The sequence below is a fragment of the Streptomyces sp. x-19 genome, from assembly GCF_046549115.1.
Classification (GTDB): domain Bacteria; phylum Actinomycetota; class Actinomycetes; order Streptomycetales; family Streptomycetaceae; genus Streptomyces; species Streptomyces albulus_C.
In genome coordinates this window covers 56,784-106,024 of sequence record NZ_JAJPWK010000026.1, presented here as the reverse complement: position 1 = coordinate 106,024, position 49,241 = coordinate 56,784, and the positions used below count along the sequence as shown (strand labels likewise).

51 protein-coding genes and 1 CRISPR repeat array (1 of these 52 only partly in view) are annotated in these 49,241 nt (G+C 70.9%); of the genes, 31 read left to right on the top strand and 20 right to left on the bottom strand.

What is annotated here, in order from left to right:
• Positions 1–591 precede the first annotated feature (591 nt).
• Both ACLJT4_RS35635 and ACLJT4_RS35630 read right to left on the bottom strand, forming a co-directional pair.
• Positions 592–1,500 carry an SDR family oxidoreductase gene (locus tag ACLJT4_RS35635; RefSeq protein WP_411128876.1) on the bottom strand — a complete coding sequence of 303 codons (909 nt, stop codon included), beginning with the start codon at positions 1,498–1,500 and terminating at the stop codon, positions 592–594.
• A 1-nt stretch (position 1,501) separates the two neighbouring features.
• A complete protein-coding gene (locus ACLJT4_RS35630) occupies positions 1,502–2,290 on the bottom strand; it encodes an SDR family oxidoreductase (RefSeq protein WP_411128874.1) in 789 nt (262 codons plus the stop codon).
• A gap of 80 nt (positions 2,291–2,370) precedes the next feature.
• Between ACLJT4_RS35630 and ACLJT4_RS35625 the strand changes: the two genes are divergently transcribed.
• From ACLJT4_RS35625 to ACLJT4_RS35605, 5 genes are all read left to right on the top strand, one after another.
• Positions 2,371–3,150 carry an enoyl-CoA hydratase family protein gene (locus tag ACLJT4_RS35625; RefSeq protein WP_016579269.1) on the top strand — a complete coding sequence of 260 codons (780 nt, stop codon included), beginning with the start codon at positions 2,371–2,373 and terminating at the stop codon, positions 3,148–3,150.
• Positions 3,147–3,986, top strand: a complete 840-nt coding sequence (locus tag ACLJT4_RS35620) for a CoA transferase subunit A (protein ID WP_020930300.1) — start codon at positions 3,147–3,149, stop codon at positions 3,984–3,986. The genes ACLJT4_RS35625 and ACLJT4_RS35620 overlap by 4 nt, the downstream gene beginning before the upstream one ends.
• Entirely contained in the window at positions 3,983–4,711 is a 729-nt protein-coding gene (locus tag ACLJT4_RS35615; protein WP_411128871.1) for a CoA-transferase subunit beta, read from the top strand. The genes ACLJT4_RS35620 and ACLJT4_RS35615 overlap by 4 nt, the downstream gene beginning before the upstream one ends.
• On the top strand, positions 4,708–5,805 hold the full coding sequence (locus tag ACLJT4_RS35610; RefSeq protein WP_411128869.1) for an NAD(P)H-dependent flavin oxidoreductase: 1,098 nt from the start codon (positions 4,708–4,710) through the stop codon (positions 5,803–5,805). The genes ACLJT4_RS35615 and ACLJT4_RS35610 overlap by 4 nt, the downstream gene beginning before the upstream one ends.
• A gap of 82 nt (positions 5,806–5,887) precedes the next feature.
• On the top strand, positions 5,888–6,817 hold the full coding sequence (locus tag ACLJT4_RS35605) for a tyrosine-protein phosphatase (RefSeq protein ID WP_411128867.1): 930 nt from the start codon (positions 5,888–5,890) through the stop codon (positions 6,815–6,817).
• A gap of 46 nt (positions 6,818–6,863) precedes the next feature.
• Here ACLJT4_RS35605 and ACLJT4_RS35600 read toward each other — a convergent pair whose 3' ends face one another.
• From ACLJT4_RS35600 to ACLJT4_RS35585, 4 genes are read right to left on the bottom strand one after another with little or no spacing between them, the layout of a single operon-like run.
• Positions 6,864–8,021 carry an acetyl-CoA C-acetyltransferase gene (locus ACLJT4_RS35600; protein ID WP_411128865.1) on the bottom strand — a complete coding sequence of 386 codons (1,158 nt, stop codon included), beginning with the start codon at positions 8,019–8,021 and terminating at the stop codon, positions 6,864–6,866.
• Between the two features lie 36 nt (positions 8,022–8,057).
• A complete protein-coding gene (locus tag ACLJT4_RS35595) occupies positions 8,058–8,642 on the bottom strand; it encodes a TetR/AcrR family transcriptional regulator (RefSeq protein ID WP_233661085.1) in 585 nt (194 codons plus the stop codon).
• On the bottom strand, positions 8,635–9,417 hold the full coding sequence (locus ACLJT4_RS35590; protein ID WP_411128863.1) for an SDR family oxidoreductase: 783 nt from the start codon (positions 9,415–9,417) through the stop codon (positions 8,635–8,637). The genes ACLJT4_RS35595 and ACLJT4_RS35590 overlap by 8 nt, the downstream gene beginning before the upstream one ends.
• The gene (locus tag ACLJT4_RS35585) at positions 9,414–10,598 is read right to left on the bottom strand and encodes an acyl-CoA dehydrogenase family protein (RefSeq protein ID WP_411128861.1); all 1,185 of its coding nucleotides are present in this window, start codon (positions 10,596–10,598) and stop codon (positions 9,414–9,416) included. Before ACLJT4_RS35585 ends, ACLJT4_RS35590 begins: the two co-directional genes overlap by 4 nt.
• 47 nt (positions 10,599–10,645) lie before the next feature.
• Between ACLJT4_RS35585 and ACLJT4_RS35580 the strand changes: the two genes are divergently transcribed.
• The 3 genes from ACLJT4_RS35580 to ACLJT4_RS35570 all read left to right on the top strand — a co-directional run bounded on the left by ACLJT4_RS35580 (position 10,646) and on the right by ACLJT4_RS35570 (position 13,714).
• The gene (locus tag ACLJT4_RS35580; protein WP_411128859.1) at positions 10,646–11,497 is read left to right on the top strand and encodes an enoyl-CoA hydratase; all 852 of its coding nucleotides are present in this window, start codon (positions 10,646–10,648) and stop codon (positions 11,495–11,497) included.
• Positions 11,497–12,669: an acyl-CoA dehydrogenase family protein gene (locus ACLJT4_RS35575; protein ID WP_411128857.1), complete on the top strand. Its 1,173-nt coding sequence runs from the start codon at positions 11,497–11,499 to the stop codon at positions 12,667–12,669. Before ACLJT4_RS35580 ends, ACLJT4_RS35575 begins: the two co-directional genes overlap by 1 nt.
• A gap of 61 nt (positions 12,670–12,730) precedes the next feature.
• Positions 12,731–13,714 carry an acyl-CoA dehydrogenase family protein gene (locus ACLJT4_RS35570; RefSeq protein ID WP_411128855.1) on the top strand — a complete coding sequence of 328 codons (984 nt, stop codon included), beginning with the start codon at positions 12,731–12,733 and terminating at the stop codon, positions 13,712–13,714.
• Between the two features lie 84 nt (positions 13,715–13,798).
• On the opposite strand, the gene ACLJT4_RS35565 is transcribed toward ACLJT4_RS35570, so the two are convergent.
• Both ACLJT4_RS35565 and ACLJT4_RS35560 read right to left on the bottom strand, forming a co-directional pair.
• A complete protein-coding gene (locus ACLJT4_RS35565) occupies positions 13,799–14,869 on the bottom strand; it encodes an acyl-CoA dehydrogenase family protein (protein ID WP_411128853.1) in 1,071 nt (356 codons plus the stop codon).
• Positions 14,866–16,512: a FadD3 family acyl-CoA ligase gene (locus ACLJT4_RS35560; RefSeq protein ID WP_411128851.1), complete on the bottom strand. Its 1,647-nt coding sequence runs from the start codon at positions 16,510–16,512 to the stop codon at positions 14,866–14,868. Before ACLJT4_RS35560 ends, ACLJT4_RS35565 begins: the two co-directional genes overlap by 4 nt.
• A gap of 157 nt (positions 16,513–16,669) precedes the next feature.
• On the opposite strand from ACLJT4_RS35560, the gene ACLJT4_RS35555 reads away from it, so the two are divergent.
• Complete coding sequence (locus ACLJT4_RS35555; protein ID WP_411128849.1) at positions 16,670–17,278, top strand: flavin reductase family protein; 609 nt, start codon at positions 16,670–16,672, stop codon at positions 17,276–17,278.
• Here ACLJT4_RS35555 and ACLJT4_RS35550 read toward each other — a convergent pair.
• Positions 17,170–17,814, bottom strand: coding sequence for a PadR family transcriptional regulator (locus tag ACLJT4_RS35550; RefSeq protein ID WP_016574368.1), 645 nt, complete (start codon positions 17,812–17,814; stop codon positions 17,170–17,172). The genes ACLJT4_RS35555 and ACLJT4_RS35550 overlap by 109 nt on opposite strands.
• Positions 17,815–17,952: 138 nt before the next feature.
• Here ACLJT4_RS35550 and ACLJT4_RS35545 point away from each other — a divergent pair, with 138 nt between their 5' ends.
• From ACLJT4_RS35545 to ACLJT4_RS35515, 7 genes are all read left to right on the top strand, one after another.
• Positions 17,953–19,080, top strand: a complete 1,128-nt coding sequence (locus tag ACLJT4_RS35545) for an LLM class flavin-dependent oxidoreductase (RefSeq protein WP_411128847.1) — start codon at positions 17,953–17,955, stop codon at positions 19,078–19,080.
• Positions 19,077–19,829, top strand: coding sequence for a glucose 1-dehydrogenase (locus tag ACLJT4_RS35540; RefSeq protein WP_038524083.1), 753 nt, complete (start codon positions 19,077–19,079; stop codon positions 19,827–19,829). The genes ACLJT4_RS35545 and ACLJT4_RS35540 overlap by 4 nt, the downstream gene beginning before the upstream one ends.
• Positions 19,826–20,824, top strand: a complete 999-nt coding sequence (locus tag ACLJT4_RS35535; RefSeq protein ID WP_411128845.1) for an alpha/beta hydrolase — start codon at positions 19,826–19,828, stop codon at positions 20,822–20,824. Before ACLJT4_RS35540 ends, ACLJT4_RS35535 begins: the two co-directional genes overlap by 4 nt.
• A gap of 140 nt (positions 20,825–20,964) precedes the next feature.
• A complete protein-coding gene (locus tag ACLJT4_RS35530; RefSeq protein ID WP_037634725.1) occupies positions 20,965–21,258 on the top strand; it encodes a hypothetical protein in 294 nt (97 codons plus the stop codon).
• 337 nt (positions 21,259–21,595) lie between these two features.
• Positions 21,596–23,371, top strand: a complete 1,776-nt coding sequence (locus ACLJT4_RS35525) for a M4 family metallopeptidase (RefSeq protein WP_411128842.1) — start codon at positions 21,596–21,598, stop codon at positions 23,369–23,371.
• Positions 23,372–23,487: 116 nt separating this feature from the next.
• Positions 23,488–24,690: an MFS transporter gene (locus ACLJT4_RS35520; protein WP_411128840.1), complete on the top strand. Its 1,203-nt coding sequence runs from the start codon at positions 23,488–23,490 to the stop codon at positions 24,688–24,690.
• Positions 24,691–24,933: 243 nt separating this feature from the next.
• Positions 24,934–26,340, top strand: a complete 1,407-nt coding sequence (locus tag ACLJT4_RS35515) for an 8-oxoguanine deaminase (RefSeq protein WP_411128838.1) — start codon at positions 24,934–24,936, stop codon at positions 26,338–26,340.
• Positions 26,341–26,351: 11 nt separating this feature from the next.
• Here the strand turns inward: ACLJT4_RS35515 and ACLJT4_RS35510 are convergent, their stop codons facing one another.
• The gene (locus tag ACLJT4_RS35510) at positions 26,352–27,707 is read right to left on the bottom strand and encodes a solute carrier family 23 protein (RefSeq protein ID WP_411128836.1); all 1,356 of its coding nucleotides are present in this window, start codon (positions 27,705–27,707) and stop codon (positions 26,352–26,354) included.
• Between the two features lie 109 nt (positions 27,708–27,816).
• The gene (locus ACLJT4_RS35505; protein WP_411128834.1) at positions 27,817–28,878 is read right to left on the bottom strand and encodes an isopenicillin N synthase family dioxygenase; all 1,062 of its coding nucleotides are present in this window, start codon (positions 28,876–28,878) and stop codon (positions 27,817–27,819) included.
• Positions 28,879–29,698: 820 nt separating this feature from the next.
• Between ACLJT4_RS35505 and ACLJT4_RS35500 the strand changes: the two genes are divergently transcribed.
• Together ACLJT4_RS35500 and ACLJT4_RS35495 are read left to right on the top strand one after the other, a co-directional pair.
• Positions 29,699–30,289: a snapalysin family zinc-dependent metalloprotease gene (locus ACLJT4_RS35500; RefSeq protein ID WP_411128832.1), complete on the top strand. Its 591-nt coding sequence runs from the start codon at positions 29,699–29,701 to the stop codon at positions 30,287–30,289.
• A 345-nt stretch (positions 30,290–30,634) separates the two neighbouring features.
• The gene (locus tag ACLJT4_RS35495) at positions 30,635–30,895 is read left to right on the top strand and encodes a transposase (RefSeq protein WP_411128830.1); all 261 of its coding nucleotides are present in this window, start codon (positions 30,635–30,637) and stop codon (positions 30,893–30,895) included.
• Between the two features lie 299 nt (positions 30,896–31,194).
• Here the strand turns inward: ACLJT4_RS35495 and ACLJT4_RS35490 are convergent, their stop codons facing one another.
• Positions 31,195–31,410, bottom strand: coding sequence for a hypothetical protein (locus tag ACLJT4_RS35490; RefSeq protein WP_411128828.1), 216 nt, complete (start codon positions 31,408–31,410; stop codon positions 31,195–31,197).
• 53 nt (positions 31,411–31,463) lie between these two features.
• Positions 31,464–32,231, bottom strand: coding sequence for a MerR family transcriptional regulator (locus tag ACLJT4_RS35485; protein ID WP_411128826.1), 768 nt, complete (start codon positions 32,229–32,231; stop codon positions 31,464–31,466).
• Positions 32,232–32,368: 137 nt separating this feature from the next.
• Here ACLJT4_RS35485 and ACLJT4_RS35480 point away from each other — a divergent pair, with 137 nt between their 5' ends.
• The 11 genes from ACLJT4_RS35480 (at position 32,369) to ACLJT4_RS35430 (ending at position 41,363) form a co-directional block, all read left to right on the top strand.
• Entirely contained in the window at positions 32,369–32,767 is a 399-nt protein-coding gene (locus ACLJT4_RS35480; RefSeq protein ID WP_411128824.1) for a MerR family transcriptional regulator, read from the top strand.
• Between the two features lie 37 nt (positions 32,768–32,804).
• Complete coding sequence (gene trxA, locus ACLJT4_RS35475; protein WP_411128822.1) at positions 32,805–33,185, top strand: thioredoxin; 381 nt, start codon at positions 32,805–32,807, stop codon at positions 33,183–33,185.
• A 645-nt stretch (positions 33,186–33,830) separates the two neighbouring features.
• Entirely contained in the window at positions 33,831–34,310 is a 480-nt protein-coding gene (locus tag ACLJT4_RS35470; RefSeq protein WP_411128820.1) for a DinB family protein, read from the top strand.
• An 890-nt stretch (positions 34,311–35,200) separates the two neighbouring features.
• On the top strand, positions 35,201–35,503 hold the full coding sequence (locus tag ACLJT4_RS35465) for a hypothetical protein (protein WP_411128818.1): 303 nt from the start codon (positions 35,201–35,203) through the stop codon (positions 35,501–35,503).
• Between the two features lie 45 nt (positions 35,504–35,548).
• Entirely contained in the window at positions 35,549–35,713 is a 165-nt protein-coding gene (locus tag ACLJT4_RS35460) for a hypothetical protein (protein ID WP_411128816.1), read from the top strand.
• Between the two features lie 7 nt (positions 35,714–35,720).
• Positions 35,721–36,428, top strand: a complete 708-nt coding sequence (locus ACLJT4_RS35455) for a tRNA-dependent cyclodipeptide synthase (protein WP_411128814.1) — start codon at positions 35,721–35,723, stop codon at positions 36,426–36,428.
• 42 nt (positions 36,429–36,470) lie between these two features.
• The gene (locus tag ACLJT4_RS35450; RefSeq protein ID WP_411128812.1) at positions 36,471–38,021 is read left to right on the top strand and encodes an MFS transporter; all 1,551 of its coding nucleotides are present in this window, start codon (positions 36,471–36,473) and stop codon (positions 38,019–38,021) included.
• Between the two features lie 682 nt (positions 38,022–38,703).
• Positions 38,704–38,958: a type II toxin-antitoxin system RelE family toxin gene (locus ACLJT4_RS35445; protein ID WP_411128810.1), complete on the top strand. Its 255-nt coding sequence runs from the start codon at positions 38,704–38,706 to the stop codon at positions 38,956–38,958.
• Between the two features lie 381 nt (positions 38,959–39,339).
• A complete protein-coding gene (locus ACLJT4_RS35440; protein WP_038524054.1) occupies positions 39,340–39,657 on the top strand; it encodes a WXG100 family type VII secretion target in 318 nt (105 codons plus the stop codon).
• 4 nt (positions 39,658–39,661) lie between these two features.
• Positions 39,662–40,921 (top strand): amidase domain-containing protein, encoded by a 1,260-nt coding sequence (locus tag ACLJT4_RS35435; protein ID WP_411128807.1) that lies wholly within the window; start codon positions 39,662–39,664, stop codon positions 40,919–40,921.
• Positions 40,922–40,991: 70 nt separating this feature from the next.
• The gene (locus ACLJT4_RS35430) at positions 40,992–41,363 is read left to right on the top strand and encodes a hypothetical protein (RefSeq protein ID WP_411128805.1); all 372 of its coding nucleotides are present in this window, start codon (positions 40,992–40,994) and stop codon (positions 41,361–41,363) included.
• Between the two features lie 321 nt (positions 41,364–41,684).
• Positions 41,685–42,201: a CRISPR direct-repeat array (repeat unit 29 nt; unit sequence GGGCTCATCCCCGCGGGCGCGGGGAGCGG).
• An 876-nt stretch (positions 42,202–43,077) separates the two neighbouring features.
• Here ACLJT4_RS35430 and ACLJT4_RS35425 read toward each other — a convergent pair.
• A complete protein-coding gene (locus tag ACLJT4_RS35425) occupies positions 43,078–43,473 on the bottom strand; it encodes a cupin domain-containing protein (protein WP_411128803.1) in 396 nt (131 codons plus the stop codon).
• Between the two features lie 52 nt (positions 43,474–43,525).
• On the opposite strand from ACLJT4_RS35425, the gene ACLJT4_RS35420 reads away from it, so the two are divergent.
• Positions 43,526–44,518: a GlxA family transcriptional regulator gene (locus ACLJT4_RS35420; RefSeq protein WP_411128801.1), complete on the top strand. Its 993-nt coding sequence runs from the start codon at positions 43,526–43,528 to the stop codon at positions 44,516–44,518.
• Positions 44,519–44,837: 319 nt separating this feature from the next.
• Here the strand turns inward: ACLJT4_RS35420 and ACLJT4_RS35415 are convergent, their stop codons facing one another.
• From ACLJT4_RS35415 to ACLJT4_RS35400, 4 genes are all read right to left on the bottom strand, one after another.
• Positions 44,838–45,320 carry a transposase gene (locus tag ACLJT4_RS35415; RefSeq protein ID WP_411128799.1) on the bottom strand — a complete coding sequence of 161 codons (483 nt, stop codon included), beginning with the start codon at positions 45,318–45,320 and terminating at the stop codon, positions 44,838–44,840.
• 52 nt (positions 45,321–45,372) lie between these two features.
• On the bottom strand, positions 45,373–45,912 hold the full coding sequence (locus ACLJT4_RS35410; protein WP_411128797.1) for a helix-turn-helix domain-containing protein: 540 nt from the start codon (positions 45,910–45,912) through the stop codon (positions 45,373–45,375).
• 68 nt (positions 45,913–45,980) lie between these two features.
• Positions 45,981–46,364, bottom strand: a complete 384-nt coding sequence (locus ACLJT4_RS35405) for a hypothetical protein (protein ID WP_411128795.1) — start codon at positions 46,362–46,364, stop codon at positions 45,981–45,983.
• Positions 46,361–47,017, bottom strand: coding sequence for a TIGR03086 family metal-binding protein (locus ACLJT4_RS35400; RefSeq protein WP_411128793.1), 657 nt, complete (start codon positions 47,015–47,017; stop codon positions 46,361–46,363). Before ACLJT4_RS35400 ends, ACLJT4_RS35405 begins: the two co-directional genes overlap by 4 nt.
• 52 nt (positions 47,018–47,069) lie before the next feature.
• Between ACLJT4_RS35400 and ACLJT4_RS35395 the strand changes: the two genes are divergently transcribed.
• On the top strand, positions 47,070–47,564 hold the full coding sequence (locus ACLJT4_RS35395) for a MarR family winged helix-turn-helix transcriptional regulator (protein ID WP_016578118.1): 495 nt from the start codon (positions 47,070–47,072) through the stop codon (positions 47,562–47,564).
• Between the two features lie 123 nt (positions 47,565–47,687).
• Here ACLJT4_RS35395 and ACLJT4_RS35390 read toward each other — a convergent pair whose 3' ends face one another.
• Together ACLJT4_RS35390 and ACLJT4_RS35385 are read right to left on the bottom strand one after the other, a co-directional pair.
• Positions 47,688–47,897 carry a hypothetical protein gene (locus ACLJT4_RS35390; protein WP_016578117.1) on the bottom strand — a complete coding sequence of 70 codons (210 nt, stop codon included), beginning with the start codon at positions 47,895–47,897 and terminating at the stop codon, positions 47,688–47,690.
• Positions 47,898–48,030: 133 nt separating this feature from the next.
• Positions 48,031–49,241, bottom strand: the 3' portion of a protein-coding gene (locus ACLJT4_RS35385) for an MFS transporter (RefSeq protein WP_411128791.1). 163 nt of this gene lie beyond the right edge of the window; 1,211 of the gene's 1,374 nt are visible here — the last part of the coding sequence; the start codon falls outside the window, past its right edge; its stop codon occupies positions 48,031–48,033.

Below are 49,241 nucleotides of genomic sequence, written 5' to 3'. Positions count from 1 at the left end.
GGGGGGGGGGGCGGGCCGCGCGCCCCCCCCCCCCCCCCCCCCCCCCCCCCCCCCCCCCCCCCCCCCCCCCGACCCCTCCCGTATGAGGTGGGAGGAGGAGACGGTGGGGGTTCGCGTGGGTGGGTTGGCGCGGGTTGTGTGTGGCGTGATGCGGGAGCGTAGGCCAGCCCACCTGTGCGCCTTGGTACCGGTACACAGGGCCCCTATCCGCCTTCCGACAGGGATCCAGGACCTATGGCGCTTTGGCAGGCGGATGCAGGCCCCCAAACTCCTCCTCGACACACCCACACCAACCCACCCACCCCAGGCCCCACCCACCCGTCTTTCAACCCACCCCCAACGGGAGGGGACGGGCCGGAGGGGGTGGTGTGCAGGACGTAAAGCGCAGCAGTCCTGCACACCACCCCCGCAGGCCCGTCACCGCACCCAACAGCCCCGCGCAGCGGACAACGCCCGCGCCGCAGGCGCAACGACGAGACGCCACACGGCGGCAAACCCCACAACGTGGAAAGAGGCCCGCGCCGCCAGGCGCAAACGCCAACCCTCACGGCGGGAACGCCGACAACGTGGGAACCGGCCAAGCGCCAGCACTCACGTTCCGTACACCGGCCGCGCCGGCTCCGACTTCGTGAGGAGTTTGCGGGTGGTTTCGCCGGCCTCGGACGGGGTCCAGCGGGCTCCCTTGTCGGCGGTGGGGCCGGGGCGCCAGCCTTCCATGACGGTGATGCGGCCGCCCTCGGCTTCGAAGACGCGGCCGGTGATGCCGGCGCTGTCGGCGGAGGCGAGCCAGACGACCAGGGGGGAGACGTTTTCGGGGGCCATGGCGTCGAAGTCGCCGTCGGTGGGGGCGGCCATGGTGTCGGCGAAGGTCTGTTCGGTCATGCGGGTGCGGGCGGCGGGGGCGAGGGCGTTGACTTGGATGCCGTAGCGGCCGAGTTCGGCGGCGGCGACGAGGGTCAGGCCGAGAATGCCGGCCTTGGCGGCGGAGTAGTTGCCCTGGCCGACGCTGCCCAGTAGGCCGGCGCCGGAGCTGGTGTTGATGACCCGGGCGTCGGGCGTCCGGCCGGCTTTGGTCTCGGTCCGCCAGTGCGCGGCGGCGTGCTTGAGGGGCAGGAAGTGGCCTTTGAGGTGGACCCGCATGACGGCGTCCCAGTCGTCCTCGGCGAGGTTGACGAGCATGCGGTCGCGCAGGAAGCCGGCGTTGTTCACCAGGGCGTCCAGGCGGCCGAAGGTGTCGAGGGCGGTGGTGACGAGGGAGCGGGCGCCGTCGTCGGTGGTGATGTCGCCGGTGTGCGCGACGGCCTGGCCGCCGTGGGCGCGGATCTCCTCGACGACCTGTTGGGCGGGGCCGCCGGAGGCGCCGGCGCCGTCGGCCGTCACTCCGAGGTCGTTGACGACGACGGCGGCTCCTTCCGCGGCGAGGGCGAGGGCGTGGGCGCGGCCGAGGCCCCGCCCGGCCCCGGTGACGGCGGCGACGCGTCCGGTGCAGATTCCGGTCATCTCATGACTCCTTGGACTGGTTGACGGTGGCGGCGTCGAGGAAGGCGGGGCGTTCCCCGCCGCCGTGGACGAGCAGGCTGGCGCCGCTGACGTAGCCGGCGTGGTCGGAGGCGAGGAAGACGCAGGCGTCGCCGATCTCGGTGGGTTGGGCGAGCCGGCCGAGCGGCACGGTGGCGCCGACGGCGGCGATGCCGGCCTCGTCCCCGTAGTGCAGGGCGGAGAGTTCGGTGCGCACCATGCCGAGGACGAGGGTGTTGACGCGGACGTGCGGCGCCCATTCGACGGCCATCGAGCGGGCGAGGTTGTCCAGTCCCGCTTTGGCGGCGCCGTAGGCGGCGGTGCCGGGTGAGGGGCGGGTGCCGCTGACGCTGCCGATCATGATCACCGAGCCGCCGTCGGGCTGGTCGCGCATCACTTCGTAGGCGGCGAGCGCGGCGGTGAGCGGGGCGATGAGGTTGAGTTCCACGACGCGGGCGTGGCGTTCGGCGGTGGTGCCGTCGAGCAGCCGGTAGGGGCTGCCACCGGCGTTGTTGACCAGGCAGTCCAGCCGCCCGTGGTCGGCCGCGACGCCCTGGAAGAAGTCCTGGACGGCGGCGGGTTCCCGCAGGTCCACGGCGTGGAAGCGGGCGGTGCGGCCGTCGGCGGTGACGGGGGTGTCCGGGGGTCGCCGGGCGCACACCACGACCGTGGCGCCGGCCCGGAGGAAGGACCGGGCGATGCCGGCGCCGACGCCCCGGGTACCGCCGGTGACGACGGCGACCCGTCCGGTCAGATCGAGGTTCAGGGACAACTGGTACCTCCCGCGGCGGGCGATCCGCTGCTAACTTCGCTACCTAACAAACGCTTGGTGGAAAGGTAGCTGATCTGCTCATGGGTGTCTCCACCTCCGCACCCGACCAGGGCGTCGCGGTCGTCACCGTGGACTTCCCCCCGGTCAACGCACTGCCCGTACAGGGCTGGTACGACCTCGCCGACGCCGTACGGGCCGCCGGCCGCGATCCGGACGTCCGGTGCGTGGTGCTCACCGCCGCGGGTCGCGGGTTCAACGCCGGCGTCGACATCAAGGAGATGCAGCGCGACACCGCGTCCGGCGGCCACGGGGCGCTGATCGGCGCCAACCGCGGCTGCGCCGAGGCGTTCGCCGCGGTCTACGAGTGCGAAGTGCCGGTGGTCGCCGCCGTGCACGGCTTCTGCCTGGGCGGCGGCATCGGTCTGGTGGGCAACGCCGACGCGATCGTGGCGAGCCACGACGCCACCTTCGGCCTGCCCGAGCTGGACCGCGGCGCGCTGGGCGCCGCCACCCACCTGGCCCGTCTGGTCCCCCAGCACCTGATGCGGGCGCTGTACTACACCTCGCGGACCGCCACCGCCCACGAACTGCACGCGCACGGCTCCGTCTGGAAAGTCGTGCCGCGCGACGAACTGACCGACGCGGCAATGGAGTTGGCCCGGGAGATCGCCCGCAAGGACGGCTTCCTGATCCGGCTCGCCAAAGCCGCCATCAACGGCATCGACCCGGTCGACGTACGCCGTAGCTACCGCTTCGAGCAGGGCTTCACCTTCGAGGCCAACCTCAGCGGGGTCGCGGACCGGGTCCGCGACACCTTCGGCGCCGACGGGCCCCACAAGGACGAGGAGGACCGATCGTGACCGACAAGACCATGACCCCCGAGGACGTCGTGGCGCGACTGCACAGCGGGATGACCCTGGGCATCGGCGGCTGGGGCTCCCGCCGCAAGCCGATGGCGCTGGTCCGGGCGCTGCTGCGGTCCGACGTCACCGATCTGACCGTGGTCTCCTACGGCGGACCGGACGTGGGACTGCTGGCCGCGGCCGGGAAGATCCGCAAGCTGGTCACCGCGTTCGCCACGCTGGACTCGATCCCGTTGGAGCCGCACTTCCGCGCGGCCCGGCAGGCCGGCGGCTTCGAGCTGAGCGAGATCGACGAAGCGATGTTCATGTGGGGGCTGCGGGCGGCCGCCAACCGGCTGCCCTTCCTCCCCATCCGGGCCGGTCTGGGCTCGGACGTGATGCGGGTCAACCCCGACCTGAAGACGGTCACCTCGCCGTATGAGGACGGCGAGACCTTCGTGGCGATGCCGGCACTGAGGCTGGACGCCGCGCTGGTGCACCTCAACCGGGCCGACCGGCTCGGCAACGGCCAGTACCTGGGCCCCGACCCGTACTTCGACGACCTGTTCTGCGAGGCGGCGGACAGCGCCTACGTCTCGTGCGAGGAGCTGGTGGACGACTTCGGGGCGGCCGCGCCGCAGACCCTGCTGGTCAAGCGGCACGCGGTCACCGGCGTCGTGGCGACCCCGCACGGCGCGCACTTCACCTCCTGCGTCCCGGACTACGACCGCGACGAGGCGTTCCAGAAGCTCTACGCGACCACCCCCTGGCCGGAGTTCGCCGCCCGGTTCCTGCACGGGGACGAGAAGGACTACCAGGCGGCCGTCCAGACCTGGCACGAGGAGACCCGATGACCAGCCGCGCCGAATACTCCGTGCTCGCCTGCGCCGACGCCTGGCGCGACGACGGCGAGGTGCTCGCCAGCCCGATGGGCGCCGTCCCCTCGATCGGCGCCCGGCTCGCCAAGCGCACCTTCTCCCCCGACCTGCTGCTGACCGACGGTGAGGCGCTGCTGGTCGGCCTGGACGGGCGGGCCGAGGGTTGGTTGCCCTACCGCCAGCACCTGGCCATGGTCACCGGCGGCAAGCGGCACGTGATGATGGGCGCCAGTCAACTCGACCGGTTCGGCAACCAGAACATCTCCTGCATCGGTGACTGGGAGCGGCCCGACCGGCAGCTCCTCGGTGTCCGCGGCGCGCCCGTCAACACCCTGAACAACCCGACGAGTTACTGGGTTCCCAAGCACTCCCGGCGGGTCTTCGTCGAGAAGGTCGACATGGTCTGCGGGGTCGGCTACGACAGGGCGGCCGCGGCCGGGCCGTCCGCCACCCGCTACCACCGCATCCCGCGGGTGGTCAGCAACCTGGGCGTCTTCGACTTCGCCACCGCGGACCACTCGATGCGGCTGGTCTCGCTGCACCCGGGTGTCACCGTCGAGGAGGTGCAGGAGGCCACCGGCTTCCCGCTGGGGCGGGCCGACGAGGTCCCGTACACCCGCGAGCCGACCGCCGAGGAACTGCGGCTGATCCGCGAGGTGATCGACCCGAAGGGGCTGCGCGACCGCGAGGTGCCGGCGTGAGCACCGACCGTGCCCCGGCCGCCGGCTCCCCCACCGGGGACGCCCCGGCCCTCGCCACGCGACTGACCAAACTGGTCGGCGTGCGGCACCCGATCGTGCAGACCGGGATGGGCTGGGTGGCCGGCCCCCGCCTGGTGTCCGCCGCCGCCAACGCCGGCGCACTGGGCATCCTGGCCTCCGCCACCATGAGCCCGGACCAACTGCGGTCCGCGGTCCGCGAGGTCCGGTCCCGCACCGACCAGCCGTTCGGGGTCAATCTGCGGGCGGACGCCGGTGACGCCGCCGAGCGCGTGCGGATCATCGTCGACGAGGGCGTCCGGGTCGCCTCGTTCGCGCTGGCGCCCTCGCGCGAGCTGATCGCCCGGCTCAAGGACGCCGGGGTCGTCGTCATCCCGTCCATCGGCGCCCGGCGGCACGCCGAGAAGGTCGCGGCCTGGGGCGCCGACGCGGTCGTCGTCCAGGGCGGCGAGGGCGGCGGCCACACCGGGAACGTCGCCACCACCGTGCTGCTCCCCCAGGTCGTGGACGCGGTGGACATCCCGGTGATCGCCGCCGGTGGCTTCTTCGACGGCCGGGGCCTGGTCGCCGCGCTCGCCTACGGGGCGGCCGGGATCGCCATGGGCACCCGCTTCCTGCTGACCTCGGACAGCACCGTGCCGCCGGCCGTCCAGGCGCGCTACCTGGAGGCCGCCGTCAAGGACGTCACCGTCACCACGAAGGTCGACGGGCTCCCGCACCGGATGCTGCGCAGCGAACTGGTCGAGGCGCTGGAGCGGTCCGGGCGCACGAGGGCGCTGCTGCGCGCGGTGCGGCACGCCGCGTCGTTCCGCAAGCTGTCCGGCCTGAGTTGGGCCCAGATGGTCCGCGACGGGCTGGCGATGAAACACGGCAAGGACCTGACCTGGAGTCAGATCCTGTTGGCGGCCAACACCCCGATGCTGCTCAAGGCGTCGATGGTGGACGGCCGCACCGACCTCGGCGTGATGGCCTCCGGCCAGGTGGCCGGGGTGATCGAGGACCTTCCGTCGTGCGCCGAACTGGTCGACCGGATCATGACCGAGGCGCACCGGTCACTGGCGGGCCTGCCCCGCTGACCCCCACCGCCCGGGGTGCGGACCGGCACCGGTCCGCACCCCGGGCGTCCCTCCCCTCCCCCTCCCCCTCAGGAGCTGCCGCGTGTACCCCTCCCGACGACGCGTCACCACCCTGCTCTTCGGCTCGGCGCTGGCCCTCGGCGGGCTCGCCGCCACCGGCTGCGAGACCTCCGCCGACGCCGCCACCGCCCCGCGCAACCGGCGGAGCACCCCACCGCCGCCCGACCGCCGGGTCCCGCTGCACGGCGCGGTCAACTGCCGCGATCTGGGCGGCTACCGGACCGAGAACGGCAAGCAGCTGCGGTACGGCCGCCTGCTCCGCTCCGACTCGCTCGCCAAGCTGACCCCCGAGGACGTCACGGCGGTCGGCCGCCTCGGGCTGCACACGGCCATCGATATGCGGGTGCCCTCGGAGGTCTCGTTCGACGGCGCGGACCGGCTGCCCTCCGGGCTGACCGTCACGTCGCTGCCGATCGACGACACGGGGCTGTTCGCGGCCATGCAGGCGGCCATCGCCACCAAGGACCCGGTCGCGCAGCAGCGCCTGCTGGGCGACGGCAAGGCGGCGGCGCTCATGAGTGACATGTACCCAACATTCGTCACCAACGCCGCCAACCGCGCCGCGTTCGGCACCATGTTCGCCCGGATCGCCGACGGGGACCGCGTGCCACTGCTCTTCCACTGCACCTCGGGCAAGGACCGCACCGGCTGGCTGAGCTACCTCCTGCTGCGCCTGCTCGGCGTCCCGCACGCCACCGCGCTGGAGGACTACCTGCTCTCCAACACCCTGCGCCGCGAAGCCGACGCCGCGGTGCGCGCACAGCTCAAGCAGGCCGGGATGATGCAGGACCCGGACCTGCTGATCCCGCTCCAGGAGGTGCGCGCCGCGTACCTGTCGTCCGGGCTCGACCGACTGCACCGCGACTACGGCAGCATCCCGCGCTACCTGGCCACCGGACTGGGCGTGGACGCCAAGACGACGGCCCGGATCCGCGCGCTGCTGCTGCGCTGACCCGGACCGCGCACCACCCGCCCGGCGGCGGCTATATGACGTACCGTCAGAGGCGTTCGATGATGGTCACGTTGGCCTGGCCGCCGCCCTCGCACATGGTCTGGAGGCCGAACCGGCCGCCGGTGCGCTCCAGTTCGTTCAGCAGCGTGGTCATCAGCCGGACGCCGGTCGCCCCCAGCGGGTGGCCGAGGGCGATGGCCCCGCCGTTGACGTTGACCCGCTCGGGATCGGCGCCGGTCTCCTTGAGCCAGGCCAGCACCACCGGCGCGAACGCCTCGTTGATCTCGACCAGGTCGATGTCGTCGATGGTCATCCCGGCCTTCTTCAGCGCGTGCGCGGTGGCCGGGATCGGCGCGGACAGCATCCGGATCGGGTCCTCGCCGCGGACCGAGAGGTGGTGGATCCGGGCGCGCGGGGTCAGCCCGTGCTCGGCCACCGCCCGCTCGGATGCCAGCAGCATCGCCGCGGCCCCGTCGGACACCTGGGAGGAGACCGCTGCGGTCAGCCGGCCGCCCTCGACCACCGGCGCCAACCCCGCCATCTTCTCCAGCGAGGTCGCGCGGCGCGGCCCCTCGTCGGTGGTGACCTCGCCGTACGCGACGAGTTCCCGGTCGAAGCGGCCCTCGTCGATGGCCCGGATCGCGCGCTGGTGCGAGCGGAGCGCGAACTCCTCCATGTCCTGCCGGGAGATGTCCCACTTGGTGGCGATCAGCTCGGCGCCGTGGAACTGGTTGACGGGCTGGTCCCCGTAGCGGGCCCGCCAGCCTTCGGAACCGGCGTACGGGCCCTGGGTGAGGCCCAGCGGCTCGGCGGCCTGCCGGCTGGCGAAGGCGATCGGGATCTGCGACATGTTCTGCACCCCGCCGGCCACTACCAGGTCCTGGGTTCCGGAGAGCACTCCCTGGGCGGCGAAGTGCACGGCCTGCTGCGAGGATCCGCACTGCCGGTCGACGGTGACGCCGGGCACCTCCTCCGGCAGCCCGGCGGCCAGCCAGCAGGTGCGGGCGATGTCCCCGGCCTGCGGCCCGACGGTGTCCAGGCAGCCGAAGACGACGTCCTCGACCGCGGCCGGATCGATCCCGGTGCGGCCCATCAGCGCGGTCAGCACGTGCGCGCCGAGGTCGGCCGGGTGGACGCCGGACAGTCCGCCGCCCTTCTTCCCCACCGGGGTGCGGACGGCATCGACGATGTACGCCTCGGACATGATGAACTCCTTGGTCAGATTCTGCGGATGTACCGGTCAGTCGCGCAAGGCGATACCGTCCAGCACCATCGAGAGGTACTGGCGGGCGATCTCCTCGGGACTGTGCCGTGCGCCCGGCCGGTACCAGGAGGCGGCGACCCAGACGGTGTCGCGGACGAACCGGTACGTCAGCCGGATGTCGAGATCGGTGCGGAAGACCCCGTCGGCCACCCCGCGCTCCAGCGTGCCGAGCCAGGCCCGGGCGAGGCGGCGCCGGGCGTCGGCGAGGTAGCCGAAGCGCGGATGCCGGTCGGCGAGGTGCCGGGCCTCCTTCTGGTAGATCGCGACCGCCGCGTGGTGCCGGTCGATCTCCCGGAAGGACTCGGTGACCAGCGCCTCGATGGTCTCCCGCGGGCCGAGGCCGGCGGCCAGCACCGCGTCGTAGCCGGCCCACAGCTCGTCCAGGAAGGCGGTGAGGATCTCGTCCACCATCGCTTCCTTCGAATCGAAGTGGTAGTAGAGGCTGCCCGCGAGCATCCCGGCCGCGTCCGCGATCTGGCGGACGGTGGTCGCGTTGTAGCCCTGCGCGGCGAACACCTCGGCGGCGGTGGCCAGGAGTTCGCCGCGCCGCTCCTCACGCATGCTGCGAGCTGACCGAGACGGACTCCCCGGTCATGTACGAGGCGTAGTCACCGGCCAGGAAGACGATCACGTTGGCCACCTCCCACGGCTCGGCGTACCGCCCGAACGCCTCCTTCGCGGTCAGCTCGGCCAGCAGTTCCGGGGTGGTCACCTTCACCAGGTGCGGGTGCATGGCCAGGCTGGGCGAGACGGCGTTGACCCGCACCCCGTACTCGGCGGCCTCCACCGCGGCGCAGCGGGTCAACGCCATCACCCCGGCCTTGGCGGCGGCGTAGTGCGCCTGGCCACGCTGGGCGCGCCAGCCGATCACGGAGGCGTTGTTGACGATCACGCCGCCAGCCCCGGTGGTCTTCATCCGGCGCAGCGCGGCCCGGGTGCAGCGGAAGGTGCCGCCCAGGGTGACGTCGAGGACCTTCGCCCACTGGTCGTCGGTCATGTCGACGAGATCGGCGGTGCCGCCGAGTCCGGCGTTGTTGACCACGATGTCGAGCCGGCCGTGCCGCTCCTCGGCCAGTGCGTACAGGGCCGTCACCTGCGCCTCGTCGGTGACGTCGCAGGGCAGTCCGGCGACCCGGTCGGCCCCGAACTCCTCGGCCAGCGCGTCGGCGCTCTCGGCCAGCCGGCGGGCGTGCGCGTCCCCGATGACGATCCGGGCGCCCTCCTCCAGGAACCGGCGCGCGGTGGCTCCGCCGATCCCCGCGCCGGCCGCGGCGGTGATCACGGCCGTCCGCCCCTTGAGCAGGTCGTGACCGGGCACGTAGGACGGTGCCGTCATGCCTTCGCCTCCTTCGGCAGGCCGAGCACCCGCTCGGCGATGATGTTCCGCTGGATTTCGTTGGAGCCCGCGTAGAGGGTGTCGGCGCGGGAGAAGAGGAAGAGCCGCTGCCAGTCGTCGAGGTCGTACGGCTCGCCGGCGGCGAGCATGCCGCCCGCGCCGCAGACGTCCATGGCCAGTTCGCCCAACTCGCGGTGCCAGGTGGCCCAGTAGATCTTCCCGATCGACGCCTCGGGGCCGGGGGCGCCGGCGGCGACGCCCTCCAGCATCCGCAGGGCGTTGCAGCGGATGGTTTCCAGGCCGATCCAGGCCCGCGCCAGCCGGTCGCGGAGCAGCGGGTCGTCGGCCGCGCCGTTCCGTCGGGCCACCTCCATCAGGGTCTCCAACTCCCTTCGGAAGCCGACCTGTTGTCCCAGTGTGGAGACTCCGCGCTCGAAGCCGAGGGTGGCCATCGCGACCCGCCAGCCGTCACCCGGCGCGCCGACCACGTGTGGGGCGCGGGCCCCGTCGAAGAACACCTCGTTGAACTCCGAGGTGCCGGTGAGTTGGGTGATCGGCCGGACGTCGACGCCGGGCTGGTCGAGTGGCACGAGGAGGTAGGAGAGCCCCCGGTGGCGGACGGAGCCCGGTTCGGTGCGGGCGACGACGAAGCACCATTGGGAATCCTGGGCGAGCGAGGTCCAGATCTTCTGGCCGTCGACGACCCAGTCGCCGCGCTCCTCGTCGAAGGCGGCCCGGGTCCGGACGTTCGCCAGGTCCGAACCGGCGTCGGGCTCGCTGTACCCCTGGCACCACAGTTCCCGGACGGCGCCGATCTCCGGGAGGAAGCGGGCCCGCTGCTCGTCGGTGCCGAAGGCGATCAGGGTGGGGCCGAGGAGTTGCTCACCGATGTGGTTGACCCGCGCGGGCGCGTCGGCCAGTGCGTACTCCTCGTGGAAGGCGACCTGTTGCTCCAGGGTCGCCCCGCGGCCGCCGTGCTCCACGGGCCAGCCGACGCAGGTCCAGCCGGCGGCGGCCATGTGCCGTTCCCAGGCCAGGCGTTCGGCGAACGCCTCGTGTTCCCGGCCGGGGCCGCCGCGGCCGCGCAGGGCCGCGAACTCCCCGGTGAGGTTGGCCCGCAGCCAACTGCGGATCTCGGTGCGGAAGCTCTCGACGGTGGTGGGGGCCTCGACGCTGCTCATGGCCGTACGTTAACCTACCAAACACTTGTTAGGGAAGGAGGTCGCTGATGACCGCCAGCGAGGAAACGTCCGTGGTGCGCTACGCCCGGCAAGGCCCGGTCGCCACCGTCACGTTGAACCGACCGGACTACCGCAACGCCCAGAACTCCGCGATGACCTACGCCTTGGACCGCGCCTTCTACCGCGCGGCGGAGGACGACGAGGTCAAGGTCGTGGTGCTGGCCGGCGAGGGCCGGCACTTCTCCGCCGGCCACGACATCGGCAGCCCGGGCCGGGACGCCCACCTGCCCTTCGACCGCAGGGCCGGACTGTGGTGGGACCACTCGGACAAGTCCGGCGCGGAGAGCCGCTTCGCCCGCGAGTCCGAGGTCTACCTGGGGATGTGCCGCCGCTGGCGGGAGTTGCCCAAGCCCGTGATCGCCTCGGTCCAGGGGGCGTGCGTGGCCGGCGGCCTGATGCTGGCCTGGATCTGCGACCTGATCGTCGCCGCCGACGACGCCTTCTTCGCCGACCCGGTCGTGCGGATGGGCATCCCCGGCGTGGAGTACTTCGCCCACCCGTGGGTGCTGCCGCCACGGATCGCCAAGGAGTTCCTGTACACCGGCGACCGCATGCCGGCCCAGCGGGCGTACGAACTGGGCATGGTCAACCGCGTCGTCCCGCGCGCCGAACTCGCCGAGAATACACGGGAGTTGGCGGAACGTATCGCCGAGATGCCGCGGATGGGCCTGGCCCTGACCAAGCGCGCCGTCAACCAGGCCGAGGACCTCCAGGGGCTGCACACCGGCCTGGACTCCGTCTTCGGCCTGCACCACCTCGCGCACGCCCACAACGCCGAGACCGCCCGGGACTCGCTGGGCGGGATGGACATCAAGAAGATGAAGGAGGCCGGTTCCTGATGGACCTGGAGGCAAGCGACGCCGACGCCGCGTTCCGGGCCGAGGCCCGCGCCTGGCTCGCCGCGCACGTCCCCGCGACGCCCCTGCCGTCGTTGGAGACCCGCGAGGGCTTCGCGGCACACCGCGCCTGGGAGCAGCAACTCGCCGCCGACCGCTGGTCGGTGGTCTCCTGGCCGGCCGAGTTCGGCGGCCGGGACGCCACCCTCTTCCAGTGGCTGGCCTTCGAGGAGGAGTACTACGCCGCGGGCGCCCCCGGCCGGGTCAGCCAGAACGGCATCAACCTCCTCGCCCCCACCCTCTTCGAGCACGGCACACCGGAGCAGCGCGCCCGCGTCCTCGGCCCGATGGCGGCCGGTGAGGTCATCTGGGCCCAGGCGTGGTCCGAGCCGGAGGCAGGTTCGGACCTGGCGGCGCTGCGCTCCACCGCCGTGCGGACCGACGGCGGCTGGCTGCTGCGCGGGCAGAAGACCTGGTCGTCCCGGGCCGCCTTCGCCGACCGCGCGTTCGGGCTGTTCCGCAGCGAGCCGGGGACCGCCCGCCCGCACCAGGGCCTGACCTACCTGATGTTCCCGCTGGACGCACCGGGCGTGACGGTGCGGCCGATCGGCCGACTGGACGGCAAACCGGCCTTCGCCGAGCTCTTCCTCGACGACGTGTTCGTCCCCGACGCGGACGTCATCGGCGAGCCCGGCCAGGGCTGGCGGGTGGCGATGAGCACCGCCGGCAACGAGCGCGGGTTGACCCTGCGCAGCCCCGGCCGGTTCACCGCCGCCGCCGACCGGCTCACCGCGCTGTGGCGGGAGAGCGGCGATCCGGCCGACACCGCACTGCGCGACCGGGTCGCCGACGCGGTGATCGGCGCCCGCGCCTACCAGCTGTTCACCCACGCCAACGCCTCCCGGATCGCCGGCGGCGGCACGCTCGGCGCCGAGTCCAGCCTCAACAAGGTCTTCTGGTCGGAGCTGGACATCGCCCTGCACGACACCGCACTGGACCTGCTGGGCCCTTACGGCATGCTCGCCGACGACGCCGACGACGCGCCCGCGCACGGGAGTTGGGCCGAGGGCTACACCTTCTCCCTCGCCGGCCCCATCTACGCCGGCACCAACGAGATCCAACGCAACATCATCGCCGAGCGGCTGCTCGGCCTGCCGAAGGAGGCCCGGGCATGACGCAGCACCGAACGGTCCGGGGCGCGCCGGTCCGCGCCGGTCTCGCGGGAGGGGCCCACCGATGCCCTTCCTGCTGACCGAGGAACAACGGGACTTCGCCCGCACCCTGGACGCCCTGCTGGGCGCGGCAGACACCGCCACCGCGGTGCGTGCCTGGGCGGCCGGCGAGCACAAGCCGGGCCGCGCCCTGTGGACGCGGCTCGCCGAGGCCGGGGTGTTCGCACTCGCGGTCCCCGAGGAATACGACGGGATGGGCCCGCTCCCCCTCGAACTAGCCGTTGCCTTCGTCGAGTTGGGTCGGCACGCGGTCCCGGGCCCGCTGGTGGAGACCGTCGCGGCGGCGGCCTTCCTGGACCGGTTGGGCGACGCCGGTGCGGCGGCCGACTGGCTGCCGCGGATCGCCGCGGGTGACGCCGTGGTCGGCCTGTGCGCGGACGGCGCCCCGTTCGCCCTCGACGCGGACGCCGCCGACACCGTCCTGGTCGTCGGGGGCGACACGGTGTGCCGCACCGAGACCCACGGTCCGGTCCAGGCCACCCTCGATCCGGCCCGGCGGGTGTCCCGGCCGCTCGGCGGCACCGTCCTCGCCCGCGGCCCGGCGGTCACCGCGGCCGCCGGACACGCCGTCGACCTCGCCCGGCTGCTGACCGCCGCCCAGGCACTCGGCCTGGGGCGGGCCCTGCTCACCGGAACCGTCGACTACGTGCGCCAACGCACCCAGTTCGGGCGGGCGATCGGCTCCTTCCAGGCGGTCAAGCACCGACTGGCGGACGTCCTGATCGGGTTGGAGTTCGCCCAGCCGCTGGTGCACGCGGCGGCCCTGGCACTGGCCGGCGGCGCCCCGTCGGCCGGCGCGGACGTGGCGGCCGCCAAGGTGGCGGCCGGCGAGGCGTGCTACGCGGCGGCCCGCGCCGCCCTCCAGTTGCACGGCGCGGTCGGCTACACCGACGAGCCGGACCTCTCGTTGTGGATCCGCAAGGCCCGCCCGCTGCGGGACGCCTGGGGAACCCCGGCCGACTGCCGGGCCCGGGTCCTGGCCGGATAGCCCGCACAGGCATCGGCCCCGTACCCCCGGCGGTGATCCGGGGGTACGGGGCCGATGTCTGTGCTCCCTCATGTCAGGGGCGGATCACGCTACTTGACGGGGTACCAGCTCCAGTTCCGCGGCCAGGCGCCGCCGGTGCTCGGCGGGCGCGCCGAGGAGCTGGGCGCTGCCGTGGGCTCGTTTGAAGTAGCGGTGGGCGTCGTGCTCCCAGGTGATGCCGATGCCGCCGTGCAGTTGGATGGTCTCCCCGGCCACCGCCGAGAACGCCTCCGAGCAGGCGGACTTGGCGGCCGCGGCGTACCGCGTCAGCTCCGCCGCACCGTCCGCGGCGACGTACGCGGCGCCGAGCGCGATCGACCGGGCCGCCTCCACCTGCACGTAGGCGTCCGCCAACCGGTGCTTGACGGCCTGGAAGGAACCGATGGGGCGGCCGAACTGGACGCGCTCCCGGGCGTAGGCGACGGTCAGTTCCAGACAGCGTTCGGCCGCCCCGACCTGCTCGGCGGCGAGCGCCACGCTCCCCAGGTCGCGCACCCGGGCCAGCACCCGCTCGCCGTCGCCGTCGGCGCCCAGGAGCCGGCCCGCGGCCCCGTCCAGCGCGATCCGGGCCTGCGCCCGGGTCGGGTCCATCGGCACCAGCCGCTCGCGGCGCACGCCGGGCCCGTCCACCGGGACCTCGAAGAGCGCGACCCCGGCGGCGGTGCGGGCGGCCACCACCAGCAGCGTGGCGTCCGCGCCGTCCAGGACGTGGTCCTTGGTGCCGGTCAGCCGCCAGCCGCCGGCCGGGCCGCGGTGGGCCGCGGTGCGGATCGCGGCCGGCTCCCAGGAACCGTCCTCGGCCCAGGCCAGGGCGCCCACCGCACGTCCCTCGGCGAGAGCGGGGAGCAGTGCGGCGTCGCCGCAGGCGAGCAGTGCCTGGGTGGTCAGCACCGCGGACCCCAGGAAGGGCACGGGCGCCAGTGCGCGCCCCAACTCCTCCATCACGACGTGGATTTCGAGCGGTCCGCAGCCGGCCCCGCCGTGCTCCTCGGGCACCGCCAGTCCGGCCGCGCCGATCTGCCCGGCGAGCGGCCCCCAGGCGTCCGGTCCGGGCTGCCGCGCCAGCAACTGGCGTATGGCGGACCGCAGTTCCTCTTGCTCCTCGGTCGGCCTCATCCGCCGTTGCTCCCTTCGTTCCTGGCCGTCCGGCGCAGTTCGCCCTTGAGGATCTTGCCGCCGGCGTTGCGCGGCAGTTCCGGTACGAGGTGGTAGCGCCGGGGCACCTTGAAGTTGGCCAGCCGTGCGCGGGCCCATTCGGTCAGCTCCTGTGGGTCGGGCGCGGCGTCGTCGGCGGGGACGACGAACGCCACTCCGACCTCGCCGAGCCGCTCGTCGGGCGCCCCGACCACGGCCACCTCGCCGATCGCCGGGTGATCGCGCAGCACCCGTTCCACCTCCGCCGGATAGGCGTTGAAGCCGCCGACGACGTACATGTCCTTGATGCGGTCGGTGAGGGTGAGGAAGCCGCGGTCGTCGAGGACGCCGACGTCGCCGGTGTGCAGCCAGCCGTCGGGGTCCACGGCCGCCGCGGTGGCGGCGGGGTCGTCGAGGTAGCCGGGCATGACGTGGTAGCCGCGGACCACCACCTCGCCCGGCTCGCCCGGCGGCAGCGGCTGGTTGGCCGGGTCGACGATGCGCAGTTCGGTGCCGGGCAGCGGCGGTCCGACGGTGTGCGCGAGGGTCTCGGCGTCGGCGTCGGTCGGGCAGATGCAGACGACCCCGGCGGACTCGGTCAGCCCGTAGGCGGTGAAGACGTCCGGGATGCCGAGTTCCGCGCGGATCCGCAGCACGAGTTCGGCGGGCACCAGGGCGGCTCCGGTGCCGGCCAGCCGCAGCGAGTCCAGCCGGTACCGGTCCCGTTCCGGATGGTGGAGCAGCCCGTGGAAGACGGTCGGCGGACCCATCAGGACGCTGATCCGTTCCTCGGCGGTGCGCCGCAGGATCCGGTCGGCGTCGTAGACCTGCTCGGGCAGCATGGTGGCGCCGCGCAGCAGGCAGGCCAGGATCCCGGCCTTGTAGCCGAAGGTGTGGAAGAAGGGGTTGACCAGCAGGTAGCGGTCGCCGGCACGCAGGGTGACCAGCCGCGCCCAGGCGTCGAAGACCCGCATGGTCTGGCCGTGGGTGGCGAGCACGCCCTTGGGGCGGCCGGTGGTGCCGGAGGTGAAGAGGATGTCGGACAGGTCGTCGGGGCCTACGGCGGCGGTGCGGGCGGCCAGTTCGGCGTCGTCCACCTGCCGGCCGGCCGCCAGGTAGGCGTCGTGGGTGACCGTGCCGGGGCGTTCCCGGTCCCGGGGCGGGGCGTCGTCGCGGAGCAGCACGGTGCTGCGCAGCCGGCCGAGGTCCTCGCCGGAGTCGTGCAGCAGGTCGTCGTAGTCGCAGCCGAGGAAGCCGCGGGCGGTGAACAGTACGGTGGCGCCGCTGCGCCGGATGATGTCGGCGGCCTCGGCAGCCTTGTATCGGGTGTTGAGGGGCACGAGGACGGCGCCGACGGAGACCGCGCCGAGGACGGCGGTGATCCACTGGCGGCAGTTGGGGGCCCAGACCGCGATCCGGTCCCCGTGCCGGACGCCGTGGGCGAGCGCGGCCCGTGCCGCGGTGGCGATCTCCTTCTCCAACTCGGTGAAGGTCCAACGGACTTCGCCGTCGGACAGCGCCTCCCGGTCACCGTGGGCGCGGGCCGCGTGGGCGGCGAGTTGTGCGACGGTGGCCGGTGCCGCCGGCTGCGGCGGCCCTTGAGGGGTGTGGTGTGCCCAGGTCATTGGCCCTCCCGCTCCCTTGCTCGGAGGTGACGGCGGCGTGTGGTGCGGAACCGCCTACTTGACGTGCGGACGTGGCCGGTATCCAATCACAGTGTTTCGGTTAGGCATATACCTAGTAGAAACACGTAGAGAAATTCACCCCACCTCGGGAGGACGCGTGTCCACCTACATCCCGCCCACCGCCCCCACCACGTCGTTCGACGACGCCGCGATGCGCGACACGCTCAGTCGCTTCTGCACCGGCGTAGCCGTGATCACCGCGATCCAGTCCGACGGCCAACCGACCGGCATGGCCGTCCAGTCGTTCTCCTCGGTCTCCCTGGACCCGCCGCTGGTGTGCTTCTGCCCGGCCGGGACGTCCACGACCTGGCCGAAGATCAGTGCCGCCGGCCGGTTCGCGGTGAACGTCCTCGCCGCCGACCAGGAGGACCTGTGCCGGCAGTTCGCGGTCACCGGCGGCGACAAGTTCACCGACGTCGACTGGCGCTCCGGCGTCAACGGCGCGCCACTGCTGACCGCGGCGCTCGCCACCATCGAGTGCGAACTCGCGGACGTGCTGCCCGGCGGCGACCACCTGATCGCACTCGGCCGGGTCACCGCCCTGACGCCGCCGGAGCGGCTGCGCGAGACCAGCCCGCTGCTCTACTTCCGGCGCACCTACGGGCGGTTGACCGCTTCGCCGTCGGCACCGTCGGTGCCGTCCGCGGCCACCATCTCGTCCAAATCGGCCAGCATCGCGTCCGCCAGGTCGCGTTCGGAGGCGTAGTACCGCTCCGACCACTTCAGCGCGAGCGACGGGTAGGCCCAGGCCGCTTCGGCGCGGGCGCCGGCGGCGTCCGCCTCGGCGCGCTGCCGCATCGTCTCCGCGTACTCCCGGTGCCGGCCGAGCACGTCGCGCATCTGCTCGACCTCCAGCAGGTGCCCCAGCCAGAGCCGCAGCATCACGCCGTGCTTGAGCACCGGCGGCTCCACGGGCGCCTCGCGCGCCCACCGGCGGACCGCCGCCATGCCCTCGTCGGTGATGACGTAGACCCGCTTGTCGCGGTTGCCGGTCTCCTGGGCGACCATCCGCGAGCTGACGTAGCCGACCTTCTCCAGGCGCTTGAGCTCGCCGTAGATCTGGCTGAACGACGGGCTCCAGTAGAAGAAGCGCAGCGACCAGTCCGACCACTTCTTGAGGTCGTAACCGGACAACTCCTCACCGAAGGAGAGGAGTCCGAGCACCGCCCAGCTGGTCGCCGGCAGCGCCGGACGCTCCGCGTCGACCCCGGCCTGCGCTCCGTGCGCCTTCTTCTCCGTCACGCTCCGCAGTCTACGGCCTCCCTGGTCCCCCACCTGACGGGACATCGTCGGCCCCCCTTCCTACTCGCCACGTATACCTGCTAGACATATTCCTATTAGAAATAGTCTCCGCACCTCCAGAACAGAGGAGGCAGTTCCGTGAAGTTCTCGATGATCTTCGAGGCACAGCTCGCCGACCCGACGCCCGAACGGGAGCGCCAGGTCATCCACGACTGCGTCGAACAGGCCGTCTACGCAGAGGAGATGGGCTTCGACCGCATCTGGGCGGTGGAGCACCACTCGCTCACCCAGTACGCGCACATGAGCGCCTCGGAGATCTTCCTCACCTGGGTCGCCGCCCGGACCTCCCGCATCCGGATCGGCCACGGCGTGGTCACCATGCCGTTCGGCTACCAGCACCCGGTGCGGGTCGCCGAGCGGGCCGCGATGCTCGACGTGCTCTCCGGCGGCCGGGTGGACATCGGCGCCGGCCGCGGCGCCACCAAGCAGGAGATGTCGATGTACGGGGTCCGCCCCGAGGACACCTACCCGCAGATGGAGGAGGCGCTGAAGATCTTCAGCAACGCCTGGCGGGAGGAGACCTTCGAGTGGCACGGCGGGCTCGACATCGGCCCCGGCGCGATCCTGCCGCGGCCCGTCCAGGGCCCGCACCCGCCGCTGTTCATGGCGTGCAGCAAGCACGACACCCTCAAGCTCGCCGCCGAACTCGGCATCGGCGCCCTGGTGATGGGCTTCGCCGGCGCGGACGACGTGCGCGCGATGCGCAAGGTCTACGACGAGGCGATCGCCACCCGCGGCGGCGACCGACTGGTCTCCACCGAGACCAACGACCACTTCTCCGCGCTCTGCCCGACCACCGTGCTGGACGACGGGCCGGCCGCCTACCGCATCGGCACCCGCGGTCAGCGGTTCTTCGCCGAGGCGATCGCCCACTGGTACGGCAACGGCCCGGCGCCCACCGTCCACGACGAGCACGACGACCACGTCGCCGCGCTGGCGCAGGACCGCGACGAGCTGGTCGCCAAGCTGCACGAGGCCAACATCCCCGCCCGCCCGGTCGACACCGGCACCTACAACGCCCAGCACGCCTACGGCACTCCCCAGGACGCCATCGCCTACGTCGAGCAGCTGCGCGAGATCGGCGTGGACGAGGTGATGTGCCTGATCCAGATGGGCACCGTGCCGCAGGAAGCCTGCTTGGAGACCATCCGGCACTGGGGCGAGACGGTCATCCCGCACTTCCGGGCGCTGGAGGAGCAGGCATGACGACCGACGCGGCGCGGTTGGACGGCAAGGTCGCGGTGATCACCGGCGCCGGGCGCGGACAGGGCGCGACCGAGGCCCGCCTGTTCGTGGCCTGCGGCGCCCGGGTGGTGCTCGGCGACGTCCGCGAGGAGGAGGGCCGGGCACTCGTCGCCGAGCTGGGCGACGCGGCCCGGTTCGTCCGGCACGACGTCACCGACGCGGACGGCTGGCGAACGGTCGTCGACACCGCGGTCACCGCCTTCGGGCGGCTGGACGTCCTAGTGAACAACGCCGCCCTGTGGCGGACCGCGCCGGTCGACCAGGAGACCGAGGAGAACTTCGCGCTGCTGATGCGGGTCAACCTCCTCGGCCCCTTCCTCGGCATCCAGGCGGCCGTCCCGGCCCTGCGGAACGCCGGCGGCGGCTCGATCGTCAACATCTCCTCGACCGCCGGACTGCGGGGCATCCCGGGGCACTCCGCCTACGGGGCGAGCAAGTTCGGGCTGCGCGGGCTCACCAAGTCCGCCGCACTCGACCTGGCCGGAGACCGGATCCGGGTCAACTCCGTCCACCCCGGCATGATCGACACGCCGATGGTGGCGGACGTCCTGGGCCCGGCACCCGGCGAGCAGGAGTGGCCGCGGGTGCCGCTGCGCCGCGTCGGCCGCCCCGACGAGGTCGCGGAGCTGGTGCGCTTCCTGGCCTCCGACGCCTCCGCGTACATCACCGGTGCGGAGTTCGCCGTGGACGGGGGGCTGACCACCCGATGACCGACGCCCGGCCGGGCCCCGCGTCCGGCGCCCCCGACCCGCTCCCCCCTCTGGCCCGGCGGATCGTGGACGCGATGTCCGCGGACTTCCCGGACCCGGCGCGCGGCCCGCTGGACGCCGGCGCACTGCGCCGCGCCTCCCGGGCCGCGCCGCCCGAACCCGGCGACGGCACGGTGACCTCGACCGACCGCACCGTGCCCGGCCCGCCCGGCGCACCCGCCCTCCCCCTCCGCGTCTACCGCCCGGACGCCCCCGCCACCGGCCCCCGCCCGCTGGTCGTCTTCTTCCACGGCGGCGGCTGGGTCCTGTGCGACCTGGACACCCACGACGGGCTCTGCCGGCAACTCGCCCGGCGCTGCGACGCGGTGGTGGTCTCGGTGGACTACCGCCGGGCCCCGGAGGACCGCTTCCCGGCCGCCGCCGAGGACGCCTACGCGGCGACCGGGTGGGCCGTCGCGCACGCCGCGGAGCTGGGCTGCGACCCGGCCCGGGTGGCCGTCGCGGGCGACTCCAGCGGGGGCAACCTCGCCGCCGCTGTCACCCTGATGACCCGGGACCGCGGCGGGCCCCCGCTCGCCGCCCAGCTGCTGGCCTACCCGGCGCTCGACCCCCGGCTGGCGGGCCGCTCGCCCGTCGACTACGCCACCGGCTTCTTCCACACCACGGCCCACATGCAGTGGTACTGGGACCAGTACCTGGGCCCGGACGGCGACCTGGAGCACCCGTACGCCGCACCCGGACGCGCCGCGGACCTCACCGGTCTGCCGCCCGCGCTGCTGGTGCTGCCCGAGTGCGACCCGCTCCGGGACGAAGGGCGCGCCTACGGGCGGGCGCTGCGGACCGCCGGCGTCGCGGTGCGGGTGGACGAACATCCGGGCACCTTCCACGGGTTTCTCGGCGCGGTCGGTGCGCTGCCGGCCGCGGACGCCGCGCTGGAGGCGGCCACCGTGTGGCTGTCCGGCACCCTGTGTGACCGCGGCGTGACGAGCCGGTGAGGGCCGGGTGGCGAGGATGGTGACAGTGTGCGGGGGAGCCGTGGCGGCCCGTCGATGCGGTGCGCCGCCGCACGTCGAGTGCCAGACTTGAAGCACCGCGCCCGGCGGCCGGCCGGGGCCTGGGGACCGAGGGGAACGACATGACCTGGGCATCTTGGACCACGGTGGGGATCCACGCCCGTCCCGGCGCGGTGCAGACCGAGGAGGTCGGCCCCATGCAGGGGGACCTGACCATCCACACCACGTGGTCGGAGGACGAGGCGCACGTCGCCGTCCAGTACACCGGGTCCTCGGACTGGTACACCATGATCGGCAGCCCCGTCCCCTGCCACTCGGAGGCGGACAGCCGCGCCTTCCACCAGGCCGTCGTCGAGGCGGTCCGCGGCGGCGAGAAGGCGCAGGCGTCGCTGGAGGAGCTCTTCCGCACCGGCTAGCGCCGCCGGAGCATCCCTGATCGAACCCGGCCGGGACGGCAGCCGCCGCCCCGGCCGTCGTCGTGCCCGGAAATTCCTCCGCACCCCGCACAACCCCCGTGCGCCTCGGTGAGTCTTCCCCCTCAGAACACAATTGGTCATCTTCCGACTACCTAAAGCTGATCAATTATCAATTTTTGACTACCTAGCACCGAAAATTGATCATTTCTCTTTACATGCTCATGCCAGACATACCAGGGTCTGTGCGGGGCCGGACGGCCCCCGCGGTGTGCAACGCCACCGCGTGTACGGGCGGTTGGCGCATGCCACCGTCCACAGCACATAAGGACGCCACACTGTGCGTAGACCCCACATACGCAGCCGCCGCCTGGCGATAGCCCTGGCCGTCAGCACGGCCGCCACCCTCACCGCCGGCGCCGCCGTCGCAGCCCCGGCCTCCCCCGCCGCCCCCTCGGCCACCGGCACCCCCTCGCTCGTGGCCGCCGCCCGCGCCGCCGCCTACGCGCACTCCGCGACCACCGGCGTCAGCCAGCAGGACACCCTCAAGGCCACCGACACCCTGGTCGACCCCGACGGCCGCCGGCACGTGCGGTTCGTCCGCATCCACCGCGGCCTGCCGGTGCTCGGCGGCGACCTGGTCGTCCACCTCGGTGCGGACTCCGCCTACCAGGGCGTGACCCGGGCCGCCCGGCACCGGGTCGACCTCCCCGCCACCGACCCGAAACTGTCGGCCGGCCAGGCCGCCACCAAGGCCGCCGCCGTGGCGCAGGGCACCGCCGGCGAGCCCCAACTCGTCGTCGACGCCCGGGAGGGCCGGACCACCCTCGCCTACCAGGTGCAGGTCACCGACAGCCGCACCGCCGAGGCCGGCGGCGCCCGGACCGTCGTCGTCGACGCCACCACCGGCGGCGTCCTGAGCAACGTGCCGGTCAACGACCCCTTCCTCTCCCCCTCCGTCCTGCGAAAGCTCCGGCAGCGCGGCGAGCGTCCCACCCCCAAGCCCGGTGCGGCCGCCACCCCGACCGCCCCGAGCAAGTCCACCGCCGGCAGCTTCCCGGCGCGGGCCACCGGCACCGGCGCGTCCCTCTTCGTCGGCACGGTGCCGCTGTCCACCACGCAGACCGCGAAGAACGCCTTCGTACTGCGCGACGGCACCCGCGGCAACACCGAGACGCGGGACGCCGGCGGCAAGGAACTGGAGAAGTTCATCAGCGCCAAGCCGCTCGTCAACGGCACCAACCGCTGGGGCGACGGCACCACCGCCAACCGGGCCACCGCCGCGGTCGACGCCCAGTTCGGCATCACCAGCACCCTGGACTTCTACAAGAAGACCCTCGGCCGCAACGGCATCAAGAACGACGGGGCCGGCGCGCACGCCCTGGTCCACTACGGCAAGAACGTCGGCAACGCCTTCTGGTCCTCGGACTGCGGATGCATGCTCTACGGCGACGGTGACGGCCAGCTCTTCACCAAGCCGCTGGTGGTCCTCGACGTCACCGGCCACGAGCTGACCCACGGCGTGGTCGACGCCACCGCGAACCTCCAGCCCACCCGCGTCGACGCCGAGGGCCGTCAGTTCGGCGAGCCGGGCGCCCTCAACGAATCGCTCGCGGACATCTTCGGCAGCGCGGTGGAGTTCGCCACCAACAACCCGAAGAACCCGCCCAACTACCTCATGGGCGAGAACCTCGGCCTGGCCCAGAAGTTCCTGCGCCGGCTGGACGAGCCGTCCCTGGACAAGCTCGAAGGGGCCGTCGACTACTGGTCGAAGGACACCTACGACACCGAGGTGCACGCCGGCTCCGGCGTCTCCTCGCACGCCTTCTACCTGCTGGCCGAGGGCAGCGGCAAGAAGACCATCGGCAAGGTCGCCTACGACTCCCCCACCTACGACGGCGCCAAGGTGACCGGCATCGGCCGGGACAAGGCCACGGCGATCTTCTACCGGGCGCTCACCCGGTACATGGTCTCCACGACCGACTTCCACGACGCCCGGACCGCCACCCTCCAGGCCGCCAAGGACCTGTACGGCGCGAACAGCACCGCCTACCAGGCGGTCGACCGCGCCTGGGCCGCCGTCAACGTCACCGCGGCCAACACGCCCACCCGCTGACCCGGCACGACACGACGGCGCCGGACGGCGCGACTGCCCGCGGGACGCGGTGCCCCGCCACGCGCGGCGGCACCGCGTCCTAGCCGGGGCGCGGTGCCGCCGCCTACGTTGACGCCATGACCGTGCGCACCGGCCCGACCCGCCACCCCGGCAGCCCCGCCGCGGCGGGCGTCTTCGCGATCGGCATGGCGGGAACGACCCTGCCCACCCCGCTCTACGGGCTCTACCGCCAACAGCTGGGCTTCTCCGAGCTGATGGTGACCGTGGTCTTCGCCACCTACGCCCTCGGCGTGATCACCGTCCTGTTCGGCGCGGGCAACCTCTCCGACCAGACCGGCCGGCGACCGGTCCTGTTCACGGCGCTGGGCCTGTCGGCGGCGAGCGCCGGCTGCTTCCTCTTCGAGGGCGGACTGCCGCTGCTGTTGCTCGGCCGGGTGCTGTCCGGCTTCGCGGCGGGGCTGTTCAGCGGCGCCGCCACCGCCGCCGTCCTGGAACTGGCCCGCCCCGGCCGGGAGTCCCGGGCCGGCTTCGCGGCCACCGCCGCCAACATGGGCGGCCTGGGCTGCGGCCCGCTGCTGGCCGGTCTGCTCGCGCAGTACGCGCCCCGGCCGCTCGCCCTCCCCTTCCTCGTCCATCTCCTCCTGCTGCTCCTCGCCGGGCTGGTGACCTGGTTCCTGCCGGAGACCGTCGCGCATCCGCACCGTCCACGGTCCCTGCGTCCCCAGGGGCTCGTGATCCCCCCGGCGGTCCGCGGGGTGTTCGCGCCCGCCGCGGTCGCCGCGTTCGCCGGCTTCGCCCTGCTCGGACTGTTCACCGCGATCGCCCCGAGCTTCGTCGCGCAGACCCTCGGCGTGCACAACCTCGCGGTGTCCGGGGCGGTCGTCTGCACGGTCTTCCTCGGCTCGACCCTCGGGCAGGCACTGACCGGCCGGATCGGCGTCCGCGCCGCACTGCCGGCCGGCTGCCTGATCCTGGTGGTGGGGCTGGTGCTGGTGGGGACCTCGCTCGCGACGGCGTCCCTGCCCGTCCTGGTCGCCGGCGCGCTCTGCGGCGGCACCGGCCAGGGCCTGGCCTTCCGTGCCGGACTGACCGCGGTGAGCGCCGCCGCCCCGCCGGAGCACCGCGGCGGCACCCTCTCCGCCTTCTTCCTCGTCGCCTACCTCGGTATCTCCCTGCCGGTGGTGGGCGTCGGCGCCCTGACCATGGCGCTGGGACTGCGCGGCGCGGGGTTGGCCTTCGCGGGGTGCGTCATCGCGGTGGCGGTGGCCGTCGGCGGGTACGTGCTGCGACGCCCGCTGCCGGCGCACCGACCGGCCTGACGCCGCCGGGGCGGGCCGGGGACTGGCCCGGCGAATTCCGGGCAGGGCTCCAACGACGTGTGCACCAAGCCGAGTTACGTCCCCATCCCAGGGACGTGAGACGTCAAGGAGGAGGACCGCCCGCCCGCCGGCAGACCCGGCGGTGACGATCCGGTGGCCGCGCACCACACCGGTACAGGGCCCGCGCGCATCCATCGTGCCCCGTGCCGGAGCCTCGGCACACCGCATCACAGGAGTCCTCGCATGGCCGACACCCACCACCACGCTCGTCCGGACGGCACCGCCGACCCGACGGACCACTGCGACCTGCTCGTCCGGGACGCCCGGCTGCTCGTCGTCGACGGTGACACCGAGATACCTGGCGGCTGGATCGCCCTCCGGGACGGCCGGGTCGCGGCGTACGGGCCCGCCGGCTCCGAGCCGGCGGGCGCCACCCGCACCCTGTCCGCCGCCGGTCGCCTGGTCACCCCCGGGCTGATCAACACCCATCACCACATGTACCAGAACCTCACCCGAGCCTACGCCCCGGCCGTGAACGGCACCCTCTTCACCTGGCTCACCACCCTCTACCCGCTGTGGGCCGCCCTCGACGAGGAGGCCGTGCACCTCGCCACCTACGTCGGCATCGCGGAACTGCTGCTGGGCGGCTGCACCACCTCGATGGACCACCACTACGTCCATCCGCGGCCGCGCCTGATCGACGCCCAGATCCACACCGCCCAGGAGGTGGGCTTCCGCTTCCACGCCACCCGCGGCTCGATGACCCGCTCGACCGAGGACGGCGGGCTGCCGCCCCGCTCGGTCACCCAGACCGCCGAGGAGGTGCTGGCGGACAGCGAACGCCTGGTGCAGACCTACCACGATCCGGCCCCGGGCGCGCTGACCCGGGTCGCGCTCGCGCCCTGCTCACCGTTCTCGGTGACCCGGGAACTGATGACCGCGACCGCCGAGTTGGCCGAGCGGCTCGACGTCCGGCTGCACACCCACCTCGCCGAGGACCCGGACGAGGACGCCTACTGTCTGGAGACCTACGGCTGCCGACCCGTCGAGTACTTCGAGTCGGTCGGCTGGATGACCGACCGCACGTGGGTGGCGCACTGCATCCACCCCACCAAGGAGGAGCGCGCCCGGCTCGCCGCCGCCGGGGTCGGGGTGGCGCACTGTCCCAGTTCCAACATGCTGATCGCCGGCGGTACGGCGGCGGTCCGGGAGATGCGCGGACTGGGCATGCCGGTCGGCATCGGCTGCGACGGCTCCGCCTCCACCGACCACGCCTCGCTGTGGTTGGAGACCCGCAGCGCCCTGCTGCTGGGCCGCTACCGCGGCGGCCCGTCGGCGATGACCGCCCGGGACGCCCTGGATATCGCCACCCGCGGCTCGGCGCGCTGCCTGGGCCGCGCGGACGAGTTGGGGCAGCTACGCCCAGGCGCCTGCGGGGACCTCGTCGTCTGGGACACCCCCGAGGTGGCGCTGGCCGGGGCGCTCACCGACCCGGTCGAGGCGTGGCTGCGCTGCGCCCCGTCGCGGGCCTGGACGACGGTCGTCGGCGGACGCGTCCTCGTCGACGAGGGAGAACTCCGACTCCCGGCACTTGACGAGAAGTTGAACGAGCACGCTCGGGTCGCCCGGCGGATGCAGGGCCTCGTCTGACCCTCCGCCCGTCAGACCTCGACCCCCTCGACCCGGCGCCGCCCGTGATGGAACGCACAGTGCAGTCCGAGCGCCACCACCAGCGCCGCGGTCGAGGGGCTGCCGAACACCAGCTGCCACCACTCCGGGAAGCGGTGGTACAGGCGCGGGGCGACGACCGGGAGCATGCCGGTGCCGATCGCCGCCGCCGCGATCAGCAGGTTGTCCCCCTGGTCGAGCCCGGCCCGGCGCAGGATGTTGATGCCCACCGCGGCGACGGTGGCGAAGCAGATCAACGAGGCGCCGCCGATCACGGGTTGGGGCAGGGAGGCGATCGCCTCGCCCAATTTGGGCAGGGTCCCCAGGAACACCATCACCACGCCGCCGGCGGCGGTGACGTACCGGCTGCGGATGCCGGTCATGAGGGTCAGTCCGATGTTGCCGGCGAAGACCGTGTCGGGGAAGGAGTTCATGGCGCCGCCGAGCACCCCGGACAGGCCGTCGGCGGCCAGGCCGCGGCCCAACGCCCGGTCGGTCAGCGGCCGTTCGACCGCCTCACCGACCGCGATCATCTGCGCGGTCGACTCGGCGAACACCACCAACATCACCACGCACATGGAGACCACGCCGGCGAGCGGGAAGGTGGGGGCCCCGAAGCGGAACGGGGAGACCAGCCCCCACCAGTCCGCGTCGGCGACGCCGGAGAAGTCGGTGAGCCCCATCGGCAGCGCCGCCAGCGTCCCGGCCAGCAGCGCCAGCAACACGCTCACCTGGGCCAGGAAGCCGCGCAGGAACCGCCAGAGCAGCAGCAGGAAGCCGATCACCCCGCCGGCCAGGGCCAGTTGGGCGGGCGGGGCGTAGTCCGCCGCCGCGGGGTCCGGCCCGGCGATCATGCCGGGGGCGGCGCCGATCAGCGCCAGTCCGACAACGGTGATCACCACCCCGCTGACCAGCGGCGGGAAGGCCCGCAACGCCCGGGCGAAGGGGAACGCGACCAGCATCCCGAAGAGCCCCGCCGCGATCATCGAGCCGTAGACCGCGGGCATTCCGTACTGCCGGGCAATCATGATCATGGGGGTGACGCAGACGAAGGAGCCGCCGGTCACCAGGGGCAGCCGGACGCCGAGGAACCGCCCGGCGCCCAGACTCTGCACGACGGTGACGATCCCGGCGACGAAGATGTCCGCGTTGACCAGGGTGCTGACCGCCGCCTCGTCGAGTCCGGCGCCGGCGCCGAACATCAGCGGGACCGCGATCGCGCCCGCGTACATCACCAGTGCGTGCTGCGCCCCGAGGCCCAGGGTCCGCCCGAGGCCGGGGTGCGGGGCGCCGCCTGCCGGGGCGGGGCGGGGGCGGCGCAGCGGCGCGCGGCGTGGTGTCAGGGCCATGACAGAACCTCTCGGCACGGAGGGGCCGGGCGGTGGGGGAAAGCACCCGCCCCCTGCCGGTGCGGCGCGGGGCCGGTCACAACTGGCCTGCGGTACGGACGCGTTGACGTCAGTCGCTGCGGGCCCCGAGCAGCCGGGCGGCTTCGCGCGGCGAGTTGGCGTTGGGCTTCCCGGCGCGCGAGCCGCCCAACTTCTCGGCGAGGTGCCGGCCGACGGTGGTGGGCGGGTACAGCGGGTCGGCACCCACCGGGACGCAGCCGGGCAGGCAGCTGATCTCGGCGTCCCAGTTGCCGTCGTGGAAGAACGCGGCGGACCGGCGGCGCACCACGCGCCCACTGGCGTCGGTCGGCGGCAGCACCCGGTGCATGGTCGACAGCCACTGGTCGTTGGTCCAACGAGCCAGCAGATCACCGAGGTTGACGAGAAGACAGCCCGGTTCCGGCAGGACGTCGTGCCAGCGCCCCTCGGTGTCGAGGATCTGCAACCCGGGGACCCGGTCGGCCCACAGCACGGTGACGATGCCGTAGTCGGTGTGGGCGCCCATCCCCATCTGGTCACGGTCGACGACCAACTCCCGTTCGGGGACCAGGTAGTGGTTCATCCGGAGCACGTCGAGCGAATGGTCGGTGAACGGGGCGAAGTAGTCGGCGGGAAGCCCCAGCGCGTGCGCGAAGATCCCGGTCAGCCGCCGGGCCAGCCCGCCCGCCTGTGCACACCACTCGGTCACCGCGTCCCGGAACCCCGGCACCGACGGCCAGAGGTTGGCCGGATAGTGCGCCTCGGGAAGGCCGAGGCCGGGGAAGGCGGCCGCTTCCGCACCGACGTTGAACGCCTCGAAGAGGTCCTCGGCGGCCGCGGGGACGCCCAGACTCAGGCTGAGCTTCTCGGTACGCGGCGGGGTGTAGCCGCGGTTGACGTCCGGCGACGGGGCGCACAGCGCCTTCTTCTCGTCCATCGGGAGGCCGAAGAACCCGTCCAGCGCCGCGGCGAACGCCCGCCCCGCGGCCTCGGGAATTCCGTGCCCCCGGATCTGCATGAATCCGACGGTGCGCGCCGCCTGGTCGATCTCGCCCGCAATGCCGGCCCGGTCGGCGTCGGTGCCGTCCGTCCAGGCGGAGATGTCGATGACGGGTACGTCGAGTACGCCGTTCACGGCCGTGGCCCTGCCCATCGCATGCCTTCCTTCCGTCGCGCTCGGTCCTCTCCGGCGGCGCTCCGCGGTCCCCCGCGGCGCCCACCCACCCCTATCCGCTTCAACAGTTTGATGAACGTCCTGTTAACGACCCCGTGGCGAACAAGCCGAAACCAGCCGCCCGTTGGCCGAGATGCCGATACGCCTCCCCTGTATGCGAGGCGGCCACACCGCATACCGAACGACCACCGGACCGCCTGCTTCCCCCACGCCCCCGCCCGGGGGGCGCCCGCGCCGCGTGACGCCCTGGCCGACCCAACTCGGCGGCACCGGCTCGATCCCAACGCGTACTACTTCCGAACCAACCCGCCAGCAGGACTCCCATCAAGATCTCAGGCGAGCCCGGCGCAATCCGCAGCAGCCGTAGGCGAAGTGGGGTCGGCAACGCCCCACGCCGGGCTGCGTCCGGCGTGCTCCGCGAACTCGCCGCGGGGGTGCCGGAGATCATTTGGCCGAGGGACGAGGCACGAACTCAGCCATCCCTAGAGGCAATCCCGGGAAGTCGCCTCGCGTCCGCGCAGGTCATGAAGTGTCGTCCCCGCTACTGCGGGGGGTCCCCTGACCGGCTCCGTTACGGGCGCGGGCCCCGCGAGACGGGCTGGCGGCGCTCGATCTCCCACCGTCACAACCGGCCAATGACACTCACCCTCGTTCTCCCACCCCACCCACCGTCAACTCCCCTCCATTTAAGCCAACTTGGCAACACCCGGGCCCGATCGCCGGCAGGGAGGTTGTCGTGTCCCCGACGAACTCGTTTACTTCGGACAGCAGCTGAAATCCAAGGAGGCGTACCAGTCCGATGATCAAGCGAATAGCCGCCCTGACGGCGCTCGTCCCGGCCATGTTGGGCACCACGGTCGGCGCCGCCGCGGCGCACCCCGCGGCGCACGCGACCACCTCCGTGGTCACCTTGACCTACGACGCCAGTGGTGCCGGTCAGTGGGCGGGCGCGATCAAGCAAGCCGTGCAGAACTGGAACGACGCGGTGCACAACGTGCGCTTGGAGCCGGCGAGCTCCCCCGGCTCGGCCGACTACGTGTACGAGGCGACCAGCGGGTGGCCACAGACCACGTTGGGGCCGATCTTCCCCGGCGGCAACGGTGACGTGCAGCTGGGCCAGCAGGCGGTCGACGAGGGCTATGACACGACCCGGATCACGGCGCACGAAACCGGGCACATCCTCGGGCTGCCCGACGACTACAGCGGGCCCTGCTCAGAGCTCATGTCCGGCCACGGCCCCGGCACGTCCTGCACGAACGCCAAGCCGAACGCGGCCGAGGCGGCCCAGGTCGACAAGAACTACGCCGCCGGCACGCCAGCCGTACGCCCGCAACACCACCAGGTCGTGATCGACATCTGGTCCGGCCGGACGCACACCGGGTCACGCTGACTGGCCAGCGAGTCAGACCCACTCGACACCGGCGACCTACGCCGGCCTACAGGGTCGTAGACCGGCGTAGAGCAACAGCAAGACGCGCGGAGCGAAGGCGAAACGGCCGAGACGTTGCCGTCGGACCGCACGACCACGACCACGGCTCCGGCCCGAGCCGCGAAGGTCGCCTGAGAGCCAGAAACACCCACACCTACACCAGGGGGCTACCTCCCGACCTGCGGCGATAACTCCGCTTTGCTGCCGCACCGTCAATCAGCAGATGGTGTACGGCTGCCGACGGTACCGAGTGCTGGTCCCGGGGACCGTTTGGATCGTTGGTCGAGACCGCGGAACGACTTTGGCGTGACATGTAGGGAACTGACGGACGAACAGTGGAAGCGGCTGGAGTCACTGTTGCCGCCGATACCAAGAATGGGGCGGCCGCCCAAGGAACGACGGCAGGTCTTCAACGGAATCTGGTGGCGGACGCCTCCGGGCACGTCCTGGCCGTCACGGTCACCGGAGGACAGCGCGGAGACGCGCCGCAGTTCATCACGCCTATGGGACGGATCCCCATTGCCCGGACCGGCGTCGGACGCCCGCGCACCCGGCCGGCGCATGTGATCGCCGACAGGGCCTACTCGTCCCGCATGATCCGCGGCTACCTCCGCCGCCGACAGATCCCGCACACGATCCCGGAGAAGCGCGACCAGGCCGGATGCCGGCTCCGCCCGGGCTCAGCGGGCGGCAGGCCGCCCGGCTTCGACCGCGACCACTACAAGCACAGACACAAGACCGCATGCCGGATCGGGCTGCTCAAACAGGCCCGGGCCGTGGCCACCAGGAATGACAAGCTCGCCATCCGCTACGAAGCGACCGTCCACCTTGCCTTGATACGGCAGTCGCTTTGCCCCCCTGCTCCCTCACAAGGTGTTCGGGCGGCCCGAACCGACCTCCGACAGCCTCGGATTCAGTCGGAAGAAATTGATGGCGGCATGCACGACGAGCGCAACCGGCAGAACAACGAGCAGGTCCCACGGCGCCGCGCCGACTGCAGCCAGGAGACAGATGACCGGAAGGGTGAGGAGAGTGGGGCACGTCGAGGCCAGGGCAATGCATATACGGGTTCGGCGGTTCATGGCCGGACTCCTTTGGCAGATGAAGGTGACAGGGTGACCACAGCACGCGCCCGTCAGGCGGGGCTGTTGCGAGCGCGGTCCAGGTAGTCGGCCAGCTCTCGCCAGTCGTCAGCCGGAGCACCGGGGTCGCCGAACATGACGGCTGGATCGTCACGCCAGGCAGCTCTTACACCCGCGGAAATGCCGGCATCGCCGCCGGTGACCAACGCGCTCAGCTCATCCATGCGGACCACCAGTCGGCGGACCTTCGGATCAGTGGGAGGAGTTCCAGCGGCACGGAGCCGTTCGGCCCTGCGGTACAGCTCAGGCCACTCGACCTCGAGCACGTAATGCATCGCAGGCCCCAGGGCAGTGGCACGGGCCCGCAGGACCTGAATCTGGTCGGCATCCAGGTGGTGGCCTAGCGAGTGCTCGCCCTCCGGTCCGGGGGCGCCGATCGCCCGCAGCGCATCGAGCAGAGCCGTGGCCGTCGGGTCCTGGTCAGCCGACAGCTCGTCACCGAGTCGCACGAGCCGCTCCCGCAGGACACCGAGCGCAGCGAGAGACGTCTCCACACTGGTCAAGTGGTCCCGGACCAACCGCGCAGGGTCGACCCCGGCATCCAGGCAGGCAGAGATGGTGTCCAGAGCCAGCCCCAGGCTACGGAGCGCCAGCACCTGATACAGGCGGACGAGGTCTTCCTCGGTGTATTCCCTGTGTCCTCCCGTGGTGCGCTGTGAGGGGCTGAGCAGGCCGATCGTGTCCCAGTGGTGCAGCGTGCGCACGGTCAGCCCGCTGGCCTCGGCAAGCCGGCCTACCTTCCAGGTTGCAGAAGTGGTCATAGAGCAACGATGCATCCTCACGCCGCGTGAGGTTCAAGCCGTGACAGCGACTGCTACTGCTACTCAACTCGACCTAGCGCTGGCCTTGACGCCGGTGTCAAGGTCTAGCGTCTCGGGTGAACCAGGGAGGAGCCACCATGCGGATCGGGGAGCTGGCCGAGCGTGCCGGGGTGAGTACTCGGTCGTTGCGCTACTACGAGGCGCAGGGGCTGCTACGAGCCCGGCGGGCCGCCAACGGCTATCGCGACTACGGGGACGAGGACCTACGGATCGTTCGGGAAATCCGCTCGCTGCTGGATCTCGGCTTCGGGCTGGAGGAGATTCGGCCCTTCGTGAAGTGTTTGCGCGACGGTCACGAGACCGGCGATCGCTGTGCGGACTCCATCGCCGTCTACCGCCACAAGCTCGCCGAGCTGGACGCGTGTATCGCCCACCTGAGCGAGGTGCGTCAGCGGGTCACCGGACAACTGCAACGGGCCATCGAGGTCCGGACCACCGATCCGCGCTGTGAGTTCTCCCCTTGTGTTTCCGAATGATCCAGCCCGACCCGCCCAAGGACAAAGGACACCACCTGTGAACGTCCCCGAGACCGCCGTCATCACCGTCACCGACGAGACCTTCGACCAACTGGTACTGCACAGTGCGCGGCCCGTCCTCCTCGAGTTCTGGGCATCCTGGTGCGGCCCTTGCCGACAGCTTGCGCCGGTCCTCGAACACATCGCCCGCGAGGAGGCGGCCCGCCTGACCGTCGCCAAGCTCAACACGGACGAGAACCCCGCCACGATGATTGCCTGCAACGTTCTCGCCGCTCCCACCTTGCAGGTCTACCGCGATGGCGAGCTGGTGAAGGAAATGGTCGGAGCGCGCCCGAAGCGGCGACTGATGCAGGAACTGGAGGACGTCCTGGGGCACGATCAACTGCAGAGCCAGTCAATGGCCATAGGCGATCAGTGACCAAGTGATCCGCGCACCCGGCAAGTGGTTCCGCGAGATGGCGGCGGCCATGGCGAGGGTGCGCTGGGCGACGCGGACCGGACAGCCCCTCCCACTCGGCGTCGTGCTTGCCGGCCTCCCGGTCCCGCAGTTGGTGATCGGCAGTGAGAGCTGCTCGCACCGCCGATCCCGTCTCGCCCCCAGCACGTGGACCGGGTGGGCGGCCGCCGATCGGGGACCGCTCCGCCCTGGTGGACGTCGAGTTCGTGCTGATCACGGGGGTGTCGCTGGCGCGATCCGCCCCGCAACTCGGAGTCGATTCGCCGACCTGGGCGACGACCGTCTCCGGCGCCGGCGCCATCCGCACCAGCACGGGATCAAGGTCCGCATCACCCGTCATGGGACCGAGGACGAGACCTCGCTCGGCCGCCACCGCTGGCTCGTCGAGCGCACCGTATCCTGGCTGCTGCGGTTCGAACGTCTCGGACTGCGCTCGACCGCACACAGCTCACCGTGCGCCCGCTGCCCACCTCGGGCTGCGTACTGATCGACTCGCGTCGACTCGTGCAGCACGGAGTCGCGCGACCAGGATTGTCTACGTCGCCGTGGGCTGCCGCTCGCACGAGTCGCTGTGGGCCTCGGCCGACGGCGTGAGGGGAGACTCTGATGGGTTCGTTCGATGTGCCGTTGGACGACGAACGCACCCAGCTCGATGCATTCATCGAGGAATACCGCAGCGCCATCGAGTTGACTCTCGACTGTCTCACCGAAGAACAGGCTCGCCGCCAACTCGTCCCGTCGGCAACGACGTTGCTCGGCCTGCTCAAGCACGTCACGTGGATGCAGCGGGTGTGGTTCGAAGAGTGCGTCGGCGGCACGTCCCGCCGTGAGCTCGGCCTAGCACCGAGTCCGGACGCATCCTTCCAGCTCTCCGACGACGACACCGTCGCCTCGGTCACGGCAGCCCACCGGCAAGCCTGCGCCACGGCCCGGACGACGATCGCAGACCTGCCACTGGACGCAGTCGTGACTGGCCATCGGACCGGGCCGCGCACGCTTCGCTGGGTGTACCTGCAAGTTCTGCGAGAGCTGGCCCACCATTGCGGACACGCCGACATCCTGCGCGAACAGGTACGTGCTGGCTGAGTCCTGAGACCACGTCTGACGAGTTGCATGCGCGGCGTCCGCCGCAGCCGTTCGCCGGCCAGCGGGCCCGGGCCTCGGTGGCGTCAAGGCGTAACCCGCCGCCCTCGGCCTGGGCGTAGGCGAACACGCCGCCCAGAGTTCGCAGGCACGGGTCGGGCCGGGGCCTTGAACCGCACGGCTCCGCCCTCCCAGGCACGGTCGGATCTGGCCGACGGCCCGGGTGATGGCGGAACGGTCGACACCAAACACCGTTGCGGCAGTATGTCGCGTCTCTTTCGGCGGGATCCCGATCGGCGCACAGAACGCGCCATCTCGATCTCGGCCAGGAGCACCTGTTCCCGCCTTCACTTCCCCCCAATTGCGCGTCTCTGACCTCGATGGATGCGACTCGGCAGAGATGTGCGCAGCCGGGATGAGGCCACTCCGAGGCGATGAAGTAGGCCAATTCAACAGCGCCTTAGTCCACTGATTCAAGCCGCTATTCTTTACATTCGCATTGCACTCACATTAAGTCGATTGACCTGTTGCGCGGCCAGCAGATGTAGTGGGAGCGAAGCAAACTCAAGCAGAGATGCGAAGAAGGGCCGCCACCCATTTCCCGAGGACCCGGAAGGGAAGAAATGTCAATTACGAGACGTGCGACTTTTCGCGAGCTCACCCATGAGGACATTCTCGCACTCATCGAAGGTACGGTATTAGCCGTACATATACCGGGGTTCGCCCCCGCCGAGGTCGTGACATCCGCACGTGGCCAGTTGGTCGACCACCCGGACAAGGGTGGCCTGAGTCAGGACACAACGTTCCAGCGTATAGGTTTCGCCTACTCCGAGATCAGCGATGACGCGTCCCGCGAGCGTTACCACTCAGAAGCCCGGGACAACATTCAAAGAATGCGGGATCTATTCTCCCCCTACGCCTCGCCGAGTGACACCCTCCGCCTTCTTCTCGAGGAGACCTGGAACCCCGGGGCAAGCCTGCTGAGCGTTGATGGGCGGAAGGCGTTCATCGGCATCTGCCGGTTCCAGGACCAGGGAGTGGATCTCAATCCGCATACCGACGCCCTGGAACGCAACCTTCCCTCGACGGACGCACATGAGCTGGTCGCACAGCTCTCGGCCAACATCTACATCAACATCCCGCACACCGGCGGCGAACTCGAACTGTGGGGCACCGAACCTGGCGAGCACGCCTAAAACGAACTCAAGGGGGAACGGGTCTGGGGCCTCGAACGCGATCAGTTGGGCCCGCCGAAGGCGGTCATCAAGCCTGCGCCGGGCGATCTGCTACTCCTCAACCCGCGCCAGATCCATGCGGTACGGCCGTCCAGCGACGAGCCCCGCATCACCTTGGGGCATTTCATCGGCTACCACGGTGCCGACCTGCCGCTCACCCTGTGGAGCTGAGGCAGGAATGAACTCCTACCTCGTCGACGGACGTACGAAGGCGAATTTCGGGGAGGCCGCCAAGAAACTCACCCTCGCCGGCACGCGAGCCATTCTACTGGTGAGTGTCGGTCAGCGCTATCACGAGGGTGACAAACTCAGAGCCACAGTGGAGCTGGTGAACCGCAGCGAATTCAAGCAGTTGACCATCGCGGTGGCCGACACCTTGCAGCGCTCCAACTACATCGACGTATCTCCCGAGCAGGCATATGCGCGTTCCCTGCGCGAGGGGGACGAATGGCTTGAGCGCAACGACAAAATCCTGGGCCAGCTTTCTGTGCCCAACGAGGTGCTCCGGTGGGACGAAGCACTGAAGGACCCCGACTACCCTCAATTCAGGCAGCGCATCGAACGCGCATACGCGGAGAATACAGAGTACCGCCAGGCAGTAGATTCCACCATCAAGAAGTTCATTGACCGGCTCACGGCACGCGACCCGAAAGCGGACACCGAGAAGGCATTCAAAGGATGCCTGGAATACCTCATAGAGGAGTGCCCCATCATCATGCCGATGTGGGCACACCAGGGCTACGACTACGTCATCTACCCCCAGCCGATGACGGCCGCCATGGCTGAATCCCAACGGCTGTTCGTCACGACGGAATACCCCGGAAAGGGAGGCTGGTTGTCCTTGAGGTTCAAGAAGCGGGCCGCCGCTACTGACCAACTTGCCTAGAGCTCCACGATCATCACCATCCGGTACAGAGGACACGACACTGTGACGTCATCGACCACCACCCCCAAGTCAGCGACGAAGGCCCCACCGGACCGCAGGTGGTGGGCCTTCGCCGGGGTGAGCCTGATCAGCTTCCTCGGCTGCATCGATCTCACCATCGTGAACACGGCCGCCCCGCAGATCCAGAAGGATCTCGGTGCGTCCGTCACCGATCTGCAGCTCATCGTCAACATGTTCATCGTCGCCTTATCCATGTTCATGGTGACCATGGGGCGGCTCGCCGACTCCTACGGCCGGCGTCGTGTCCTCTACATCGGCACGGTCGTCTTCGGACTCGCCTCGCTCGGCGCCGGCTTCGCCCCCACCACCGGCTGGCTCATCGCCTTCCGGTTCCTGCAGGGCGCCGCCGGGGCGATCCTCTATACCTCCACCGGCGCCATCGTCCAGAACGCCTTCCCCGAATCCCAGCGCGGCCGGGCCATCGGTGCCCTGTACGGGGTCAACGGTGTCGGTCTGGCCATCGGGCCCATGCTCGGCGGGGTGCTCGTCTCCGCCGCTGGCTGGCAGTGGGTGTTCTGGCTCAACGTGCCGCTCGTCGCGCTCGCACTGTCGCTGTGCTCGTTCAGCGTCCGTGAGTCCCGCAACGAGGAGGCCACCACCGGCGTGGACTGGCCCGGCCTCATCCTCATCAGCCTCGGCATCCCCGCCGTCGTGCTCGCTTTCACACTCGGCGGCACATGGGGCTGGACAAGCCTTCCCACACTGGGACTTCTCGCCTTCGCTCTGATCGTGCTCATCGCCTTCTACCTCGTGGAGAAGCGCGCCACCGACCCCATCATCCGCTTCAGCCTCTTCAAGCACCGTGCCTTCCTCGCCGCGATCGTCTCGGACTTCGCACTCGCCTCCTTCTACGCCACCGTGCTCTTCCTGCTGCCCCTCTACCTCGACGAGGTACGCGGCTACGACGGTTACGCCACCGGTGCCCTCCTGCTGCCTTGCACGGCGGTGATGGCGGTGCTGTCCCCCTTCGTGGGGCGGCTGACCGACCGCTACGGCCCCCGGAAGATCCTCGTCGCGGGGTTCACCGCATTCACCGTCTCGGCCCTGCTGTTCACCCAACTCACCGCCGACACCTCCCTCTTCCTCATCGTGGTGGCGCTGGTCGCGATGGGCCTGGCCTGGGGCAGCGTGCTCGGCCCCGCCACCGTCTCCGCCCTGTCCTCGGTGCCGGAACGTCAGGCCGGCCTCGCCATGGGCTCCTCCTGGACGTTCCACAACCTCGGCGGAGCCATCGGCCTGGCCGCAGGCATCGTGCTCTACCGGGTACAGGCCGAATCCCACCTCACCGACACGCTCTCGGCCAAGGGCGTGGCCATCGGCTCCTGGACCCGGGACGCCGTGGCCGACCCGGAGCGCGCCACTGAACTCCTCAAGGAACACACCTCCCTCAACGCACACGACATCACCGACGTCTTCAACCAGATGTTCGCGCACGGCACCCAGTCGGCGATGTGGATGCTGGTCGGCACCTCCGCGTCCGCCCTGATCATCCTCGGCCTACTGAGCCTCACCGACCGCCGCCAAGCCGCCTGACACGCCAAGGGGAGCGGCCCCATCCGGCCGCTCCCCTCGTCCCCTTCCAGGGCGTTCCGCGCACTCGCCAGGAGCCCGCAGTGACGCCGGACAGCAGCTCGACGACTGCGACGACCAACTGACGGCCAGTCACTCCAGGTGACGGGACCACGTCCGCCCTTGCGGGGACGACTGAGCAGGTTCAACGATCAGCACCCCGAAAGTCGACTGTCACGACGGGCCTGTCTCGGCGCCCTGACACAGAGCCCCGGCCAACCTCCGCTCAGGGTCCGGGCCAGAAGTCGACCGCAGGCCACCGTCATCGGAGTAGCGTGATGTCCGCGCGAGAGGAGTAGGACTTGGCGGATCTCCAGTGGGCCAGGGCCACGGGCCAAGCTCGCGAGGCAACCGGCTATGCCTGCGAGGACATCCCCCGAACCGTCGAGGCGGTACGAAAACGCTTGCGGGCCGACCTGCGGCAGGAGTTCGATCAGGAACTCGGCGCCCTCGATGGTGGCGGCGCGTTCGAGGCATGGCTCAACCACTGGTGGACACAGGCCCCTAGCCGACGCCGCCCTCGACGATGAGGCCAGGGAGGCAGCGATTGGTTCGCCGATGTCGCCGTCGCCCTGCATGTCCGCGCCGAAGGCGGGCCCACCTACACGTCTGATGAGGTCGAGCAGATGATCACGAGGAAGGCTTCGTGAACCATACCGTCATCTGGGAACGGGCCGCCTCCGAGGGACTGAAACGGTTACGCGCCAAGTACGGCGACACGGTCAAACCCTTCGTCCGCGCCGTCAACGCGCTCGCAGACAACCCCGAACCGCGCTCCAGCAACAGACTCGGCGGCACCCACCTGCGATGCGTGCAGGTCGGGGAGTTCCGTGCCACCTACGAATTCGACGGAGCCCACCTCGCCGTGAAAGTCCTGACCGCCGGCGCCACGCCTGCCTAACGCCGGGAACCCGAGCGCGGTAGCCGGTCTCCCGCGCCTGAGTCCAACCTCGAAGCCGGCACATCAGAGCCAGCACCAGCCGACTCACGAAGGCGGAACCACCACATGCGGGCTCCGCAGCCCTGGACAAGCACAGTCAGCGCAACGGACCAAAACCCGATGGAACTCGCCCATGGGTGTGGGGACGAGCGCCTGATGGTGGGAACGCAGCCGGAGCGGGCTCCCCGGCAGACGCGGGGGCGGCCACTAGCTAACGGGACAGCGGTTGGCTTGGCTCCTTCTCGTAGGCGTGTCGGGCACGTCATAGGGTGTGCGGGCACGGTGTACGAGGGCTTGCGCAAGGCCACGTACGAAAACGATCGAACGTATCGAGGGGGCGTCGTGGGTGACATACAGGTGGACACGGCGAAGGTCCGTGGCACCGGCGATGACATGAAGGCGCTGTCGAGCGACACCCAGCGGCGCTTGTCGCATGTCCTTGACAGCTCTGAAGAGGTTTACTTCGACGCCATGTTTTGGAAGAGCGGTAACGCTGTCATGTCGTGCCGCACTGCTTGGCAAGATCACATGATCGAGCTCGCCAAGCAGATGGGCGAGCTGGGGCAGCGTTTGCAAGACTCCGCCGACGGCTACGATGCTGCCGACCAGGAAGCCGTTACGCGGCTGAGGGCCGGTATGCGGGACCTGGGAAGGAACTGACACCGTGGTCTCGTACTCGGAACTTATCAGTGCCCATCCGCAGAAATGGAAAGAAGCCGCGGACGACTGGGCAGCACTGGCGAAGTATGCTTTGAATGCGGCGCACGATGTACGTGAGCAAGGCGTCAAGCCTCTTGCTGATAATTGGGCCGACGAAGTCGGTGCAGCTGCGGCCGGCGATTTCGTGACGTTGGCGAACCAACTCGAGTCGGCGTACGACCTGCTGCTCAGCGTCAAGATGGTCATGGAAGGCATGCATACTAGCCTTGAAACGGCGATGAGCATCGCGCACCAGATAGCCGATCTCTCACGAGCTCATGACCTTCCTCTAGGCGAGGACGGCATGCCGCTGGAGTGTCCCAGCGCGAACGCCGAAGCTGGCCAGCAGCAGGCATACCGCGAAATCGTCGCACTGCGAGATCAAGCGGTTCAGCAGGCGACTGAAGCGGACGAGAAGACAGCGGCCGAGCTGTACCGTCTGGCAGGTACGGTCAGTATCAATGATCCGGATAAGGCTCTCAAAGAGCAGAACCGCGCATCGCACGTCGAAATGGATATGCTCGCCGCCGACATCCCGAAGGAAGGCACTGACCCGTCCGTGGTACGGGCCTGGTGGAACGGCCTAAGCGAGAAGCAGCAGCACGACTTGATGCGTGCCGAGCCGGTAAAGATCGCTCATCTCGACGGAATTCCCGAGAACATCAAACGTGAAATGCGTGGCACGGATGGGAAATTCGACCGCGTGAAGATGGTGGAGTACGCGCTGGAGAACTGGGACAAGAAGGACCCGATCCAGTTCGACAACAACTGCACCAACTTCGTGTCCCAAGCACTTGACCACGCAGGCATGCAGCACAAAATCGACTTCTGGTCGGGCGCCCGCGGCGACGATACGTGGGGAAACACCGGCGGCATCGGCATCGACACAATCGACGCGAGCATGTACTACTCAAAGACTTGGGCTGGAGCCGAGAATCAGCAGAACTTCATGCTCAAGCACGGCGGGGAGGAAGTGCCACGATCCGAGGCACGGCCCGGTGACATCATCTACTACGAGCAGCAGGGCCCCAACGACAAGATCGAGCAGGGCAACACCCACCACGCCGCCGTGGTCACGGCCGTGATGCCGGACGGCGAGATCAAGTACACACAACACCAGGACTCGTACCAGAACGTGAGTCTGCAAGGGAGACTCCCAACGACGGAAAAGGCCGAAGGGCAGCAGCGAATCCGCATCGTCCGCCCGCACCCGGATTGGTACTGACGTGAGTACCGCAGCCACACCACAACAACGCGTCCAGCGCGGGCAACGTCCGTCGGGACGTTGGCAGAGGATGATCCTCTCCGTGCCGCTGCTCTCGGCAGCCGCCGTTGTCAGCTTCTTTGTGTCAGTCTCACTCTCCAACGGGCACCACGAATTCCAGTCGACGGCATGCCGGTACACGCTTCTGCCATGGACTCACTTCGCCGTCGCCTACGGCGGCCTGGCGGCGGCCGTCATGTCGGTGGCTGTCCATCTGCTGATGTTCCGGTCCGCACGGCATGCAGGGCAGAATCCCAACTGTGGTTGGCAGAGCACGGTTTCAACGATCTTCTTCATCATCGCCTGCCTCATGATCCTGCTGACGGCCGGCACGGTCGTCGTGGCACACATGGACGCTTCCCAGTCAGCTGCGAATATCGGAAAACCCATCTGCGAAGGCTGACCCTGTGGCCTGTGTCGATGGATACGTCCCACTGCTTGATCCGTTGACCCCGCGCTCGGCCTCGTGGCGCTCGCGGTGGTCGGCCTTGTCGAAGTTCGGCAGCCGACTGCCCTGAGCTCAGAGCCGCTTACGGTTGCGGAACCCGGTCCGCCGAGACCGGGATCGTCGACCGGCGACGGCGCTGGCCGCACGGTGCGGGGCATGCAGCAGAACTACCCCCGCGCGTGCAGGGGCGCGCTGTCCTGGATGAACTCCGAGCCACCCCCGCGCGTGCGGGCGCGGGGAGCGGCGCTCACCCTGGGCGCCCTGGTGGGTGCTGCGGGGCTCATCCCCGCAGGCACGGGGAGCAGGAGGCCACCGGCGATGTCGACGTCTACACCTCGGGCTCATCCCCGCGGGCGCGGGGAGCGGCAGACCAACGAGTGGAAGGACGGCGAGGCGCTGGGCTCATCCCCGCGGGCGCGGGGAGCGGAAACTCTCACGGGCATGCCAAGAACCCCGACCGGGCTCATCCCCGCGGGCGCGGGGAGCGGGGGCGGCAGGGGCTCCGGTCCGGTCAGGTGTGGGGCTCATCCCCGCGGGCGCGGGGAGCGGTCGCTCGCCCGCTGCGCGAGCCGGATGAGGTAGGGCTCATCCCCGCGGGCGCGGGGAGCGGCCAGCACATCCAGCCGCCCGTACGCGGTCTTCGGGCTCATCCCCGCGGGCGCGGGGAGCGGACGGACGCCTCGGAGACGTCGTTGATGGTCCGGGGCTCATCCCCGCGGGCGCGGGGAGCGGCGGCGAACCCTCCCCTGATTCGTGCACTCTGCGGGCTCATCCCCGCGGGCGCGGGGAGCGGACTTCGTGAGCTGTGCTTTTATCAAGGGGCGACGCTTGTTTCAGCAAAGATGAGAGAAAAGGGCATACGGGATAAACAGGAACCCCTTCGGTCAGAGACGCCTCCACGCCACAGGCTATGCCCTCACACCCAGGCCCCTCGGGGGAAACCGCCAAGGCCCCAGAGACACCCCCGACGAGCCCCGGCTGCCGTTCAACGTGCGGCTGCCTGATCGGCCCAAGGCGCGGCGACTGGCATGCGGGAGGTGCCAGGCCCGCACGGCACCGTCCTAGTCTCGACAAGCCCGGCGAGCGTTGCCCTGACCGCGACGGCCGGGATAGCGCTCCAGCTGGGGTGCCGCCAACCACTTCTCGGAGACCGTGGTCATGATGCTGCGGGACGATATCCCTCAAGACGCCCCCGGTGAGGCCGTCTGCGCGCCGTTCGGTACCCGGCCGGTTCGCCTTGGCCGGCGCCGTCAGGGCAGCACGCCGGCGGTGAGTGACGGGCCCGCGGCGTCCGCGTCAGGATGTCGAGGGGTGTCGCAGGACGGCGGCCTGGGGTCTATGCCGACGCCTTCGACTGCCAGGACAACACGGGCCTTTCGCGATCGACGGCAACTATCCGCACCGATATGCCCTGACCTTCGCGAACACTCAGGTCTGCGACCGGTCCGGTGAGCGGAACGAGCCCTTCGACGCAGTCGGCGTCGGGACGACCTGACGTACCGTATCCGCCTCGAGCGGCGTCCGGAACTGCCCCGCGAGCGCGGGGACGACCGCGATCCGGACACCGCCGAGGATGGAGTCCCGCGCCGCTCTCGTCGGCAGTCGGCGAACGTATCCGATCCGGCGGCAGCTGACGCCATGGGCAGTGGCGTGTCCGAAGCCTGTCGGGTCAGGTGGTGAGTGCGTGTCCGGTTGTTGAGTCGATGTGCTCTGGGATCTCGTCGTGGTGATCGCCCACGGTCGGTGTCCCGGTGGGCTCGAACATGAGGATTGCGGCGCCGGACGGAGCGTACGGCTTGTGCTCTGTGCCTCGGGGGACGGTGAAGACCGCCCCCTGTGGGAGCAGGACCGTGCGCTCCCCGTCGGGCTCGCGCAGGGAGATGCGCAGTTCGCCGTCGAGTACGAGGAAGAACTCGTCGGTGTCGTCGTGCACGTGCCAGATGTGTTCGCCGTCGACCTTGGCGATGCGGACGTCGTAGTCGTTGACGCGCGTGACGATGCGGGGGCTCCACAGGGCATCGAAGGTGGCCAGGGCCTGGATGAGGGGGATGGGTTCGCTGCTCATGGGCTCATCCTGAGCTGTTTCGCATGGCCGGCGTGAGTGCTAGGAATCGCATATGGCGAAAGAATCCTCGCATGCGGCTCGCGTGGCGGGTGTGCACAGCGTCGTCGTGATCGTGGACGAGAACTCGAACCCCTTCGAGCTGGGCTGCGCGACCGAGGTGTTCGGTTTGCGCAGACCGGAGATCGGCCGTGAGCTCTATGACTTCAGGCTCTGTTCGCCCGAGCCCCGCACCCTGATGCGCGACGGATTCTTCACGCTCACGGGAGTTGCCGACCTGGAAGCGGCCGACACGGCGGACACGTTGATCGTCCCCAATCGGCCGGACGTAGAAGTGCCCCGCCGTCCCGCCGTACTCGATGCCGTCCGCCGGGCACACGCCCGCGGTGCGCGCCTGGTCGGCTTCTGCAGCGGCGCCTTCACACTGGCCGAGGCTGGCGTCCTCGACGGGCGCCGGGCCACCGCGCACTGGCAGTGGGCGGATTCCTTCCGGGCCCGCTTCCCCTCTGTCCAGCTCGAAGCGGACGTGCTGTTCGTGGATGACGGTGACATCCTCACCGCGGCAGGAAGTGCAGCTGCTCTCGATCTCGGGCTGCATCTGGTCCGCCGCGACTACGGCGCGGAGGTCGCCAATTCTGTGAGCCGACGGCTGGTCTTCGCGGCACACCGGGACGGTGGGCAGCGGCAGTTCGTGGAGCGTCCCATGCCCGACCTGCAAGGCGAGTCCTTGGCGCCTGTCCTGGCCTGGGCTCAGGAACGGCTGGACTCACCGCTCACCGTGTCCGGCCTTGCCGCGCGTGCGGCGGTCAGTCCGGCGACGCTGCATCGCCGCTTCCAGGCGCAACTGGGCACGACGCCGCTGGCGTGGCTGACCGGGGAACGGCTTGCTCTGGCGTGCCGGTTGATCGAGCGCGGTGAGTCCCGGTTCGAGATGGTCGCGCGACGTAGCGGGCTCGGCACCGCTGCCAATCTGCGCACGCTGATGCGCCGCGAGACCGGCATCACACCGTCGGCGTACAAGCGCAGGTTCGGGCCGGAGGCGAACTGACGGCGCGCATCCCTGCCGACGAACCACGTGGGCGGGGACGGCTCAGCGCCGGTAGGCGGAACACAGGGTGCGCCACAGCCCGACTCCCCCGCAATCCGTCGCGACGGTCGAGCAGTCTTGCGGTCGTGGGGCCGTGTGGACGTGGGGCGGGATATCTTCCCTCTGCACTTGGGGTGATCTGCCCCTGGCGTTGCTCATGGGAGGAGGCCGATGTCAGACCAGCCGCCGCAGGATCTGCCGCCGGAAGAGGGCCGCAGCATCACCGCTCATGTCACCGCCACTGGTGAAACGGCCGATTGCCGACTTCGGCGCTTCGAGGTCAGTCCGGTCTGTCGAGAGTGAGGCCGGTCCCGGCGAGGAATCCGCCGAGGATGCCGTGCCGGTACTGCAGTTCCTTGAGTCGCCTGCGGAGCAGGGTCTCCAGCTCGCTGAGGCTGCGGGCAGCCAGGTTGGCAGGACTCCGCTTGATATGCGCCCACAGGCCCTCCACCGGGTTGAGGTCGGGCGCATATCCGGGCAGCAGGATGACCGTCAGCCATTCCTGCTCGGCCACGAGTGCCTGCATCGTCTTGGAGGTGTGGGTGCTCAACCGGTCCCACACCACGATGAGCGGCGGGGCCTTGAGCAGTTGGTGGGCGTCGTCGAGTAGGCGGACGTAGTCCGTCTCGCTCAGCGAGCGACGCTCCCCCTTGCGGCCGGCGTGCCGACGCGGCCGGTAGCACAGGCGGGCGGGCAGGCCCGGCCTGAAGCACAGCAGTCCGGCTACCGACAGGCGGCCACGGCTGCGGCCGGAAACGCGCACTGTGGGGGTGATCCCGCGCCGCCCCCAGGTGCGGCCTTGGGCGGCCGGCCGGTCATGCCTGCTTCGTCCTCGAAGCAGATGAACGCGCCGGTCGCCGCCCGGAGGGTTTTACCTCCTGCCAGGTCGCCTCCCGCCATGCGGTGACCGCGTCTTCGTCGCGTGTGGTCGCAGGCCGGGCGGGCATCTGCACGCTGTGGCCCATCCGGTGCAGCAGCCGGGTCACCCCGGAGACGCTGTAGGCGATGTGGAACTTCCTCCCGATCAGCATGCGTACCCGTGCCGCGGTCCACACCTGGTCATCCGTCCAGTCGTGCGCAGCCGGCTCCTCCTCCAGCCAGGCGGCGAGTTTGGCCTGCCGGTGCGGGCCGAGCCGGCAGTCGTAGCCCGAAGGCCCCTTGGAGCACAGCGTTTCCCGACCACCCAACTCCCAGGCACGGCGCCACTGGTAGACCGACTTCTTGCTCACCCGTAACTCCCGGGCGATGCACGGGACTTCCACGACCTTCTCAAAGAGGTCAGCGGCCCGCATCCGTACCTCTTCACGGCGCTTGCGCTGCCCGACGGCCAGCCCGCCCCCATCTGGATACCGCATGCCTCCGGCCTACCTGCCACCGCGGGATCCGTCACCAGGTCCGACAAAGAGACCTCAAGACGCCGAAGTCAGTAAGCGCGCAAAGCGACCGCCGCACGGGACCACACCTCGTCCGGCGCGCCGTTCGTCACCTCCCAGGCGGACGAGGTGACGGTGCCGCGCCCGCGGTAGCGCTGCATGACGGCCACGTGCGCCGGGGTGCTCAGGAAGCCGGTCAGGGCGGTGTGGTCGCGCCAGATCGCGACCGCCCCGCAGCGGCGTTGCCAGGGGCGGGTCCAGAGCCACATGCCGTGCGCGCCGTCCAGGTCGGGCCAGTCGGCCGCCAGGCGGCGCGCCGCGCGGTACACGTCGGGTAGGTCCGCGAGGCGGTGCAGCCGCAGGTCGGTGACGCTGACGAGGGCGGGTCCGGGCCGGCCGTCGTCCGGGCCGGCGATCCACGAGGTCCTCATCATGCCGGTGCCCGCCATTCCGGGGAGCGGCCCAGCATGGCCAGGATCCGGTCCAGCGCCCCGGCGTCCGCCTCTGCCGGGAGCCCGGGGCGGAACGCGCTGCCGGGTGCGAGCCGGGCCGCGCCGTCCGGGACCGCCCGGGCGATCGGGAGGGCCGCGGCGAGGAGTTCGGGGGCGGGGTCGTACCGCAGGTCCAGGCTGCGCGCGAGGTCCCAGCCGTGGACGACGTAGTCGATGAGGTGGAAGCCGACGGCCTGGACGGCGGGGAAGGTGCGGTCGGTGGTGAATTCCGGGAGGGCGCAGGGGTGGTCGGGGTCCGACACCGTCGCGAAGGCCGCGAGGACGTCTTCGGCGGCGAGGCGGTAGCGCATCGCCGCCACCCCGACGTCGTCGCCGAGCGGACGGACCGCCCAGTGCGTCAGGTCCCTGCCGCGTCCCAGGGCGGCCGCCGCGAAGCCGTGGTGCTGCGCCGTGAGGTGGGCGAGCAGGGCTGCCAGGTCCCAGCCGGCGCAGGGCGTGGGCCGGGCCAGGTCGCCGGGGGCCAAGCGGTTCACCAGCGCCACGCTGTCCCGCACCGCGCGGGCGTCGAGTCGTCGTAGCCGGTCCAGGGCCGTCGGCGCCGGCGCGTCGTCCGCGCCGGCCAAGTTCATATACATGCGCTTACGATCTGCCCGAGCGTACGATCTGTCAAGGGGTATTTTCCTGTGCATGGCCGAGCACGCAGCACCCCGCGACACCCCGCCCGGCGGGCGCCCCACCGACCGTCCCGACCTGGCCGCGATGCTGGTCCCGTTGTGCCGCGCCCTGGTGGACGCCGAGCGGCCGGTGCTCGACGCGCACGGGCTGGCGATGTGGGCCTACTCGGTGCTGCTGCACCTCGACGAGACCCCGATCCGCACCCAGGCCGCCCTCGCCGAGGCCATCCGGGCCGACAAGACCCGGATCATTCCGGTCCTGGACGACCTGGAGGCCCGCGGGCTGATCCACCGCCGCCCCGACCCCGGGGACCGTCGGGTCCGGCTGGTCTCGCTCACCCCCGAGGGCCGACGGCTGCGGGACGCCGTCCAGGCCGACATCCAGCGCGGCGAGGAACGGCTGCTCGCCCACCTCCCGGCCGCGGACCGGGACGGCTTCGTGCGCGGCCTCGTGGCGCTCCACGCCCTGCCCGAAATCCCCCCGCACCAGCCCTCGTCCGACGTCTGAGCAGGCCGGCACCATCATGGCCGCCGCACAACGGCGGATGCCGGCCGGGCTGCCCGAGGGCGGTGGTCCCGACCGGCATCCGCGGGCGCGGCGTCCGGTGACGTCAGACAGCGCCCGCGCCGCTCACTTCCAGCCGCCGTGCTTGAACCGGCCCTTGTGGGCGCCGTCGTGGAAGATCGGGTTGCCGTTGATGACGGCCGCGTCGAACGAGTAGCCGGCGTACCACCCCTTGCCGTAGTGGTGGTGCTTCCCACCGGCCGATGCGGTGCTCGCCCCGCCCAGGACGATGCTGGCGGCCAGGGCGCTGGCTGCGATCGCGGCGCGGATGCGCATGTCTGCTCCTCAGGGGAATCGAGGGGGTTGAATCGACCCTCTCAGGAATCACCCTGACGAATATGATTAAAACCTTTCTTACCGCCAATCGCGTGAGCCGCGGTCGGCCGGCGGACGGGCCGACCGCACGACGTCAACTTCCGCTGCCGGAAGTGGGGTTGGCGGTCGGTACCGGAACGTCCTGGGAGCCGTCACCCGGCCGGGCGGGCCCCGGCCGCAGCCCGAGCGTCGCCAGGACGACGGCGACCGCGAGGAAGGCCGCGAGCACGGCGAAACCGGTCAGGCTGCTCCCGGTGGCGTCGGTGAGCCAGCCCACCAGATAGGGGCCGGCGAAACCGCCGAGGTTGCCCAGCGCGTTGATCAGGCCCATCGCCACGGCCACCACCTCGAAGCGCAGGAGTTGGCCGGGGATGGCCCAGAAGGGGCCGTAGGGCGCGTACACCGCGGCGGCGGTGAGGCACAGCAGCAGCATGCGCGGCAACGCTCCGTCCACCACCTGCCCCAGCAGCAGGGCCACGATGCCGACGCCCAAGGGGACGGCGACCGCCTGCCGCCGCCGGCCGGTGCGGTCCGACCAGGCCGCGTTGGCGATCATCACGACCAGCGCGACGGTGAACGGGACCGCGGTCAGCAGCCCGACCTCGGTGGCCGAACCGTCGTGCGTGAGTTCCTTGATGACGGCCGGCAGCCAGAGGCTGAAGCCGTAGAAACCGGTGATCCAGAAGAAGTAGACGCCGATGAGGACCAGGACGGACCGCTGGCGGACCGCGGCGAGGTAGGAGCCGCCGGCCGCGGGCTTGGCGGCCTCGTCGGCGGCGATCTCCCGCGCCAGGTGGCCGGCCTCCGCGCGGGAGATCCAGCGGGCCTCGGCGGGGCGATCCGCGACCGCGAACCACCAGACCGCCGCCCACAACAGGGGCGGCACCCCTTGGAGGACCAGCACCCATCGCCAGCTCGTGTGGTCGAGCATCCACCCGGAGAGCGGTGCCATCAGCACCGACGACAGCGGCAGGCAGGCCATCCACAGGGCGTTGGCGCGGGCCCGCTCACGGAGCGGGAACCACGAGGCGAGGAGGATCAGCACGGCCGGCCAGACGCCGCCCTCGAAGAAGCCCAGCACGAACCGCGCGGCGTAGAACTGGGTGCGGGACTGCACCAGACCGGAGAGCGCCGCGGACAGGCCCCAGGCGACCATGAGGATCAGCACGGTCTTGCGGGCGCTCCAGCGCTGGGCGAGGACCGCCGCCGGGATCTGCAGGAAGACGTAGCCGAGGAAGAAGATGCCGCCGGCCAGGCCCTTGTCGGCGTTGGAGAGGTCCAGGTCGCCGTGCATGTAGGGCAGGA

What these genes read in the sequence shown, in the direction of transcription:
- ACLJT4_RS35635 (WP_411128876.1), bottom strand. Translation starts at nt 1,500, where the DNA reads ATGACCGGAATCTGCACCGGACGCGTCGCCGCCGTCACCGGGGCCGGG.
- ACLJT4_RS35625 (WP_016579269.1), top strand. Translation starts at nt 2,371, where the DNA reads ATGGGTGTCTCCACCTCCGCACCCGACCAGGGCGTCGCGGTCGTCACC.
- ACLJT4_RS35615 (WP_411128871.1), top strand. Translation starts at nt 3,983, where the DNA reads ATGACCAGCCGCGCCGAATACTCCGTGCTCGCCTGCGCCGACGCCTGG.
- ACLJT4_RS35600 (WP_411128865.1), bottom strand. Translation starts at nt 8,021, where the DNA reads ATGTCCGAGGCGTACATCGTCGATGCCGTCCGCACCCCGGTGGGGAAG.
- ACLJT4_RS35595 (WP_233661085.1), bottom strand. Translation starts at nt 8,642, where the DNA reads ATGCGTGAGGAGCGGCGCGGCGAACTCCTGGCCACCGCCGCCGAGGTG.
- ACLJT4_RS35590 (WP_411128863.1), bottom strand. Translation starts at nt 9,417, where the DNA reads ATGACGGCACCGTCCTACGTGCCCGGTCACGACCTGCTCAAGGGGCGG.
- ACLJT4_RS35585 (WP_411128861.1), bottom strand. Translation starts at nt 10,598, where the DNA reads ATGAGCAGCGTCGAGGCCCCCACCACCGTCGAGAGCTTCCGCACCGAG.
- ACLJT4_RS35580 (WP_411128859.1), top strand. Translation starts at nt 10,646, where the DNA reads ATGACCGCCAGCGAGGAAACGTCCGTGGTGCGCTACGCCCGGCAAGGC.
- ACLJT4_RS35575 (WP_411128857.1), top strand. Translation starts at nt 11,497, where the DNA reads ATGGACCTGGAGGCAAGCGACGCCGACGCCGCGTTCCGGGCCGAGGCC.
- ACLJT4_RS35570 (WP_411128855.1), top strand. Translation starts at nt 12,731, where the DNA reads ATGCCCTTCCTGCTGACCGAGGAACAACGGGACTTCGCCCGCACCCTG.
- ACLJT4_RS35565 (WP_411128853.1), bottom strand. Translation starts at nt 14,869, where the DNA reads ATGAGGCCGACCGAGGAGCAAGAGGAACTGCGGTCCGCCATACGCCAG.
- ACLJT4_RS35560 (WP_411128851.1), bottom strand. Translation starts at nt 16,512, where the DNA reads ATGACCTGGGCACACCACACCCCTCAAGGGCCGCCGCAGCCGGCGGCA.
- ACLJT4_RS35540 (WP_038524083.1), top strand. Translation starts at nt 19,077, where the DNA reads ATGACGACCGACGCGGCGCGGTTGGACGGCAAGGTCGCGGTGATCACC.
- ACLJT4_RS35535 (WP_411128845.1), top strand. Translation starts at nt 19,826, where the DNA reads ATGACCGACGCCCGGCCGGGCCCCGCGTCCGGCGCCCCCGACCCGCTC.
- ACLJT4_RS35530 (WP_037634725.1), top strand. Translation starts at nt 20,965, where the DNA reads ATGACCTGGGCATCTTGGACCACGGTGGGGATCCACGCCCGTCCCGGC.
- ACLJT4_RS35520 (WP_411128840.1), top strand. Translation starts at nt 23,488, where the DNA reads ATGACCGTGCGCACCGGCCCGACCCGCCACCCCGGCAGCCCCGCCGCG.
- ACLJT4_RS35515 (WP_411128838.1), top strand. Translation starts at nt 24,934, where the DNA reads ATGGCCGACACCCACCACCACGCTCGTCCGGACGGCACCGCCGACCCG.
- ACLJT4_RS35510 (WP_411128836.1), bottom strand. Translation starts at nt 27,707, where the DNA reads ATGGCCCTGACACCACGCCGCGCGCCGCTGCGCCGCCCCCGCCCCGCC.
- ACLJT4_RS35505 (WP_411128834.1), bottom strand. Translation starts at nt 28,878, where the DNA reads ATGGGCAGGGCCACGGCCGTGAACGGCGTACTCGACGTACCCGTCATC.
- ACLJT4_RS35500 (WP_411128832.1), top strand. Translation starts at nt 29,699, where the DNA reads ATGATCAAGCGAATAGCCGCCCTGACGGCGCTCGTCCCGGCCATGTTG.
- ACLJT4_RS35490 (WP_411128828.1), bottom strand. Translation starts at nt 31,410, where the DNA reads ATGAACCGCCGAACCCGTATATGCATTGCCCTGGCCTCGACGTGCCCC.
- ACLJT4_RS35485 (WP_411128826.1), bottom strand. Translation starts at nt 32,231, where the DNA reads ATGACCACTTCTGCAACCTGGAAGGTAGGCCGGCTTGCCGAGGCCAGC.
- ACLJT4_RS35480 (WP_411128824.1), top strand. Translation starts at nt 32,369, where the DNA reads ATGCGGATCGGGGAGCTGGCCGAGCGTGCCGGGGTGAGTACTCGGTCG.
- ACLJT4_RS35470 (WP_411128820.1), top strand. Translation starts at nt 33,831, where the DNA reads ATGGGTTCGTTCGATGTGCCGTTGGACGACGAACGCACCCAGCTCGAT.
- ACLJT4_RS35465 (WP_411128818.1), top strand. Translation starts at nt 35,201, where the DNA reads ATGCGGGATCTATTCTCCCCCTACGCCTCGCCGAGTGACACCCTCCGC.
- ACLJT4_RS35455 (WP_411128814.1), top strand. Translation starts at nt 35,721, where the DNA reads ATGAACTCCTACCTCGTCGACGGACGTACGAAGGCGAATTTCGGGGAG.
- ACLJT4_RS35430 (WP_411128805.1), top strand. Translation starts at nt 40,992, where the DNA reads ATGATCCTCTCCGTGCCGCTGCTCTCGGCAGCCGCCGTTGTCAGCTTC.
- ACLJT4_RS35425 (WP_411128803.1), bottom strand. Translation starts at nt 43,473, where the DNA reads ATGAGCAGCGAACCCATCCCCCTCATCCAGGCCCTGGCCACCTTCGAT.
- ACLJT4_RS35420 (WP_411128801.1), top strand. Translation starts at nt 43,526, where the DNA reads ATGGCGAAAGAATCCTCGCATGCGGCTCGCGTGGCGGGTGTGCACAGC.
- ACLJT4_RS35410 (WP_411128797.1), bottom strand. Translation starts at nt 45,912, where the DNA reads ATGCGGTATCCAGATGGGGGCGGGCTGGCCGTCGGGCAGCGCAAGCGC.
- ACLJT4_RS35405 (WP_411128795.1), bottom strand. Translation starts at nt 46,364, where the DNA reads ATGATGAGGACCTCGTGGATCGCCGGCCCGGACGACGGCCGGCCCGGA.
- ACLJT4_RS35400 (WP_411128793.1), bottom strand. Translation starts at nt 47,017, where the DNA reads ATGTATATGAACTTGGCCGGCGCGGACGACGCGCCGGCGCCGACGGCC.
- ACLJT4_RS35395 (WP_016578118.1), top strand. Translation starts at nt 47,070, where the DNA reads ATGGCCGAGCACGCAGCACCCCGCGACACCCCGCCCGGCGGGCGCCCC.
- ACLJT4_RS35390 (WP_016578117.1), bottom strand. Translation starts at nt 47,897, where the DNA reads ATGCGCATCCGCGCCGCGATCGCAGCCAGCGCCCTGGCCGCCAGCATC.